This window comes from Kitasatospora sp. NPDC059795 (genome assembly GCF_042732175.1).
Lineage (GTDB): Bacteria > Actinomycetota > Actinomycetes > Streptomycetales > Streptomycetaceae > Kitasatospora.
Map to the genome: position 1 here is coordinate 176,249 of NZ_JBHWID010000008.1, position 55,743 is coordinate 231,991.

The 55,743-nt window shown below is 72.7% G+C and carries 52 protein-coding genes (1 of these 52 running past the window's edge); 25 read left to right on the plus strand and 27 right to left on the minus strand.

The annotated features are described in order from the left end of the window. Nucleotides 1-132 precede the first annotated feature (132 nt). Nucleotides 133-765, minus strand: coding sequence for an FMN-dependent NADH-azoreductase (locus tag ACFV4P_RS18435; protein WP_380472300.1), 633 nt, complete (start codon nt 763-765; stop codon nt 133-135). Nucleotides 766-929: 164 nt separating this feature from the next. Here ACFV4P_RS18435 and ACFV4P_RS18440 point away from each other — a divergent pair, with 164 nt between their 5' ends. Next, nucleotides 930-1,538, plus strand: a complete 609-nt coding sequence (locus ACFV4P_RS18440) for a TetR/AcrR family transcriptional regulator (RefSeq protein ID WP_380472302.1) — start codon at nt 930-932, stop codon at nt 1,536-1,538. Nucleotides 1,539-1,628: 90 nt separating this feature from the next. Here ACFV4P_RS18440 and ACFV4P_RS18445 read toward each other — a convergent pair whose 3' ends face one another. From ACFV4P_RS18445 to ACFV4P_RS18455, 3 genes are all read right to left on the minus strand, one after another. Continuing rightward, on the minus strand, nt 1,629-2,282 hold the full coding sequence (locus ACFV4P_RS18445) for a GNAT family N-acetyltransferase (protein WP_380472304.1): 654 nt from the start codon (nt 2,280-2,282) through the stop codon (nt 1,629-1,631). A gap of 135 nt (nt 2,283-2,417) precedes the next feature. Beyond that, nucleotides 2,418-3,098, minus strand: a complete 681-nt coding sequence (locus tag ACFV4P_RS18450; RefSeq protein WP_380472306.1) for a nitroreductase family protein — start codon at nt 3,096-3,098, stop codon at nt 2,418-2,420. A 148-nt stretch (nt 3,099-3,246) separates the two neighbouring features. Further along, nucleotides 3,247-4,893 carry an ABC-F family ATP-binding cassette domain-containing protein gene (locus tag ACFV4P_RS18455; RefSeq protein ID WP_380472307.1) on the minus strand — a complete coding sequence of 549 codons (1,647 nt, stop codon included), beginning with the start codon at nt 4,891-4,893 and terminating at the stop codon, nt 3,247-3,249. 512 nt (nt 4,894-5,405) lie between these two features. Here ACFV4P_RS18455 and ACFV4P_RS18460 point away from each other — a divergent pair. Then, a complete protein-coding gene (locus ACFV4P_RS18460) occupies nt 5,406-7,016 on the plus strand; it encodes an ABC-F family ATP-binding cassette domain-containing protein (protein ID WP_380472309.1) in 1,611 nt (536 codons plus the stop codon). Nucleotides 7,017-7,032: 16 nt separating this feature from the next. Here ACFV4P_RS18460 and ACFV4P_RS18465 read toward each other — a convergent pair whose 3' ends face one another. Continuing rightward, entirely contained in the window at nt 7,033-7,698 is a 666-nt protein-coding gene (locus ACFV4P_RS18465) for a carbohydrate binding domain-containing protein (RefSeq protein ID WP_380472311.1), read from the minus strand. A 187-nt stretch (nt 7,699-7,885) separates the two neighbouring features. Between ACFV4P_RS18465 and ACFV4P_RS18470 the strand changes: the two genes are divergently transcribed. The 3 genes from ACFV4P_RS18470 to ACFV4P_RS18480 all read left to right on the plus strand — a co-directional run bounded on the left by ACFV4P_RS18470 (nt 7,886) and on the right by ACFV4P_RS18480 (nt 10,382). Then, a complete protein-coding gene (locus ACFV4P_RS18470) occupies nt 7,886-8,962 on the plus strand; it encodes a substrate-binding domain-containing protein (protein WP_380472313.1) in 1,077 nt (358 codons plus the stop codon). A gap of 54 nt (nt 8,963-9,016) precedes the next feature. Further along, the gene (locus ACFV4P_RS18475; RefSeq protein ID WP_380472315.1) at nt 9,017-9,682 is read left to right on the plus strand and encodes a hypothetical protein; all 666 of its coding nucleotides are present in this window, start codon (nt 9,017-9,019) and stop codon (nt 9,680-9,682) included. 61 nt (nt 9,683-9,743) lie between these two features. Then, the gene (locus ACFV4P_RS18480) at nt 9,744-10,382 is read left to right on the plus strand and encodes a gamma carbonic anhydrase family protein (protein WP_380472317.1); all 639 of its coding nucleotides are present in this window, start codon (nt 9,744-9,746) and stop codon (nt 10,380-10,382) included. Between the two features lie 92 nt (nt 10,383-10,474). Here ACFV4P_RS18480 and ACFV4P_RS18485 read toward each other — a convergent pair whose 3' ends face one another. Together ACFV4P_RS18485 and ACFV4P_RS18490 are read right to left on the minus strand one after the other, a co-directional pair. Then, entirely contained in the window at nt 10,475-11,254 is a 780-nt protein-coding gene (locus ACFV4P_RS18485; protein WP_380472319.1) for a sugar phosphate isomerase/epimerase family protein, read from the minus strand. A gap of 84 nt (nt 11,255-11,338) precedes the next feature. Then, nucleotides 11,339-13,246 carry a DUF2264 domain-containing protein gene (locus ACFV4P_RS18490; protein WP_380472321.1) on the minus strand — a complete coding sequence of 636 codons (1,908 nt, stop codon included), beginning with the start codon at nt 13,244-13,246 and terminating at the stop codon, nt 11,339-11,341. A gap of 321 nt (nt 13,247-13,567) precedes the next feature. On the opposite strand from ACFV4P_RS18490, the gene ACFV4P_RS18495 reads away from it, so the two are divergent. From ACFV4P_RS18495 to ACFV4P_RS18510, 4 genes are read left to right on the plus strand one after another with little or no spacing between them, the layout of a single operon-like run. Further along, a complete protein-coding gene (locus ACFV4P_RS18495; RefSeq protein ID WP_380472323.1) occupies nt 13,568-14,923 on the plus strand; it encodes an ABC transporter substrate-binding protein in 1,356 nt (451 codons plus the stop codon). Then, on the plus strand, nt 14,923-15,939 hold the full coding sequence (locus tag ACFV4P_RS18500; RefSeq protein WP_380472325.1) for a carbohydrate ABC transporter permease: 1,017 nt from the start codon (nt 14,923-14,925) through the stop codon (nt 15,937-15,939). The genes ACFV4P_RS18495 and ACFV4P_RS18500 overlap by 1 nt, the downstream gene beginning before the upstream one ends. Then, the gene (locus ACFV4P_RS18505; RefSeq protein WP_380472327.1) at nt 15,936-16,832 is read left to right on the plus strand and encodes a carbohydrate ABC transporter permease; all 897 of its coding nucleotides are present in this window, start codon (nt 15,936-15,938) and stop codon (nt 16,830-16,832) included. The genes ACFV4P_RS18500 and ACFV4P_RS18505 overlap by 4 nt, the downstream gene beginning before the upstream one ends. A gap of 43 nt (nt 16,833-16,875) precedes the next feature. Next, on the plus strand, nt 16,876-17,931 hold the full coding sequence (locus ACFV4P_RS18510) for a hydroxyacid dehydrogenase (protein ID WP_380472329.1): 1,056 nt from the start codon (nt 16,876-16,878) through the stop codon (nt 17,929-17,931). A gap of 75 nt (nt 17,932-18,006) precedes the next feature. On the opposite strand, the gene ACFV4P_RS18515 is transcribed toward ACFV4P_RS18510, so the two are convergent. The 3 genes from ACFV4P_RS18515 to ACFV4P_RS18525 form a co-directional block, all read right to left on the minus strand. Then, nucleotides 18,007-18,438: an NUDIX domain-containing protein gene (locus ACFV4P_RS18515; RefSeq protein WP_380472331.1), complete on the minus strand. Its 432-nt coding sequence runs from the start codon at nt 18,436-18,438 to the stop codon at nt 18,007-18,009. Nucleotides 18,439-18,682: 244 nt separating this feature from the next. After that, on the minus strand, nt 18,683-18,898 hold the full coding sequence (locus ACFV4P_RS18520; RefSeq protein ID WP_380472333.1) for a DUF397 domain-containing protein: 216 nt from the start codon (nt 18,896-18,898) through the stop codon (nt 18,683-18,685). Next, on the minus strand, nt 18,879-19,721 hold the full coding sequence (locus tag ACFV4P_RS18525) for a Scr1 family TA system antitoxin-like transcriptional regulator (RefSeq protein ID WP_380472335.1): 843 nt from the start codon (nt 19,719-19,721) through the stop codon (nt 18,879-18,881). Before ACFV4P_RS18525 ends, ACFV4P_RS18520 begins: the two co-directional genes overlap by 20 nt. A 197-nt stretch (nt 19,722-19,918) precedes the next feature. Between ACFV4P_RS18525 and ACFV4P_RS18530 the strand changes: the two genes are divergently transcribed. The 6 genes from ACFV4P_RS18530 to aroA all read left to right on the plus strand — a co-directional run bounded on the left by ACFV4P_RS18530 (nt 19,919) and on the right by aroA (nt 25,436). Then, a complete protein-coding gene (locus ACFV4P_RS18530; RefSeq protein WP_380472337.1) occupies nt 19,919-20,329 on the plus strand; it encodes a hypothetical protein in 411 nt (136 codons plus the stop codon). A 38-nt stretch (nt 20,330-20,367) separates the two neighbouring features. Continuing rightward, nucleotides 20,368-21,270, plus strand: coding sequence for a phosphotransferase (locus tag ACFV4P_RS18535; RefSeq protein ID WP_380472339.1), 903 nt, complete (start codon nt 20,368-20,370; stop codon nt 21,268-21,270). Nucleotides 21,271-21,304: 34 nt separating this feature from the next. Then, nucleotides 21,305-22,300, plus strand: a complete 996-nt coding sequence (locus tag ACFV4P_RS18540; RefSeq protein WP_380472341.1) for a nucleotidyltransferase domain-containing protein — start codon at nt 21,305-21,307, stop codon at nt 22,298-22,300. A gap of 10 nt (nt 22,301-22,310) precedes the next feature. After that, nucleotides 22,311-22,985, plus strand: coding sequence for a histidine phosphatase family protein (locus ACFV4P_RS18545; protein ID WP_380472343.1), 675 nt, complete (start codon nt 22,311-22,313; stop codon nt 22,983-22,985). 9 nt (nt 22,986-22,994) lie between these two features. Next, nucleotides 22,995-24,107 (plus strand): hypothetical protein, encoded by a 1,113-nt coding sequence (locus tag ACFV4P_RS18550; protein WP_380472345.1) that lies wholly within the window; start codon nt 22,995-22,997, stop codon nt 24,105-24,107. 108 nt (nt 24,108-24,215) lie between these two features. Continuing rightward, nucleotides 24,216-25,436 (plus strand): 3-phosphoshikimate 1-carboxyvinyltransferase, encoded by a 1,221-nt coding sequence (gene aroA, locus ACFV4P_RS18555; RefSeq protein ID WP_380472347.1) that lies wholly within the window; start codon nt 24,216-24,218, stop codon nt 25,434-25,436. Nucleotides 25,437-25,464: 28 nt separating this feature from the next. On the opposite strand, the gene ACFV4P_RS18560 is transcribed toward aroA, so the two are convergent. From ACFV4P_RS18560 to ACFV4P_RS18570, 3 genes are read right to left on the minus strand one after another with little or no spacing between them, the layout of a single operon-like run. Then, nucleotides 25,465-26,313: a carbohydrate ABC transporter permease gene (locus ACFV4P_RS18560; RefSeq protein WP_073813339.1), complete on the minus strand. Its 849-nt coding sequence runs from the start codon at nt 26,311-26,313 to the stop codon at nt 25,465-25,467. Further along, nucleotides 26,310-27,284, minus strand: coding sequence for a carbohydrate ABC transporter permease (locus ACFV4P_RS18565; protein ID WP_380472349.1), 975 nt, complete (start codon nt 27,282-27,284; stop codon nt 26,310-26,312). The genes ACFV4P_RS18560 and ACFV4P_RS18565 overlap by 4 nt, the downstream gene beginning before the upstream one ends. A gap of 45 nt (nt 27,285-27,329) precedes the next feature. Continuing rightward, nucleotides 27,330-28,628, minus strand: a complete 1,299-nt coding sequence (locus tag ACFV4P_RS18570; RefSeq protein ID WP_380472600.1) for an extracellular solute-binding protein — start codon at nt 28,626-28,628, stop codon at nt 27,330-27,332. Nucleotides 28,629-28,832: 204 nt separating this feature from the next. Here ACFV4P_RS18570 and ACFV4P_RS18575 point away from each other — a divergent pair, with 204 nt between their 5' ends. Further along, complete coding sequence (locus ACFV4P_RS18575; RefSeq protein ID WP_380472351.1) at nt 28,833-29,645, plus strand: IclR family transcriptional regulator; 813 nt, start codon at nt 28,833-28,835, stop codon at nt 29,643-29,645. Between the two features lie 4 nt (nt 29,646-29,649). Here the strand turns inward: ACFV4P_RS18575 and ACFV4P_RS18580 are convergent, their stop codons facing one another. The 3 genes from ACFV4P_RS18580 to ACFV4P_RS18590 form a co-directional block, all read right to left on the minus strand. Then, nucleotides 29,650-30,300 (minus strand): Pr6Pr family membrane protein, encoded by a 651-nt coding sequence (locus tag ACFV4P_RS18580; protein ID WP_380472353.1) that lies wholly within the window; start codon nt 30,298-30,300, stop codon nt 29,650-29,652. 123 nt (nt 30,301-30,423) lie between these two features. After that, nucleotides 30,424-30,687, minus strand: coding sequence for a DUF1876 domain-containing protein (locus ACFV4P_RS18585; protein ID WP_380472354.1), 264 nt, complete (start codon nt 30,685-30,687; stop codon nt 30,424-30,426). 133 nt (nt 30,688-30,820) lie between these two features. Further along, a complete protein-coding gene (locus tag ACFV4P_RS18590) occupies nt 30,821-32,311 on the minus strand; it encodes a flavin-containing monooxygenase (RefSeq protein WP_380472356.1) in 1,491 nt (496 codons plus the stop codon). A gap of 135 nt (nt 32,312-32,446) precedes the next feature. Here ACFV4P_RS18590 and ACFV4P_RS18595 point away from each other — a divergent pair, with 135 nt between their 5' ends. Continuing rightward, nucleotides 32,447-33,649 carry a PucR family transcriptional regulator gene (locus tag ACFV4P_RS18595; RefSeq protein WP_380472358.1) on the plus strand — a complete coding sequence of 401 codons (1,203 nt, stop codon included), beginning with the start codon at nt 32,447-32,449 and terminating at the stop codon, nt 33,647-33,649. 45 nt (nt 33,650-33,694) lie between these two features. On the opposite strand, the gene ACFV4P_RS18600 is transcribed toward ACFV4P_RS18595, so the two are convergent. Further along, nucleotides 33,695-34,387: a GNAT family N-acetyltransferase gene (locus ACFV4P_RS18600; protein WP_380472360.1), complete on the minus strand. Its 693-nt coding sequence runs from the start codon at nt 34,385-34,387 to the stop codon at nt 33,695-33,697. A gap of 137 nt (nt 34,388-34,524) precedes the next feature. On the opposite strand from ACFV4P_RS18600, the gene ACFV4P_RS18605 reads away from it, so the two are divergent. Genes ACFV4P_RS18605 through ACFV4P_RS18620 form a run of 4 tightly spaced genes read left to right on the plus strand, consistent with a single transcriptional unit; the run spans nt 34,525 to nt 40,271 of the window. Further along, on the plus strand, nt 34,525-35,667 hold the full coding sequence (locus tag ACFV4P_RS18605; protein WP_380472362.1) for a CaiB/BaiF CoA transferase family protein: 1,143 nt from the start codon (nt 34,525-34,527) through the stop codon (nt 35,665-35,667). Nucleotides 35,668-35,680: 13 nt separating this feature from the next. After that, on the plus strand, nt 35,681-36,823 hold the full coding sequence (locus ACFV4P_RS18610) for an acyl-CoA dehydrogenase family protein (RefSeq protein ID WP_380472364.1): 1,143 nt from the start codon (nt 35,681-35,683) through the stop codon (nt 36,821-36,823). A gap of 27 nt (nt 36,824-36,850) precedes the next feature. After that, nucleotides 36,851-38,065, plus strand: a complete 1,215-nt coding sequence (locus ACFV4P_RS18615) for an acetyl-CoA C-acetyltransferase (RefSeq protein WP_073813317.1) — start codon at nt 36,851-36,853, stop codon at nt 38,063-38,065. A gap of 40 nt (nt 38,066-38,105) precedes the next feature. Then, a complete protein-coding gene (locus tag ACFV4P_RS18620; protein ID WP_380472366.1) occupies nt 38,106-40,271 on the plus strand; it encodes a 3-hydroxyacyl-CoA dehydrogenase NAD-binding domain-containing protein in 2,166 nt (721 codons plus the stop codon). Nucleotides 40,272-40,309: 38 nt separating this feature from the next. On the opposite strand, the gene ACFV4P_RS18625 is transcribed toward ACFV4P_RS18620, so the two are convergent. The 7 genes from ACFV4P_RS18625 to ACFV4P_RS18655 form a co-directional block, all read right to left on the minus strand. Continuing rightward, nucleotides 40,310-41,053, minus strand: a complete 744-nt coding sequence (locus ACFV4P_RS18625) for a MerR family transcriptional regulator (protein ID WP_380472368.1) — start codon at nt 41,051-41,053, stop codon at nt 40,310-40,312. Between the two features lie 104 nt (nt 41,054-41,157). Continuing rightward, on the minus strand, nt 41,158-42,174 hold the full coding sequence (locus ACFV4P_RS18630) for an isopenicillin N synthase family dioxygenase (RefSeq protein ID WP_380472370.1): 1,017 nt from the start codon (nt 42,172-42,174) through the stop codon (nt 41,158-41,160). A gap of 119 nt (nt 42,175-42,293) precedes the next feature. Beyond that, entirely contained in the window at nt 42,294-42,368 is a 75-nt protein-coding gene (locus tag ACFV4P_RS18635; protein WP_354644872.1) for a putative leader peptide, read from the minus strand. Nucleotides 42,369-42,454: 86 nt separating this feature from the next. Beyond that, a complete protein-coding gene (locus ACFV4P_RS18640; RefSeq protein WP_380472372.1) occupies nt 42,455-43,015 on the minus strand; it encodes a DinB family protein in 561 nt (186 codons plus the stop codon). 35 nt (nt 43,016-43,050) lie between these two features. Next, nucleotides 43,051-43,482: a VOC family protein gene (locus tag ACFV4P_RS18645; protein WP_380472374.1), complete on the minus strand. Its 432-nt coding sequence runs from the start codon at nt 43,480-43,482 to the stop codon at nt 43,051-43,053. Between the two features lie 117 nt (nt 43,483-43,599). Next, nucleotides 43,600-44,013, minus strand: coding sequence for a (2Fe-2S) ferredoxin domain-containing protein (locus ACFV4P_RS18650; protein WP_380472376.1), 414 nt, complete (start codon nt 44,011-44,013; stop codon nt 43,600-43,602). Next, nucleotides 44,010-46,019, minus strand: coding sequence for a heavy metal translocating P-type ATPase (locus tag ACFV4P_RS18655; RefSeq protein WP_380472378.1), 2,010 nt, complete (start codon nt 46,017-46,019; stop codon nt 44,010-44,012). The genes ACFV4P_RS18650 and ACFV4P_RS18655 overlap by 4 nt, the downstream gene beginning before the upstream one ends. A 105-nt stretch (nt 46,020-46,124) precedes the next feature. Here ACFV4P_RS18655 and ACFV4P_RS18660 point away from each other — a divergent pair, with 105 nt between their 5' ends. Continuing rightward, a complete protein-coding gene (locus tag ACFV4P_RS18660) occupies nt 46,125-46,520 on the plus strand; it encodes an ArsR/SmtB family transcription factor (protein WP_380472380.1) in 396 nt (131 codons plus the stop codon). 7 nt (nt 46,521-46,527) lie between these two features. Here ACFV4P_RS18660 and ACFV4P_RS18665 read toward each other — a convergent pair whose 3' ends face one another. Continuing rightward, complete coding sequence (locus ACFV4P_RS18665; RefSeq protein ID WP_380472602.1) at nt 46,528-46,992, minus strand: GNAT family N-acetyltransferase; 465 nt, start codon at nt 46,990-46,992, stop codon at nt 46,528-46,530. A 1,990-nt stretch (nt 46,993-48,982) separates the two neighbouring features. Further along, nucleotides 48,983-51,397, minus strand: coding sequence for an ATP-binding cassette domain-containing protein (locus tag ACFV4P_RS18670; protein WP_380472382.1), 2,415 nt, complete (start codon nt 51,395-51,397; stop codon nt 48,983-48,985). Between the two features lie 178 nt (nt 51,398-51,575). On the opposite strand from ACFV4P_RS18670, the gene ACFV4P_RS18675 reads away from it, so the two are divergent. After that, nucleotides 51,576-53,828, plus strand: a complete 2,253-nt coding sequence (locus ACFV4P_RS18675; protein ID WP_380472384.1) for a hypothetical protein — start codon at nt 51,576-51,578, stop codon at nt 53,826-53,828. Then, a complete protein-coding gene (locus ACFV4P_RS18680) occupies nt 53,818-55,149 on the plus strand; it encodes a hypothetical protein (protein WP_380472386.1) in 1,332 nt (443 codons plus the stop codon). Before ACFV4P_RS18675 ends, ACFV4P_RS18680 begins: the two co-directional genes overlap by 11 nt. On the opposite strand, the gene ACFV4P_RS18685 is transcribed toward ACFV4P_RS18680, so the two are convergent. Next, nucleotides 55,109-55,615, minus strand: a complete 507-nt coding sequence (locus ACFV4P_RS18685) for a hypothetical protein (RefSeq protein ID WP_380472388.1) — start codon at nt 55,613-55,615, stop codon at nt 55,109-55,111. The two genes, ACFV4P_RS18680 and ACFV4P_RS18685, sit on opposite strands and share 41 nt — an antisense overlap. Nucleotides 55,616-55,685: 70 nt before the next feature. On the opposite strand from ACFV4P_RS18685, the gene ACFV4P_RS18690 reads away from it, so the two are divergent. Next, nucleotides 55,686-55,743, plus strand: partial view of an SDR family oxidoreductase gene (locus ACFV4P_RS18690; RefSeq protein ID WP_380472390.1) — the start only. The gene runs 671 nt beyond the window's last position; 58 of the gene's 729 nt are visible here — the first part of the coding sequence; it begins with the start codon at nt 55,686-55,688; its stop codon lies off the right edge, out of view.

Consider the following 55,743-nt stretch of genomic DNA (forward strand, 5'->3'; position numbering starts at 1 on the left):
GCGGCGCCCCTGGGGCGGCCCGGGGGGGGCCAGGGGGGTGTGGGGGGGCGTTCTGGGGCGGGGGTGGGCGGGGGTTGCCGTAGGGCGGCGGGCCGGTGGGCGGAACTGCCCACCGGCGCGGCGGTGTTCGGGTCAGGCGCGGACCAGGTTCTTGCCGGCGGCGCGGGCGGCGTCCAGGGCCTGGGTGTGGTACTCGGCCGCCAGGTCGCGCAGGCTCTCCATCGCCGGGTTGCTGGCGGCGAGGGTCAGCTCGCGGCGGACGACGGTCAGGTCGGCGCCCCAGACGTCGCGCAGGATGCGCTCCACGTACGGGGTGGAGTGGTCCCAGCCCTCGCGCGGGGTGCCGGGGGCGAAGCCGCCGCCGAGCGAGGTGACCAGCAGGACCGGCTTGTCCTTGAGCAGCTGGTCGGTCGGGCCGGCGCCGGCGATGACCACGTCGACCCAGGTCTTGAAGTGCTGCGAGACGCCCCAGTTGTACAGCGGCACGGCGATGATCGCGGCGTCGGCGGCGCGCAGCTCCTCGGCGAGCTCGGCACCGAGCGCGGCGCCGGCGCGCTGCTCGTCGCTCCGCTGGTCCTCGGGGGTGAACGCGGCCAGGGTGGCGTGCGTCCAGACGTCGCCGGGCAGCGGGTCGGCGCCCACGTGGCGGCGGGTGACGGTGCCCTGCGGGTGGGCGGCCTCCCACTCGGCGTGGGCGGTGTCGGCCAGTTCGGAGCTGGTCGAGTTGGGGCCAAGGATGCTGGCGTCCAGACGGAACAGGTGCATGGCGGGTCTCCTCGGGTTCCGGCCCGCCGGGGAAGCGGCGGCCGCAGGGCACGGCAGGGCGGCGGGTGCGGCCCGGTGGGCACCGCACCCGACCGAAGCGGACTTTACCCCGCTTCGACGAACCGGACTTTACCCCGTTTCGGTCGGAAGGTAAATTGGCAGCCATGGACGTCCCCTTCGGCAAGCCCCCCGTCGAGCGCGCGGACGCGGCCCGCAACCGTGAGGCCCTGCTCTGCACGGCCCGCGCGATGATCGCCGAAGCCGGCGTCGACCGGGTCACCATGGACGGACTCGCCGAACGCGCCGGACTCGGCAAGGGCACCGTCTTCCGCCGCTTCGGCACCAGGGCCGGCATCTTCCGCGCCCTGCTGGACGCCGAGGAGCACTGCTTCCAGGACCGGGTGATGTCCGGGCCGCCGCCGCTCGGCCCCGACGCCGACCCGATCGACCGGCTGATCGCCTACGGCCGCGAGCGGACGTTCTTCCTGCTGGCGCGGCAGGACATCGCGCGCGCCGCCGTCGAACGCAAGGGGCCCGTCGCCAGCGGCGCGCCGGTCTTCACCCAGCCGCACATCCGGATGCTGCTCAAGCAGGCCGGGCTCGGGCTGGCCGACCCGGACACCCTCGCGTTCCAGCTCACCAGCGCGCTCGAAGGGCCCCCGCTGGTGGTCATGGCGATGGAACGGCCCGCGTCCGGGCGGTGCGAGGGAGACCTCGGCACGCTGCTCGCCGACGGCTGGCAGACCCTGATCGAGCGGCTCGCCCGCCGCTGAGCGGGCCCTTTCGGGTCTCCGGTCAGGGCTTCCGGGCAGCAAAAACGGGGACGGCCGCCGTCCGTCCCCGTCGTTCCTGGCGAGCGGTCGTCAGGAACCGGTCACCCAGATCATCTTGCGGCCGGTCTCGGCCGGGGCGGTCGGCTTCTCGTCGTCGATCCGGTCCAGCGTGTAGCCGAGCTTGCGCGGCACGGCGGCGCTCGCGGCGTTCGACTCGTCGCAGTGGATCTCCGCCCGGGTGATGCCCGGCAGGGCCAGCGCGGCCTCGGTGAGCGCGCGGGCGGCGGCGGTGGCGAGGCCGCGGCCGGTGTGCTCGCGGTGCACCCAGTAGCCGATCTCCAGCGCGCCCGGGCCGATCCGGCCGTGCAGGCCGAACCCGCCGATCACGACGGCCGGATCGGCGTCCAGCCCGAGCAGGTACATGAAGTCCGTGCCCTCGTCCCAGACCTGCTCGCCGCGCACCGAGAGCTGCTGGCTCTCCGGCAGCGTCGGCGCGTTGGCGGCCCACGGCATGTACGGGCGCAGGTGGTCGAGGTTGGCGATCACCGCGTCGTTCAGCGCGGCGGCGTCGACCGGTCGGCGGCGGCGCAGATGCGCGCCGCCGCCGACCGGCAGCAGCTCGGGCGGTCGGCCCGGGGTCAGCGGCCGGGCCACGTCGTCGGGTGTGCCGGCGTCGGGTGTGGCGGAGTCGGGCGTGGCGGAGTCGGGCGTGCCGGTGTCAGGTGCGTCGGAGGAGTGGCTCATGATCGGGAGTATGGGCCATGCGCGACCGCTCCCACCAGCGGATATTCCGTACCCTCACGGCTCGTTCACCGACCGGGCCGGGGCGGGGTCGCACGCGCCGGAGCACCTCCCGCCCCGCACGCCGCCCGGCGGCGGTCAGAGCCGCACCAGCACCTCGTCCAGCGGCTTGCGCTCCAGATCCGGCACCCGGGCGTCGTCCGCCGGGTAGCCCACCGGGATCACGTACGCGGCGCGCTCCTCCTGCGGGCGCTCGCAGATCTCGTTCAGGAAGCGCATCGGGCTCGGCGTGTGCGTCAGCGTGGCCAGGCCCGCCTGGTGCAGCGAGGCCAGCAGCAGGCCGACGGCGATCCCGACGCTCTCCTTCGTGTAGTACGGGCGCGGCGAGTTGGGGCCCTTGTGCACCTCGAACACCACGATCACCGCGGGCGCGTCCTCCAAGAACGGCTTGCGCCAGTCGGTGCCGATCGGGGCCAGCGCCGCCAACCACTCCTCGGACGCCCGGTGCCCGTAGAACTCCTGCTCCTCCGCCTCGGCGGCCTCCCGCAGCCGCCGCTTGCGCTCCGGATCGGTCACCACCACGAACCGCCACGGCTGCACGTGCGCCCCGCTCGGCGCGGTCGCCGCCGTCCGGACCGCCGTCTCCAGCACGCCCTCGGGCAGCGGCCGGGTCGAGTAGTCGCGGACGGTGCGGCGCTGAGCCATCACCTCGTGGAAGGCCCGGCAGCGGTCCGCCGCCTCATCGGCGGGCACGCTCATCGGACGCAGCGGCACCGTCGGAAAGGACGGCGCTTCGGTGGTGGATGCACTGTCAACCATGGGCGACAGCACAGCACATGACGGGCGCGCAGCGGAAGACTCGGCCCTTGCCGGTACTTGCCGGTGCTTGCACCCGTGCTTGTGCCGGTGCTTGTGCCCGTGCGGGTGGGTGCCTGCCGGTGCTTGCCCGCGCGTGCCGGCCGCGTGGTCAGGCCTCGGTGACCCGGCCGTCCGCGACCACCAGCCGGCGGTTCACCTTCACCGTGTCCAGCATTCGCCGGTCGTGGGTGACCAGCAGCAGGGTGCCGGTGTAGGAGGCGAGCGCCGACTCCAACTGCTCGATCGCGGGCAGGTCCAGGTGGTTGGTCGGCTCGTCCAGCACCAGCAGGTTCACCCCGCGGGCCTGCAGCAGCGCCAGCGCCGCCCTGGTCCGCTCGCCCGGCGACAGCGTCGCGGCCGGGCGCAGCACGTGCACCGCCTTCAGGCCGAACTTGGCCAGCAGGGTGCGCACGTCCTCCGGGTTGAGGTCCGGCACGGCCGCGGAGAACGCCTCCAGCAGCGGACGCTCCGCGTCGCCGCCGAACAGGTGGCCGCGGGCCTGCTCGACCTCGCCGATCTGCACGCCCGAACCGAGCGCCGCGCTGCCCGAGTCCAGCTCCAGCCGGCCCAGCAGCGCCGCCAGCAGCGTCGACTTGCCCGCGCCGTTCGCGCCGGTGATCGCGACCCGGTCCGCCCAGTCGATCTGCAGGTCCACCGGGCCGAACGCGAACTCCCCGCGCTTGACGGCGGCCTGACGGAGCGTCGCCACCACCGAGCCGGAGCGCGGCGCGGCGGCGATCTCCATCCGCAGGTCCCACTCCTTGCGGGGCTCCTCCACCACGTCCAGCCGCTCGATCATCCGCTGCGTCTGGCGGGCCTTCGCGGCCTGCTTCTCGGTCGACTCGGAGCGCTGCGCACGGGCCTTCTTGTCGTTGTCGCCGCCCTTGCGGCGGGCGTTGCGCACGCCGTGCTCCAGCCAGTTGCGCTGCATCTGGGCGCGCGCCTCCAGGCCGGACTTGGTGTCCGCGAACTCCTCGTACTGCTCGCGGGCGTGCCGGCGGGAGATCGCCCGCTCCTCCAGGTACGACTCGTAGCCGCCGCCGTACACGTTCACCTGGTTCTGGTGCAGGTCCAGTTCGAGGACGCGGGTGACGGTGCGGGCCAGGAACTCGCGGTCGTGGCTGATCAGCACGGTGCCCGCGCGCAGGCCCTTGACGAACGCCTCCAGGCGCTCCAGGCCGTCCAGGTCCAGGTCGTTGGTGGGCTCGTCCAGCAGGAACACGTCGTAACGGGACAGCAGCAGCGAGGCCAGGCCCGCGCGGGCCGCCTGGCCGCCGGACAGCGCCGTCATCGGCAGGTCCAGCGAGACCTTCAGGCCCAGCTGGCCGGCGACCTCCTCGGCCCGCTCCTCCAGGTCGGCGCCGCCCAGGTCCAGCCAGCGGTCCAGGCTCGCCGCGTACGCGTCGTCCGCGCCCGGCCGGCCTTCCACCAGGCCCTCGGTCGCCTCGTCCAGCGCCGCCTGCGCCGCCGCGACGCCCGTCCGGCGGGCCAGGAAGTCGCGCACCGACTCGCCCTCGCGGCGCTCCGGCTCCTGCGGCAGGTGGCCGACGTTCGCGGTCGGCGGGCTCAGCTTCAGGCTGCCGCCCTCCGGCGCGTCCAGCCCGGCCAGCAGCCGCAGCAGGGTGGACTTGCCCGCGCCGTTCACCCCGACCAGTCCGATCACGTCCCCGGGGGCGACGACCAGGTCCAGCCCGGCAAACAGCGTGCGCTCACCGTGGCCGGCGGCGAGGTCCTTGACGACGAGAGTGGCAGTCATGATGAGTCGATTTTAGACGGCGGCCGAAGTGCTCCCGGCCGGGCCGGCCCACCCCTCGGCGTCGGCGTACGACTCGTCACTGTGGGTGGCGCCGCGGTCCCACTCCTCGCCGGTCGGCCGCCGGTACGCTCCGGCACCCTTCGATCAACTGCCGGAACTCGTCCTCGTGCATGCCCGCCGGCATGGCGGGAGCCGCCGACAGCGCCCGCCGGTCGACTCGGGACTTAATTCCGTTGCACCGCCGGGTGGGCGCTGCGTACGCTCGGAGGCGTCACATTCCCGCATGTCTGGAGAAGGCCGTTGCTTGTCTGAGGTCATGAGACACCGCGCCACGCCACACCCGTGTTGTTCCCGGGTTTCTCGGCGTGCGGGCGCGAGTGCGACCTCGGCAGGGCAGCGATCCATGGCTCCCGTGCGGGTTTCTGCTTTCCCGTGACGGCCCTTCTCGCAGCCGCGTCCTCGGTGTCTCCCCGTGTTGTCCCCTTTTCCACGGCAACCACCGGAGGCCCTCCATGGCGCAACCCACCACCTCGATCCTCTGCACCGACCTCGGCTTCGAATGGCCCGACGGCCGCCCCGTGCTGAGCGGTTTCCACCTCGCGGTCGGCCCCGGCCGGACGGGGCTGGTCGGCCTGAACGGCTCCGGCAAGTCCACCCTGCTGCGGCTGATCGCCGGCGAGCTCGCCCCGGCCTCCGGCACCGTCCGGATCGCCGGCGAACTCGCCTACCTGCCACAGGACCTGACGGTCGCCTCCGGCCGGCGGGTGGACGAGACGCTCGGCATCCGCGCCCAGCGCGAAGCCCTGCACGCCATCGAGTCGGGAGACGTCGACGAACGGCACTTCGCCACCATCGGCGACGACTGGGACGTCGAGGAGCGCGCCCGCGCCACCCTCGACCGCCTCGGCCTGGCGGAGCTGCACCTCGACCGCACCACCGGCGAACTCTCCGGCGGCCAGGCCGTCCTGCTGCACCTCGCCGCCCTGCTGCTGCGCCGACCGGACGTCCTGCTGCTCGACGAGCCGACCAACAACCTGGACGCCCGGGCCCGGGCCCGGCTGTACGACGCGGTGGCCGCCTTCCCGGGCGTGCTGCTGCTGGTCAGCCACGACCGGGAGCTGCTCGACCGGGTCGACCAGATCGCCGACCTGCGGGACGGCGAAGTCACCTGGTACGGCGGCAACTTCAGCGCCTACCAGGAGGCCCTGGCGGCCGAGCAGGAGAACGCCGAACGGATGGTCCGCAACGCCGGGGCCGACGTGAAACGCCAGAAGCGGGATCTGGTCGAGGCCGCCCAGCGGCTCGCCAAGTCCGCGGCCTACGGCAAGGCCCGCTCGGTGCGGCGCAACGACCCCAAGGCCCTCGCCGACAAGCTCCAGGGCAAGGGCGAGGAGACCGCCGGCCGGCTGCGCGGCATGCACACCGAACGCCTCAACGAGGCCAAGGAACGCCTCGCCGCCGCCGAGGAGGCGGTGCGGGACGACGCGGAGATCCGCATCGACCTGCCCCGCACCGCCGTCCCCGCCGGGCGCAGCGTCCTGCAGCTCGAACGCGTCCGCCTCGCCCACGGCGGGGTGGTCGACCTGGAGCTGCGCGGCCCCGAACGGGTCGCCCTGATCGGCCGCAACGGCTCCGGCAAGACCACGCTGCTGCGCACCGTCGCGGGCGAACTCGCCCCCGCCGAGGGCGTGATCACCACGCCGGTGCCGCTGCGGTACCTGCCGCAGCGCCTCGACGTGCTGGACGACGACGCCACCGTCTTCCGGAACGTCAAGGCGTACGCCCCGGCCGCCACGGACAACGACGTCCGGGCCCGGCTGGCCCGGTTCCTGTTCCGCGGCGCGCGGGCCGACCAGCCCGCCGGCACGCTCTCCGGCGGCGAGCGCTTCCGGGCCACGCTGGCCGCCCTGCTGCTGGCCGACCCGCCGCCGCAACTGCTGCTGCTCGACGAGCCGACCAACAACCTGGATCTGGCCAGCGTCCGCCAGCTCACCCAGGCCCTCGCGGGCTACCGGGGCACGCTGATCGTCGCCAGCCACGACTACCCGTTCCTGCGGGAGATCGGCATCACCCGCTGGCTGGAGTGGGACGGGGGTGAGCTCCACGCGGTGGATCCGCGCTGAGCCGCCGCTCGGGGCGTCAGGCCTTGGCGACGGTCACGTCGTCGCACCAGCCGTAGCCGCTGCCGCTGCGCGCATAGCAGTAGATGCGCGCGGTGGTGGCGGTCGGGCCGGTGGTGAAGACGGCCGTGCCCTGGCTCCAGCCGGTCGTGGTGAAGGCCGCGCGGTTGCTGGAGCCGGCGGCGTCGTACTCCTTGGCGCCCAGCGACAGTTCGGTGCCGGAGGCCGACACCTTGCCCCAACCGGTCAGCCGGTAGGTGGTGTTGGGCTGAAGGCCGATCACCTGCTCGGCGGCGGCCTGCGCCGGGCCGACCCGGACGGCGGCGGCGCCGCTGTGCGCGGTGGCGGTGTCCCGGAAGGTGATCTCCAGGTCGTGGATCTCCCACTGCTCCACGTTGAAGAGGCGGACGGCCGCGTTCCGGCTGCTCGCCGGGTCACCGGCCACCACCGGGCGGGCGGTGCCGGTACCGTAGCCCGCCAGGATGATCGGCGCGCCGACCGTACCGGATCCCTGCGGCTGCAGGGTGCCGGTGCAGGTCGCGCCGCGCTTGAGCAGCAACTGGTCACCGGGCCGGAAGAGGTGCGTATTGGCGGAGGCAAGGCTGTTCCACGGACCGGCCTGGCTGCCCGAGCCGTCGGTCGCGGCCGAACAGTCCAGGTACCACGCCGTGCCCGCCGGAAGCATGGAGGGTCGGATGGGGCGCCCGAGTCCGCACCGCAGGTTGACCATGTGATCGAGTCAATAACTTCAGACCTTTCGATCGAATGCCGATCGAATGATAAAAATTGATCGAACAGGAGTGGTGCCGACCGGTGCCGCGACTGCCACCGCGACCCGATCGGGGCCGCGGCCCGCACCAGGAGAGGACGCCATGACCGTCACGGCAGACGAACGCCGGGCACGGATCCTGCAGGTCGTGCGCGACCTCGGCACCGTCCGGGTGGTCGACCTGGCCACCCGCCTCGGCATCCCCGCGGTCACCGTCCGCCGGGACGTCGCCGCCCTCGCCGACGCCGGCGAACTCGCCCGCTCGCACGGCTCCGTCGCCCTCCCCGACAGCGGCACGAACGCCCGCCACGACCGGGTCATCGGCATGCTCGTCCCCACCGTCGGCTCCTACTTCGACGAAGTGATCGCCGGCGCCCGCGCCGCCGCCACCGCCGCCGGCGCCCGCCTGGTCCTCGGCATCGCCGCCTACGAGGCCCGCGACGACCGCGCCCAGGTCGAACGACTCCTCGAATCCGGCGTCGACGGCCTGCTGCTCACCCCCAACTGGCAGCCCGGCGACCCGCCCCACCACCCCGGCGACCAGCACTGGCTGGCCGAACTCCCCGTCCCCGCCGTCCTGGTGGAACGCAAGGCCGACCCCGGCAGCGCCGCCGCCGAACTCGACGCCGTCGGCTCCGACCACCGCCACGGCGTCCTGCTCGCCCTGCGGCACCTCGCCGGCCTCGGCCACGACACCGTGCTGCTCGCCGCCCGCGCCGACACCTGGACGGCCCACCAGGTCCGCACCGGCTACGCCGAAGCCGTCCCGCTGCTCGGCCTGCGCACCCGCCCCGTCATCGACATGCACCGCCCCGGTGCGCCCACCAACATCCCCGACCCCGAGTGGGTCGCCCAGCAGATCGCCGAAGCCACCGCCGACGGCGTCCGCGCCGTCCTGGTCCACAACGACCAGGACGCCATCCAACTCCCGCCCCTGCTGCGCATCCGCGGCCTGCGCGTCCCCGAGGACGTCGCCCTGATCTCCTACGACGACGTCTTCGCCGCCCTCGCCGCGCCCCCGCTCACCGCCGTCGCCCCGCCCAAGAAGTCCGTCGGCGCCGCCGCCCTCGAACTCCTCCTCCGCCGCCTCGACGGCGGCGCCGGCCTCCCTGCGTACCACGTCGAACTCCTCCCCGCCCTCAAGGTCCGCACCTCCTGCGGCGGAGACGGCGGGGCCTGACTCCGACGGCCCCGGGGTCGGGGATGGTGGGTCTGACCTGCTTGGATGTCTCGCATGACTGTTGAACGGGTGGCGTCGGAGCTGCCTTCCCCCGCCGAACTCCGGGACCACTGCCGGATCTTGGCCGTGCTGGACGCGATCCTGCTGCCGGAGTGGGGAGACCGGTACTTCGGCTACGACGCGCGGTGGAACGTCGAGGCGGGCGAGGAGACGGCCTCGATGCGGGACGGCTCGGGCGACGAGTACGCGATCGTGTTCACCGCGGCCGGGGCGTACGTGCGCGGGTTCGCCCACGAGGCGGCGATGAGCCCGTACGGCGGCGAGGACCGCGCGGTGTGGCCCGGGGTGCTCGACGACGTCCCGGCGGTGTTCGCCGCGCAGGTCGCCGAACCGGCGTTCAGCGACGAGGACGGCATCCCGGTGGTGACGGCCTGCCTGTGGCGCGAGACCACCGACGACGCATGGCGGCACGGCGCCATCGAGTTCCCCGCCGGGGACGACCCGGACGGCGCGGACCAGCTGTTCGCCCTGCTGACGGACCGCCGGCCCGAGGCGTACCACGCCCACGCCGAGGAGTACCTGGAGGACGAGATCGACCTGGCCGCCGTCCGGGCGGTCTTCGCCGGCGAACCGCTGACGGACGAACTGGTCGCCGCCCTCAACCCCGAACTCACCCTCGCGGACCTCGCGGAGGACCTGGCGGAGATCGGTCGCCCGTAAGGGCGTGCGATGTCCGATACCCGCCAGCGGGCCGGCTCGCGGGCGTCGAGAATCCAGGCCCATGACCACGCACTCGCAGGGAATCCGGATCGAGCACCGCGGCGCCGTCCCGCAGGTCCACCCCACCGCCTACGTCGCACCGACCGCCACGCTCGTCGGCGACGTCCGGATCGGTCCCCGCGCGCGGGTGATGTACGGCGCGGTGCTGGACGCGGAGGGCTCGTACGTCGAGGTCGGGGAGGCGACGGTGGTGTGCGAGAACGCCGTCCTGCGGGCCTCCGCCGTCGCCACCAATCAGCCGGTCAGACTGGCCGACCATGTGTTCGTCGGTCCGCATGCCACGCTGCTGGGGTGCACCGTCCGGCGTGCCTCGTACCTGGCCACGTCGGTCAGCGTGCTGCAGGAGGCCCGGGTCGGGGCGGGTTCGGTGGTGGCCGTCGCCGCGCTGGTCCACGCCCGGACGGAGCTGCCGGACGAGTGCTTCGTCCCCCCGTACATGCTCGCCATCGGCGACCCGGTGCAACTCCTCGCCCCCGGCGACCCGGCCGTGCCGCAGGCGATCGGCAGGCTCGGGTTCGCGAACACGGCCTTCGGCATCGACGCCTCCTGGACCGACCGGACAGCCCGCCACGAGCGCATCGCCGAGGTCCGGGCGGCCGAGTTCGGCGCGCACCTGGACGACCGCCCCGCGACCGCCTGACGGGCGGCGTTGGCCTCCCACTGCGAGGGCGGGTCGGCGGGGTCAGCACCAGGGGTCGGTCAGCAGCACCGTCCCAGTACCGCTGTGCGAAGTCAGGCGGGGAGCAGGGAAGTCAGGTAGGCGCGGCCGGCGGCGAGTCGGGGGGCGAGGGGGGCGGCGGCGGGGTGCCAGGGGGCCTCGTACTCCCAGGAGATCCAGCTGTCGGCGGGGAGTTGGGCGAGGCAGGCCGGGAGGGGGAGGACGCCGGCGCCGAGGGGGAGCGGGGTGAGGTCGGCGGGGGAGGCGACGTCCTTCACCTGGACGTAGCCGAGACGGGGGGCGAGCAGGCGGTACGAGTCGGCCGGGGGCTCGCCGGCCAGCCAGGTGTGCATGACGTCCCAGAGCGCGCCGACGGACGGGTGCGGGGCGGCGGCGAGGAGTTCGGCGAGGGCGGCCCCGGAGCGGTGGGAGTCGTGCGTCTCGACCAGCATGGTGACGCCCAGGTCGGCCGATGTGTCGGCGAGTCGGAGCAGCCGGCGGGCGGCGGTGCGGGTGCCCTCGGCGGGGTTGTCGCCGCCGCGGGGGAAGACGCGGACGTACGCGGCGCCCAGGTCGGCGGCGAGGTGGAGGTGGGCGAGCAGCTCGGCGAGGACGGGGGCGTCCGGGCCGGGCTCGGCGATGCCGACGTACGAGGCGACGGTGAGGGGGGTGACGGACGCGGCGGTGAACTGCCGTGCGGTGGCGCGGCGTTCGGCGGAGGTCAGGCCGGTGTGGACGGGCTCGCCGGGGGCGGCGCGGAGTTCCAGGCCCTGCCAGCCGTGGTCGGCGGCGAGGGCGAGGACGGCGTCGAGGGGGTGGCCGGGGAGACCGAGGGTCGAGAAGGCGAGGGGCACGGCGGGGTCCTTGTTCGTGCGCCCACCCGCCCGCCCGCGAGGGGGCGGGCGGGCGAGCGGCGCGGGTGGGCGGTGGGCGGGGCGTCAGCCGGCCGAGGGCAGCGCGCAGCTCGTGCTCGTCCCGTCCGGCCAGGTGACGGTGACCGTGTCGTCGGCGAGGGCGAACGCGAGGGCCGTGAGCGGCGGCAGCGCAGCGGGGTCGGCGGTGAGGCGGGCGGCGGCGGCGAAGGTCGCGGTGGGGGCGGTGCGGAGCGTGCCGTGCAGGTGGGGGACGGTGGCGGTGGGGCCGAAGGCGGTGCCGGCGGGGACGGCGGCGGCGGTGGTCCAGCCGTGGAGGGCGAGGAGTTCGGTGCGGAGGCGGTCGTCGCCGGTGACGAGGGCGTGCGCTCCGGTCACCCGGGCGTCGGGCGCGGCGCCGGTGACGGCCCAGCCGCCCTCGCGGACGGCGGTGCCGGGCGTCGCGCCGCAGACGTGGTGGACGCGGACCTCGTCGGGTCCGTGGGCGAGCGTCAGGGAGGTGACGGTGACGCCGGGCAGGGCGTCCCCGTCGTGCCGGGGGCGGTGCGAGGACGCGGCCCAGCCGGCGGCGCCGAGACGGCCCGCGCCGAGCGGGGTGATGGGGCCGCGTTCGGTGGGCGAGCCGTCGAGCACGAGGGCGAAGTGGTTGTCGCCGGCGGCGGCGTCGGGGCCGGTGCGGGTGGAGTGGGCGAGCCGGGAGTAGAGCGGGTTGTCGGGGACGGGCGCGTCCGCGGGCTGGTCGTCGCTGCCGTGGTTGTGCAGGCGGACCAGGCCGTCGGCGGCGGTGGACTGGACGAGCCAGCCGGGGGCGGGCAGCGGGGTGACGGCGTCGGCGGTCTCGGCGGGGGAGGGGGTTTCGGGGGCGGTCCAGACGGGGTGGTCGGGGGGCAGGAGCAGGCCGAGGAAGCCGCCGGAGGCCCAGTAGGGGGAGGCGGGGCCGGAGTAGGGCTGGACGATCGGCGGGTAGGGGCCGTGCCAGCCGAGGGTGAGCAGGCCGTTCTCGTCGAGAGCGTCGCGGTCGAGGAAGTAGCGCAGCGCGCCGGAGGCGATCCGCCGGGTGGTGCCGGGGTCGAGCGGGGTGGTGCCGAGCAGGGCGCCGGCCCAGACGGGGCCGGCGGCGGCGAACCGGTAGCTGAGCGAGCGGCCCTGGTGGACGGGTGCGCCGGTGCGGTCGAACAGCCGCGCGTAGTCGGCGAGGTAGGCGTGCAGGCGGGCCCCGTAGCGGTCGGTGAGGGCCGGATCGGCGGCGAGGTGGGCGTGCAGGGCGGGGTAGAGGTGCAGGGCCCAGCCGTTGTAGTGGTCGATGGCGCGGGGGCGGCCGTCGGTGTACCAGCCGTCGCCGAGGTACCAGCGGTCGATGCGTTCCAGGCCGCGGTCGATCGCGGCGTTCGCGGCGTCGGTGTCGATGCCGACCTCGGCGAGGAAGCCGCCGACGGTGAACGGGAACAGCCACCAGTTGTTGTCGACGGGCTGCCGGTGCAGGGCCTGGGCGAGCCAGGCGCCGGCGCGTTCCTGGACGGTGGGGTCGAGGCGGTCCCAGAGCCAGCGGCGGGTCAGGCGCAGGCCGATGGCGACGGAGGCGGCCTCCACCATGGCCTGGCCGCGGTCGGTGACGGCGAGCCAGGAGGTGAGGTCGCCGTCGCCGAGTCCGCGTTCGTCGGTGGGGGTGCGGGTGCCGGCGGCGAGGCCTTCGGCGTAGCGCTCCAGCAGACCGGTGGGGTCGTCGCCGTTCGCGCCGGCGACCCGGATCGCGGCGAGCAGGAAGGTGCGGGCGTACCCCTCCAGGCCGTCGGAGCGGGGGCCGGACCAACTGGGCCGGGTGCCGGGCAGGTTGATCAGGGCGTTGGCCGGCCCGGCGTACGGGCGGACGGCGGCCAGCAGGCGGTCCGCGGCGGTCTCCCAGTGGGCCCGGGTCCAGCCGGTGTGCGGGCTGAGCGCGCGGTCTTCCGGCGGGAGGGGGAGCGGGTGCGGCATGGCGGCCTCGGTTCCTGTGGGCGTTCCTGTGTGCGCGGGGGCTGCACCGGCCGACCCTAGGAAGACCCGATCACGCCGTCAAGGATCACTGATCGAATGATCTCCTTGATCCGATTGTGACCTCCCGGAAAACGCCGAAAACCCAAGGTGAACGGCGCTCAACAGGGCAGATGCGATTGATCACTACAGATCATTTGATCCCAATCCCTTGACGTCTGATCGGGGGCCGTCCCAAGATAGCGATCAACCCGGCCCGACCTGCTCAAATCGGGTGATCGGGTACCTACCCGGCGTTTCAAGGACCCCCACAGGAGCCGTGCCATGTCCTCTCCCGCTCTCCACCGCCGCAGAGCCCTCCGTCTCGCCGCCGCCGCCACCGCCACCGTCCTGGGCGTGACCCTGCTCGCCGCGTGCGGCAGCGACGGCGACAAGTCGGCCTCGGCCTCCGACGCGGGCAGCGACGGCAAGCCGGTCTCGATCACGTTCTGGGGCTGGGCCAAGGGCACCAAGGACGTGGTGCAGGCGTTCAACGCCTCCCACCCGAACATCCAGGTCACCTTCGAGGAGATCCCGTCCGGCAACGCCGGCGGCTACGCCAAGATCTCCAACGCGGTGAAGGCCGGCAACGCCCCCGACATCTTCAACGTCGAGTACCCGCAGCTGCCTGACTTCGTCAGCCAGGGCGCGGTGCAGGACATCAGCAAGCTGGTCTCCGCCGACCTCAAGGGCAAGTACCTGCCGCAGTCGATGGAGCTGACCACGCTCGGCGGCTCCACCTGGGCGCTGCCGCTGGACGCCTCCCCGCAGGCCCTGTACTACCGCAAGGACCTGTTCGAGAAGGCCGGGGTCGCGGTCCCGAAGACCTGGGACGAGTTCAAGGGCGCCGCGGCGAAGCTGAAGGCCGCCGACGCCAACACCCGCATCGCCACGTTCTTCCCGGACGACCCGAGCACCTTCGAGGCGATGGTCTGGCAGGCCGGCGCCAAGTGGTTCGGCACCAGCGGCGACAGCTGGAAGGTCGACATGGCCGGTGCCGAGACCAAGAAGGTCGCCGACTACTGGCAGGGCCTGATCGCCGACGACCTGATCCGCGTCCAGCCCTCGTTCAGCCAGCAGTGGACCGCCTCGCTGCAGAAGGGCGAGACCGCCGCGTACCTCGGCGCCGCGTGGGGCGGCGGCGTGCTGAAGTCCACCCTCGGCACCGACCCGTCGGAGAACGGCAAGTGGGCGGTCGCCCCGATGCCGAGCTGGGACGGCCAGCCCGCCTCCGGCATGCTCGGCGGCACCACCTTCGCCGTCTCCAAGGACAGCAAGAAGGCCAAGGCCGCGGTCGAGTTCGCCACCTGGGCGACCACCACCCCCGAGGGCATCCAGGCCCGCATCGCCTCCGGCTCCTCCTCCGCGTACCCGGCCGACCCCGAGCTGGTCCCGGTCGCCAAGGCCGCGTTCAAGACCGAGTTCTACGGCGGCCAGGACATCTACGCGGTCTACCAGGACGCCGCGAAGGCCATCAAGCCGAACTGGGCCTGGGGCCCGACCATGGGCGCCACCAACAGCTCGATGAAGGACGCCTTCGGCAAGCTCGGCCAGGGCACCACCGTGCCGTCCGCCGTCGACACCGCCCAGCAGGCCACCCTCGCCGAGCTGAAGAACCGCGGTCTGAAGGTGGCCGGCTGATGTCCGGCACCACTCCCGTCCCGGGCGGCGGCACCTCCGCCGCCGCCCGGGGCGGTTCCGCCGCTGCGGCGGGCGCCCGCAGGCGCCGGGCCCCGTTCGGCGCCCCGATCGTCCTGCTCGCCCCGTTCCTGGCGCTGTTCACCGCCTGCACGCTGATCCCGATCGGCTACGCCGTCTACCTCAGCCTGTTCAGCGAGCGCCGCTCCGGCCTCGGCTTCGGCGGCACCACCACCCAGGTGTTCACCGGCATCGGCAACTACACCCGGGCGCTCGGCGACGCCGCGTTCCGCGACGGCTTCTGGAACACCGCCCAGTACTGCCTGCTGTACATCCCGCTGATGCTCGGCCTGTCGCTGGCCGTCGCCCTGCTGCTGGACTCCGCGCTGGCCCGCGCCAAGCGGTTCTTCCAGCTCGCGCTGTTCCTGCCGCACGCCGTCCCCGGCATCATCGCCGCCCTGGTGTGGACGTACCTCTACACCCCCGGCATCAGCCCCGTGGTCGACGCGCTCAACTCGGCCGGCGCCCAGGTCGACGTGTTCGGGCACCCGCTGCCCGCGATCGTCAACATCGCGGTCTGGGAGTGGACCGGCTACAACATGGTGATCTTCTACGCCGCGCTGCAGGCCATCCCGCGCGAGGTGCTGGAAGCCGCCGTGGTCGACGGCGCCGGGCCGCTGCGCACCGCGTTCAGCGTGAAGATCCCGCTGATCCGTGCGTCCGTGGTGATGGTCGGACTGTTCACCGTGATCGGCTCGCTCCAGCTGTTCACCGAACCGGTGATCCTGCACGACGTCGCCCCCGGCGTGGTCTCCACCTGGACCCCCAACATGTACTCCTACGCCGCCGCGTTCGAACGCAACGACTACGGCCTGGCCGCCGCGTCCTCGGTGCTCCTCGCCCTGGTCGCCGCCGCGCTGTCCTTCGTCGTCACCCGCTTCACCCGCGACCGCGACGAGAAGCGGACCTCGAAGCCGGCCCGGCAGCGGGCCGAGAAGCGGACGGAGACCGCCCGATGAGCACCCTCACCCCCGTGCGCCCCGCCGCCGACACCGCGGAGCCCGGAAAGCCGCGCCGCCCCTGGACGCTGTCCAAGACCGCCGTCAACGGGGCACTGGCGCTGGCCACCCTGTACACCCTGCTGCCGCTCGGCTGGCTGATCACCGCCTCCGCCAAGAACACCGCCGACCTGATCGGCGGCCGCTCGCTGGGCGCCGACAACTTCCACCTCGGCCAGAACCTGCAGGACCTGGCCACCACCGGCGACGGCATCTACTTCCGCTGGTACCTCAACTCCCTGCTGTACGCCGGGATCGGGGCCCTGCTGTGCGCGCTGATCTGCGTCGGCGCCGGCTACGCGTTCCACGTCTACAGCTTCCGCGGCAAGGAGAAGCTGTTCGGCGTCGTGCTGCTCGGCGTGCTGGTGCCGACCACCGCGCTCGCCCTGCCGATGTACCTGCTGGCCTCCCAGCTGCACATCGTCAACACCTACTGGGCGGTGCTGCTGCCCTCCCTGGTCAACCCGTTCGGGGTGTACCTGGCCCGGGTGTTCTGCGCCGGCTACCTGCCCGGCGAGACCCTGGAGGCCGCCCGGATGGACGGCGCGAGCGAACTGCGGATCTTCTGGTCGATCGGCCTGAAGATGGTCATGCCCGGCTTCGTCACCATCTTCCTGTTCCAGTTCACCGCGATCTGGAACAACTTCTTCCTGCCGCTGGTCATGCTCTCCGACAACCGGCTCTTCCCGGTCAGCCTCGGCCTGTACACCTGGAACGCCCAGACCCACGCCTTCCCCGAGTACTACCCGCTGGTGGTCACCGGTTCGCTGCTCGCCGTCCTGCCGCTGGTCATCGCCTTCGTGGTGCTCCAGCGCCACTGGAAGGCCGGAATGACCGCCGGCAGCGTCAAGTAAACCCCCCTCCTCCTTTCCACTGCGCCTTCTGGGGAGCCCCGCCATGCCCAACTCCGCGCCCGCCGAGGCACCGCCCTCCGACGCCACTGTCCGGACCCGCCCGCGCGCCCTGCTCGCCATGCACCGCGACCTCGCCGCCCGGCTGATCTCCCCCGACACCATGGCCCGGCTGGTCGAACTCGCCGACCTCGACCCCGAGTTGGTCATCGACGACTTCACCTCCCCGGAGGGTGCGGCGGCCCTCGCCTCCGCAGAGGTCCTCATCAGCAGCTGGGGCTGCCCCCCGCTCACGGACTCCGTCCTGGCCGCCGCACCCCGCCTGCGCGCCGTCCTGCACGCCGCCGGCTCCGTCAAGCACCACATCACCGACGCCTGCTGGGACCGCGGCCTCGGCATCACCTCCGCCGCCTGGGCCAACGCCCTGCCGGTCGCCGAATTCACCGTCGCCGCCGTCCTGTTCAGCAACAAGCCGGTGCTGCGCCTGGCCGCCGACTACCGCTCCCGGCGGGCCCCCCACGACTGGCAGGCCGCGTACGCCGCCACCGGCAACTACCGCCGCACCGTCGGCATCGTCGGCGCCTCCCGGATCGGGCGGCGGGTGCTGGAACTGCTCGCGCCCTATGACTTCGAACTCCTGCTGCACGACCCGTATGTGACGCCTGCTCAAGCATCCTCGCTGGGAGCCGAGTTGGTCTCCATGGACGAACTGTGCACCCGCTCCGACGTGTTGAGCGTGCACGCCCCCGAACTCCCCGAGACCAGGCACCTGGTGGACGCCCGCCGGATCGCCCTGATGCCCGACGGCGCGACCCTGATCAACACCTCCCGCGGCTCCCTGATCGACCAGGACGCCCTCACCGCCGAACTGATCACCGGCCGCATCGACGCCATCCTCGACGTCACCGTCCCCGAGACCCTCCCCGCCGACTCCCCCCTCTACGACCTCCCCAACGTCCTCCTCACCCCCCACGTCGCCGGCTCCCTCGGCGGCGAACTCCACCGCATGGCCGCCGCCGCCGCCGACGAACTCGCCCGCTACGTCGACGGATTGCCCTTCGCCCACCCGGTCACCCACGAGGAGATCGCCCGCACGGCGTAGCAACTGCCGAGCGGAGAACCGAGCGAGGCCCCGCCACCCCGGGAAGAGGGGCAGCGGGGCCTTCTGCTTCTACGGTCAACGGGCGACGGGGAGTTCTCCACGTTCGACGGCGTCGCGCAGGACGGCCGCGAAGTCCTTGGGCAGGAGGTTGACCGCGTCGAGGGCGTCGGTGGTCAGGGGGATCTCTTCGAGGAGGTACTCGCCCCGGCCTTCCTGGCAGAACTCAGGTCCGGTGCGGTCCTCGAAGCTCCACTTCTCGACGGTGGCGAGGTAGAAGTCCTCGTGGTCGGTGGCGGTTTCGACGGTGTGGAGGAGGCCGACGATCCGGGCTTCGCCGGCGATCTCCTCGCGGACCTCGCGCAGCAGGGCCTCCTCGGGGCTCGCGTCGGTCGGCTCGATCTTGCCGCCGGCGATCACCCAGTACGGGTCGATTCCGGGGCGGACGCGCTTGATCAGCAGCATGGTGTGCTTCGGGGTGAGGAGGACGGCGCGGACGCGGTGCTGCATGGTGGCTTCTTCCTGCTCGGTGGTCGCGACGGTGCGGGGCGGGTCCTGGATCCGTACCTGCCGATCCGGCAGCCCTGGCCCAGGCCTTCGGAAAGCGGGAGTCCTCGATCCACACCCACCCCGAACGACAACGTCGGCCTTCAAGGCCACAACGGGGTCTTGAAGGCCGACGTCATGCGCAGGCCCGAATGAACAACAGCGTCCCCCGGTAAGAGGGGCGGCGGGGCCTGCATCGATTCGCGGTTCAGACGGCGCCGAACTCCCCGTCGGTGACGGCCGACACGAAGGTGGCCCACGCCGCCGGAGCGAACGTCAGGACGGTGCCGTTCGGGTCCTTGGAGTCGCGGACGTGGCCGAAGTTGGCATCGTCCACCTCGACGCATGTGCCGCCGTTGCCTCCGGAGTAACTGCTCTTCCGCCAGCGTCGCGGCGAGGCGGACTCATTGGGGGTCGCTCGCATGTTTGTGTTCCTCCACAGCCGACTTGATCCGGGCCAGGGACGCCTCTGGTGACAGTGCGGCGGCCCGCACCAAATCGTAGGACTGGCGGCATTTCGCCACCAAAGCGGTTTCGTCGATCAGGTGGCCGATGTGTGGCCCTTCCACGTACACCAAAGGCGGCGCATCTTCGAAGGTCATCAGGGTGATCAGTCCTTCGAGTAGGGCATGGGCACCGGCCCCGAACTCCACCACCTGGACGATGACATGACGCTCGATGATCAGCCGAATGATGTGGCGGAGTTGATCCGCAATGACTTGTCTGCTACCGACTACCCTGCGCAGGACCGCCTCGTCGAGGATCATCCACAACACGGGGCCTGTTGGGTCCTCGACGATCTTCTGTCGTTCCAGGCGCGCGGCCACTCGATCGGCCAGCTCGTTCTCCTTCAGGAGTGGTTGAGCGCCGAGGAAGATCGCTTCTGCATATTCTCGCGTCTGGATCAGCCCAGGTATCACCAGGGCCGCATACTCCGAGATGGTTCGCGCGCGGGCCTCGTGCTCAGCCGCCTCCACGAAGTACTCGGCGACTCGTGAGTGCCGCAGCAGTGGATGAAGGCGCTCAAGGTGACCGCCGGTGCCGAGCTCCTTGTCGATCAGGCGCGACAGGTCCAGCTGTGGCCGTCGCGTCGCGTTCTCCAACTGGCCGATGTAGGCCCCGGAGACGAACACACGCTCGCCGAGGGCTTGTTGGGAGATGCCGACGCTCTCTCGCAGCCGGCGCAGCTCGCTCCCGTAGAACGCCGCGGGCGAGCTGGAGGGGTCAAGTTTCTTGGGGCTGACCATCGGTCACCTCTGAGCAGTTCGGTTGTTGTGCCGCCGTTGCTTCCCCGGGCGGTGCCGAGCAGCCACGATTGAAGCACGGAAAGTAATCATCGCGAAGCGACGAGACAGGCGGTGCCGCCGTGACCGATTCTCTGCTGACCCGCCTTCACCGGGCCCGACGCGACGAAGCGCGCGATGCGTGCGAGGAGCTGCGGGCCGTGCTCGCGACCGAAGGCATCGCACTGCCGTCACTCGGAGTTGACGGCCAGTCGGCCTTCACCGGGGAGGTCCTGGTGCAGCTCGGCGGGGTGCCTCCGGCGGTCGTCGCCGGGATTGCGTTCGCACTCGACGTGGGGTTCTCGGTCATCCGGGCCGGCCACGGGGCCGGCAGCGTGGTGCAGGTGCTGCGCACACCCGAGGTCGGCGCCCTGGTGGTGGACGTGCGGGCCGACCGGGTCGGCGAGTACCGCGCGACCGACGAGCAGGGCCGCTTCGTGCTCGCCCCGCCGGCCGGTGGCGACCAGTGGGCCGCGGACCCCGGCGACGTCCACGCGGCGAACCGCAATGACAGGGCCCGCGCGGAAGCGGCCCGCCGGACTGCGCGCAGCAACCGCAGGTGGACGGGATGAGTGGGACAGCCGCTTCGGCACTTCGGAAAGGCGGATGAATGAGCGACTGGGAGTTCGTGAAGGACAGAACCGCCACCCAAGGCGCGGTGTGGAGGTCGGCCGACGGCCTGCTCTACAAGCGGACCGGTGGCGAGGACCTGCGCGCGGAGGCGGAGTTCCAGCAGCTGGCCGCCGGCCTCGGCTACCCGGTGCCGGAGATCGTCGACAGCGGTTCGGAGGACGGTCGCTACTTCGTCGTCGAGCGCGCCATCGGCGACAGCTCGCTGCACGAGGAGGCGCTGGCCGACGCCGGGCGGGACGGTCATGTCAGCTGCCAGGTGATCAGCACGGCGGCTGCCGTCGCGTCGAAGCTCCTCCAGGCCCAGGCGAGGCACCCCCTCCCAGCCACGTCGTGGTTCGAGAAGGCGGCCTTCGCGGCCGAGGTCTTCGAGGAGAACCCGGACTTCGACACCCCGCGCGTCCACGAGGCGGTCAAGCATGCCCTCGACCGGCTGGCCCAACTCCCGATGGTGCACGGGCACCTGGACTACGGCCTGCCCAACGTCCTCCGGGCCGGGGTTATCGACTGGCAGCACCACGGACCGGTCCCGCTCGGCTACGACGTCTACCCTGCGCTCGACATCGTGGCGTTCAAGGGCGGCGGCAAGGGCTACAGCATCGCCCCGGAACAGCGCGCCGCCTACGTTGCCGCCCTCGACGAGACCACCGCGTCCCTGATCGGGCAGCGGGTGAGCGAGCACCTGGGCGACTTCCTGCTCGTCAAGTGCTTCTTCTTCCTCGCCCTCATGCGGCCCACCGACCCCGCGCGGCACGACAAGCACATCAAGTGGCAGTACCGCCGCGCCCTTTTCACGAGGGGACTCGATCAGTATGAGTCGTCCGGCACGATCGACACCGGCGCCTTCCCCACTCTGGAACGGTTCGCCGCTGAGCACCGGTAGCCCGATCCCCACCGTCCGCGACCGTGACTACCTGATGGACCACCACGGAGTCGTGTTCAAGGTCATCGGCGACAGCCACCCGGGCAGCCACTACCTGGGTTACGTCAAGTACCACCCGGACGAGAAGGGCGACCGGCGGCTGTTCGATCGGACGTACCGGCAGAACAGCGTGGTGTCGAAGTCGTTCGGCATCCTGGCCGACCGGCCGGAGTGCTACGTCTACTCCGACACTCTCGGCTGTGTCATCACCGGCATCCCGCGCGAGGACGTGGCCGTCCACTACTCCTGCCGCCAGGCCCTCGCCGCCATCCACGAGGACCCCGGCGCGGTCGCCGACAACCCTGTCGGCAAGGACCTCCTGGCGATCGCCGAGCGGATCACCGCGAACGGTGCCCAGGGCCTGATCGGCGTCACCGGCTCCTTCCTCGTCGGCTGCTTCAACGAGCGCTCGGACATCGACCTCGTCTGCTACGGACCCGACGGCTACCAGGCCGCACAGGAGTTGTTCCAACAGGCCGACCTGATCCGGCCGTACGACGGAGACGACCTCACCCGGCTGTACATCCGTCGGGCCAAGTACATGGAGGGCAGTTCCTTCGACGCCCTCATCAAACAGGAACGCCGCAAGCTACAAGGGCTCACCGCTGGTGCCGGCTCGCACATCAACTGTGAGCCCATCCGCTCCGACCGCGACAAGACCTTCGCCCGGATCTCCTCCAAGGAGATCGGCGAGATCTCGCTTCTCGCCAAGATCACCGACCACGCCGAGGGCCTCACTACCCCGGCCATTTACGGGATCAAGGTCGAGACCATCCTCAACTCGACCATCGACGAAGCCGACTCCTTCGCCCGCAGGATCACCCACATGCGCTCGTACCTCGGCGCCTACACCGGAGCGTTCCGATCCGGCGACACCGTGCACCTGGCCGGCAAGCTGGTCCACACCCAGGACGGCGAACACAGCGGCTTCGGCATCGAACTCACCCCCTGGACCGTCAGCGGCTCCTACGTCGCCAACCTCGCCGGATAGGAACTGCACCGTGGCTCTGCTCGTCGTCCGGCACGCCGAGTCCGTCGAGAACGCCGACAAGTACCGCGGCTTCTACCAGGACCCCCGCCCCTACAGCGGAGCCGCCGCGCACGCCAGCTCCCGCACCATCGTAGGCCTGACCCCGCGGGGCTTCCGGCAGGCCCAGTGGCTGGCTGGGGTCATGCCGGAACTCGTCGGCCCCGCGCCGCACGTCTACACCTCGACCTACCGCAGGGCGATCGACACCGCCGCGATTGCTCTGCCCGCCCTCCCCGATGGCTGGCCCCGGCAGACCGCGCTCCTGGACGAGCAGCACTACGGCGACGCCACCTACATGACCAAGCGCGAGCTCTACGAGAGCTACCCCGCACTCGCCGAGGACCGCCGCCTGCGCAAGCACGTCTGGACCGCGCCGGGCGGCGGCGAGTCGCTCGCCGAGGGCGTGCTCAACCGGGCCGCCGAGTTCGCCGCCCTCGCCCAGGCCGAACTACAAGAATCGCGCACGGTTGTTGCCTTCACCCACCAGACCGCCGCAGTGGCGATCAGATCCCTGCTCGAACTCCGCAGCCTGCCGGAGATCCTCGCCGAGGAGCGGAAGGGCAAGATGCCCAATGCCGCGATCCTCCACTACGAGCTGCACGACGGCCGGTTCACCCGGACGGGAACCACCACCCCGCCGATCTAGGAGGAGCCCGTGCGACACCTGTTCCTCAACGGGCCTGTCCAGAACGGGCTCTTCACCTTCGCGACCCGCCCCGGCAAGGCCGTCGGAATCCGCCTCGCCGCCGCACTCAACGCCATCCTCGGTTCACCGCCCGCACCCCACCTGTGGAACACCGTCACCCTCGCCGGAGACCTCCGCCACCGCCAGGCCGACGGGCCGGCGATCCCCCGTCAGCAGTTCGAGGCCGACCTGATTGCCGCCAAGTACATGTCCGGACGGTCCCCGGTGGGCGGCATCCTGACCGACACCGACGCCGAGGTCGCCAACCTCACACTGGAGATGATCGAGAACAACCTCCGCGCCGGCACCCTCACCATCAGCCGCGAGACCGTCCCCACCTGCCGGGCCTGCGGCCACATGACCGGCACCGGCGGCCACCCCTGCAACGCCTGCGCCAGCACCGACACCCGGGACCGCACCGGCCTCCACCTCGTCGCCGAACTCGCGAAGGACCGCCCCGTCCTCGACCGCTCGGACATCCACGCCAGCCACCGCCAGCAGCCCAAGCACCTCCAGCACACCGTCGCCAACGTCGCCCCGCGCCTGATCCTCTCCCGAACCCGCGACCACGGCATCGACCTCTCGCCTTTCGGGCTCAACGGCCTCGTCCTCGACCCGCGCGTCGGCATCCACGCCACCGTCCTCGCCGCAGCCCGGCAGCACCGGGCGGAGGTGGCCGTCATGACCATCACCCAGAATGCGGCCAACCACATCGCCGCCCACGGCCAGCACTTCCGCGAACACAACGGCATACGGCTTCAGTACGCCCTGCACGGCCACCTCCCGTACGACAACACGGCAAGCCTGCAACCACTGCACGAGGCATACCGCGCCACCTGGGAGATCAAGGACGGCTTCGCAGAGTGGTTCCTCCCGATCTTCTCCTTGAGAGCCAAGACTGGAACTCGGCCGGACCAACTGCCCGCGCTCTTCAAGCACTACATGCGAGCACACCTCGCCAAGCCCGCCGTAGCCGACGATGCCGTCCTCGAAGCCGTTCACTACATGGTCTCCGCCGGTGACACGAAATGGATCACGAACAAGCGGGCGCTGGCCAATGTGCTGGCGAGCTCGGGCAGCTGAGGCGAATCTCCAGGGAGGGTGTCCGAGGTGTAAGACGGGCTGTCTCGGGTGGGTGGGGCAGGGCAGGATCGGGGGTGGTTCTGTTGTCGTTGGTGTGGGAGTGCCTCCATGACGTTCGTCGAGATACCCGGTTCGAAGTCGGTCACTGCGCGGGCGTTGTTCCTGGCGGCGGCCGCGGACGGGACGACCGCGTTGGTGCGGCCGTTGGTGTCGGACGACACGGAGGGGTTTGCGGAGGGGCTGCTCGCGCTGGGGTACGAGGTGGCGCGCGGGGCGGGGGAGTGGCGGGTCGGGGGGCGGCCGGCGGGGCCGGGGGTGGACGGGGCGCGGGTGTTCTGCCGGGACGGGGCGACGACGGCGCGGTTCCTGCCGGCGCTGGTCGCGGCGGGGCGGGGGACGTTCCACTTCGACGCGTCGGCGCAGATGCGGCGGCGGCCGCTGGGGCCGTTGACAACGGCGTTGCGGGAGTTGGGCGTTGAGGTGGAGTGCCACGGGGAGGACGGCCATCACCCGTTGAGTGTGCGGACGGACGGGGTGAAGGGCGGGGAGGTGACGCTGGACGCCGGGCTGTCCTCGCAGTACCTGACGGCGTTGCTGCTGCTCGGGCCGCTGACGGAGAACGGGCTGCGGATCCGGGTGACGGATCTGGTCTCCGCGCCGTACGTCGAGATCACGCTCGCGATGATGCGCAGCTTCGGCGTCGAGGTGGAGCGGGAGGGGAACACCTTCCACGTGCCGCCGGGCGGCTACACGGCGACGCGGTACGCGATCGAGCCGGACGCGTCGACGGCGTCGTACTTCTTCGCGGCGGCCGCGGTGACGGGCCGTGAGGTGACGGTGCGCGGGCTGGGGCGGAACGCGTTGCAGGGCGACCTGCGGTTCGTCGAGGTGCTGGAGAAGCTCGGCGCCGAGGTGGAGGTCGGAGCGGACGCCACCACCGTCAAAGGCGGGGCGCTGACCGGCGGCACCGTCAACATGCGGGACATCTCCGACACCATGCCGACCCTCGCCGCGATCGCGCCGTTCGCCTCGGGCCCGGTGCGGATCGAGGACGTGTACAACACCCGCGTCAAGGAGTGCGACCGCCTGGACGCCTGCGCGGAGAACCTGCGGCGGCTCGGCATCGACGTGCGGACCGGGCGGGACTGGATCGAGATCCGGCCCGGGACGCCGAAGGCGGCGGAGATCGCCACCCACGGCGACCACCGGATCGTCATGTCGTTCGCGGTCACGGGGCTGCGCACGCCCGGGATCACCTTCGACGACCCCGGGTGCGTGCGCAAGACCTTCCCCGGCTTCCACCAGGCGTTCGCCGCCTGGGCCGGGTAGCCGGCGGCGGCCGACGGCGGCCGGAAGGTCAGTCCTTCACCGCGCCGCCGAGGCCGGACACCATGTGCCGCTGGACGAGGACGAAGAAGATCAGCACCGGGACGGTCATCAGGGTGGAGGCCGCCATGATGCCGCCCCAGTCGTTCTCGTCCGGCTTGAAGAACACCATCAGGGCCGCCGGCAGGGTCTGGTGGTCGGTGTCCAGGATCAGCGTCTTGGCGAACACGAAGTCGTTCCAGGCGGTGATGAAGGAGAACACGCTGGTCGCCGCGAGGCCGGGCGCGACCAGCGGGAAGAGGATGCGCCACAGGATGGTGAAGCGGCTCGCGCCGTCGATCCGGGCGGCCTCCTCCAGCGACTCGGGGACGGCGGCGACGAAGCCGCGCAGCATCCAGACCGCGAACGGCAGCGAGAACGCCAGGTTGACCAGCATCAGCGCGCCCAGCGAGGAGAGGCCGAAACCGGGCGCGACCGTGCCGATGTCGCGCACCAGGAAGAACAGCGGGATGGTGAGCGCCTCGACCGGGACCATCTGCGCGACCAGGAACATGATCAGAATGGTGGTCCTGAACCGGAACTTGAACCGGGACAGCGCGACGGCCGCGAGGAACGCGATCGCGGCCGAGACCACCACCACGACCACGGCGACCGCCATGCTGTTCAGGAAGTACCGTCCGAAGCCCGAAACCCCCAGTGCGTTGCGGAAGTTGTCGAGCGTCGGAGCGAACGTCCAGGGCCGCGGATGCGCGGAGGTGATCTCGCCCTTCGGCTTGAGCGCGGAGAGCACCATCCAGTACAGCGGGAAGACCGTCAGCAGGGCGAGCACGATCGCCAGCACGTTCGCGCCCTGCCTCAGGACGCGGTTGTCACGCTTCACAGTTCCTCCCCGGAGCGGCGCAGGCTGCGGATGTACACGGCGGTGACGGCCAGCAGGATCAGCGTCATCAGGACGCCGATCGCCGCGCCGAGGCTGTAGTTCTCCGCGACGAACGCCTTCTGGTAGGCGTACACGTTGAGGACGAGGTTCTGGCCGGCGATGCCGCCGCCCCCGGTCATCACGTAGATCTGGGTGAAGACCTTGAAGTCCCAGATGATCGACTGGATGACCACGATCACCAGCAGCGGCCGCAGCATCGGCAGCATGATCCTGCGGAAGATCGTGGCGGTGCCGGCGCCGTCCAGGCGGGCGGCCTCCAGGACGGAGTCCGGGATGGCCTGGATGCCCGCGTAGAGGGTGATCATCACGAACGGGAAGCTGTGCCAGACCACGACCACGGCGACCATCGCGAACGCCGACCACTTGTCGTACATCCAGTTGTGGCCCTGGGTGCCCAGGATCTCGTTGACCAGGCCGGAGTTGGTGTCCAGCAGGAACATCCACACCGTGGAGCCGGTCATCGCGGGCGCGGCCCACGCGCCGAGCGCGCCGAACATCAGCAGCAGCCGCGGCCACTTGCCGACCCGGGTCAGCAGCACCGCGCACACCGTGCCCACCGCCAGGGTGGCGACGACGCAGAACGCGGCGAACGCCAGGGTCTGGCCGAGCACCGACCAGAACTGCGCATCGCCCAGCACGTCCGTGTAGTTGGACAGTCCGACGAACTCGGTCGGCACCCCGCCGGACGCCTGCGGCTGGCCGAACTTGAGCACCGACAGCAGGCCCAACTGGTACAGCGGATAGCCGAACAGCGGGATCAGCACCAGCGCGGCCGGCAGCAGCAGCCACAGCGGGACGGGGATCCGGGCGAGCGGCCCGGATCGGCGGCGGCCCTTCGCGGGGGCGCCGCCCGTCGGGCGGACCGGGGAGTCCCCGTGGTCCGCCCGGGCGGTGACGGTCGTGGCAGGCATCGACAACTTCCGTTTCGTTCCTACAGATTGACGCCGGGTCGACGGCTACTTGCCGCTGAAGGAGGAGTTCATCGAGGCCGCCGCCTCCTTGGTCGCGGCAGCCACGTCGGCCTTGCCGGTGATGACCTTCTGGAGCATCGTCGGCACCACGTTCTGGGCGTCGATCTTCGCCCAGGCGGCGTCCTTCGGGACGAACTTGGTGCCCGCCTCGATGGTGTCGGTGAACGGCTTCAGCCACGGCTGCTTCTGCACCACCTCGGCGCGCGCCGAGGTGAGCGTCGGCAGGTTGCCCATCGCGTCGAACAGCGCCAACTGGTTCTTCTTCGAGGCGAGTTCCTTGATGAAGTCGACCGCCAGGCTGCGGTGCTGGGTGGACTTCATGACGCCCAGGTCGTTGCCGCCGGAGAACGCCGGCGCGACCTGGCCGGCCGCCGTGCCCGGCAGCGGAACGATCGCGTACTTGCCCTTCGCGGCGCCCGCCTCCACCGCGCTGCGCGAGGAGTTCGGCAGGATCGCCATGCCGGCCTTGCCCGCCGCGAACGACTCCACCGTCTTGCCGCCGGTCAGGTCGGCGCACTGCTGCGCCGGGCAGATCCCGTCCGTGAACAGGTCGGTGTACGCCTTCACGCCGGCCTGCGACTTCTCCGAGTCGATCGCCGAGGTGTACGCCGAACCGTTCGCCGTCGCCAGGTCACCGCCGTTCGCCCAGACGAACGGCAGCGCACCGAAGGTGTACTTGCCGCCCACCGCGATGCCCAGCATGTCGCCGTGCGCCGAACGGACCTTCTCCGCCGCCGACTTCAGCTCCGCGTAGGTGGTCGGCGCGGACAGGCCCAGCTCGGTGAAGACGTCGGTGCGGTAGTACAGCGCGCGCACGCCCAGCCACCACGGCAGGCCGTACGTCTTGCCGTCCACCACCGCGGTGTCCTTCAGGTCCTGCGGCAGGTCCTTGCCCTCCTCCCAGCTCGCCAGGTCGGAGGTGATGTCGGCGAGGCCGCCCGAGGCGGTGTAGCCGAACAGGTCGGTGTTGCCGAACTCCACCACGTCCGGCGCGGAGGACGGGTCGTTGAACGCGCCCTTCATCTTCTCCGCGCGCGGACCGGCATCCGTCGGAATGTACGACACCTGCACCTCGACGTCCGCGTGCTTCGCCTTGAAGTCGGCGACGGCCTGCGCCACCACCTGCTCCTTCGGCGCCCGGTTCGCCTCGTCGTACAGCCAGACCTTCACGGTGCCGGTCTGCTTGTCCTCCGACGAGGCGGTCTTGGCGGTGCCCGGCGCGCAGGCCGTGGCCACGGTGCCCGCCAGCACGGCAAGGGCGGCACCACGGGCCAGCTTCTTCATGCTCAACGTCATCTCCTCGCCGAAAAGCGGGATGTACCTGCACGATCCGGAGAAAACTCGGACATGCGGTGGGGGATCGGTGTGAGCGGGACATTAGAAAGCCGCCGGGCACGCCGACAAGAGCAGAGCGCGAAAGTTCTGCACTGCAAAACGATGTGCTGCGGATCTGGCACCGGACCCCGGCGCGCCGTAGCGTCACACCCCATGACCAGCAGCACCGCCGCCGACAGCCGGCCCGCCGACCGGCCGGAACGCAACCAGTCCGCGTCGCTGCGCCGCGCCCTGGCGGTGCTCGAACACGTCCGCGACCACGCCGCGGCCGGCCGCGACCTCAGCCTGACCGCGCTCGCCGACGGCCTCGGCATGTCGAAGTCCACCGTGCTGCGGCTCGCCGCGCCGCTGGTCGACGCCCAACTGCTGGCCCGCGACCGCGACACCGGGCACTTCCGGCTCGGCCCCGGCGCCCTCCAGCTCGGCCAGGCCTACCTGGCCACCCTCGACCTGCGCACCGCCGCCTCCGAGGAGGCCCACCAGCTGATGCGCGAGGTCGGCGGCACCGTCCACCTGTGCGTCCCCGACGCGCCGTACGTGGTCTACGTCGACAAGGTCGAGAACGAGACCGCCGTCCGGATGGCCTCACGGATCGGCAGCCGCGCCCCCATGTACTGCACCGCGGTCGGCAAGGCCATGCTCGCCTGGATGCCGGAGGACGCCATCGCCACCGTGATCGCCCACGGCCTCCCCGCGATCACCCCCCGCACCCTGACCTCGGCCGCCGCCCTGCGCACCGAACTCACCCGCATCCGCACCCGCGGCTACGCCGTCGACGACCGCGAGAACGAACCCGAGGTCCGCTGCATCGCCGCCCCGGTCTTCGACCACAACAACACCGTCATCGGCGCCATCTCCACCTCCGCCCTCACCTCCCGCATCACCGCCGCCCGCGCCCGCGAACTCGGCCCGGTCGTCGCCGCCACCGCCGCGAGAGTGTCGAAAACCATGGGCTCCACCCGCTGACGCGTCAGGCCTCTGCGGGGGCCGCGGGGGTGCGGCGGAGTTTGGTGCCGAGGCGGTCGAGGGCGACGACGAGGGCGGCGAGGACGACGAATTCGAGGGTGAGTTGGATCATCTGGAGGCCGACCCAGCCGTAGCCCTTCTCGGTGGGGTCGAGGAAGAAGTAGGGGTAGCGGAGGGGGAAGTCCGGGAAGGCGATGGCGCGGGCCTCGGTGAGGAAGGCGTAGCCGAGGGGGTAGGAGAGCCAGAGCGGGAGGTCGCGCCAGCGGGAGGCGTTGCGGGGGGAGAGCACCAGCCAGTCCGCGAGGACCATCAGCGGGGTGGTGTAGTGCAGGAAGAAGCTCGACCAGTGCTGGAGGCGGTCGGGGCCGGAGACCAGGCCGGGCAGCGGGTTCTCGCCGTGGTTGAGCAGCACGTGCGCGACGATGCCGGTGATGGTGATGTACAGGACGACCGCGCCGCGCAGCCGGGGCGCGGGGGCGTCGACGGTGCCGCGCTTGACCATCCAGTAGGCCGCGCCGAGGAAGTACCCGACCACGAGCACGTTGCTCTGCAGCGTGAAGTACACCAGCGAGCTGTTGCTGAGGTAGATCCCCAGGAACGCGGACAGGGCTATGGCGCAGCGCCACCACAGGGCGGGCCGGGTCCAGACGGTCATGCGGTCACCGGTGTTCGTCTCGCTGGTGCCCCCCGTGGGCACGACTGATCGCCGCACTCTACCTGCCGGTTCGGCGGTCCGAAAAGATCACCGACCGTGGACTGGCCCGGCCCGCGCGGGAGTTCAGAGCGCCAGGTGCGCGGGGACGTGCGTGTGGCCCTCGATGCCGGCGGCGGCGCGGCCGACCAGTTGGTGCGCGAGGTCGTGGCAGGCGCGTGCCGCCGCCAGTTCCTCGCCGATGACGCTGTCGCCGTCGTCGGTCGGGTTGCGGCGGGCCTCGCCGGTGCCTTGGGCCCCGGGGGCGCTGAAGCCGCTGAGCGAGGCGGTGCAGCTGGTGCGGGACTCGTCCTCGTCGAAGCTCAGGTCGACGACCCAGTGGTTCTGCATGACGTGTCACCTTCCCGTGCGCACCGGCGTCGGGCGGCCGGTGCGCCTTCCTCCCAGCCTCCGCCCGCTCCCGCCGCGGGGCAAGGGGCGGCGGCGCGGGCGGGACGGGATGCGCGGGACGGGACGGGCGGGGTCAGGAGAAGTGCAGCTCGGGGTCGGCGACGCGGCCCGCGCCGAGCGTCCGCTCGTCGTCGCGGTAGCTGCTGGACGTCCGCCACGGCCCCCGGTCGCCCTGCCGGGGCAGCCCGTCCACGGCGCGCCGGATGTAGCCGGCCGCGAAGTCCAGGAACGGCCGGGTGGCCATCGCCGGGTCGGCGATCTCGGGCCGGCAGACCTGGTGCCCCTGCCGCTCCATGTGGGCCAGCAGGCGGCAGAAGTGCTCGCACAGCAGGCCGATCTTCAGCGTCCAGGACGAGTTGGTGTAGCCGATCGCGTACGCGAAGTTGGGCACGCCGGAGAGCATCATGCCCTTGAACGCGACGGTCTCGGCGAGCCGCACGGGCTCGCCGTCCACGCTCATCGGGATGCCGCCGAACGCCTGCACGTTCAGCCCGGTCGCGGTGACCACGAGGTCGGCCTCCAGCTCCCGCCCGGACTCCAGCAGCACGCCGTTCTCGGTGAAGGTGCGGATCCGGTCGGTCACCACGTCGGCCCGGCCGGCCTTGATCGCCTTGAACAGGTCGCCGTCGGGGACGGCGCACAGCCGCTGGTCCCACGGGTCGTACGGCGGGGAGAAGTGCTCGTCCACCGGGTAGCCCTTGGGCAGTCGGCGGGCGTTGACCCAGCGGATGATCCGCCGCGCGGCCTTCGGGCGGCGCTGGCAGAACGACCAGATCGCGTACTGCTGGGCGATGTTCTTGCGCCGGGCCAGCGCGTAGCCGCGCTCCTCGCCGAGCACCCGCCGCAGCAGGTTGGCGACGTGGTCGCGGCGCGGCACCGGCATGATGTACGTCGGCGTCCGCTGGAGCATCGTCACCCGCCGGGCCCGCTTCGCCAGCGCGGGCACCAGCGTGACGGCGGTCGCGCCGCTGCCGATCACCAGCACGCGCCTGCCCGCCCAGTCGAGGTCCTCCGGCCAGTGCTGCGGATGGACGACCGTGCCGGTGTAGCGCTCCAGGCCCGGGAACTCCGGGGTGAAGCCCTGGTCGTAGCGGTAGTAGCCCGTCGCGCAGAACAGCCAGCCGCAGGTCAGTGTCAGCTGCTCGCCGGTGTCTGCGCGCTCCACCCGGACCGTCCAGCGGGCATCCGCCGTCGACCAGGACGCCTCCCGGATCCGGTGGTGGTAGCGGATCCGGTCCTGCAAACCGTTCTCCCGGACGGTTTCGCGCAGGTAGGAGAGGATCTGCGGGGCGTCGGCGATCGATTCCTTCTCCCGCCACGGCTTGAACGCGTACCCGAAGGTGTGCAGGTCCGAGTCGGACCGGATGCCCGGGTAGCGGAACAGGTCCCAGGTGCCGCCGAGCTCGCCCCGGGCCTCCAGGATCGCGAACGACCTGCCCGGCGACTCCGTGGTCAGGTACCGGCCCGCGCCGATCCCGGAGATCCCGGCGCCGACGATCAGCACGTCCAGGTGCTCGACGGGCGCGGCGGTCCGCTCGTGCTGCGCGGCGGTGGCGGTGGACACGGGCGGCTCCCGGAAGTGGCAGGACTGGTGGGCGGAACCCAGTCATCGTCCCCACCGGGCACGCCGGTTGCCCAGGTTCAACCTGCACCGTACTGCCCCTTCCCCGGTGCACAGTGCACCACTACCGTGACGGACATGCCGCCGCTGCCCCCGCCCCGGATCCTCCGGCTGATCCGCCAGGGCGCCGAGACCGCACTCAACCCGCCCGCCGAGTGGCTGGCCGAACTCGACGCCGCGACCCTCGCCGGCGAGACCCGGCGGCTGATCGCCGACGACCCCGTCCTCTCGGCCGGACTGCGCCGCGTCAACCGGGCCAACCTGCTGCGCTGGGCCGCCGCCAACGTCACCGCCCCCGGCGCGCCCGTCCCCGCCGCACCCGACGGCGAGGAACAGCGCCTCATCGCCCGCGACATCGTCCGCCGCGGCCTGGACGAACCCGCCCTCGACTCCTACCGGGCCGGCGAGAGCGTCGCCGTCCGCCTCTGGACCCGGATCGCCTGCTCGCTCACCACCGACCCGGACGAGATCCGCGAGCTCCTGGACGTCTCCCTGCGCTCCATCTCCGCCTTCGTCGACGCCTGCGTCGGCGAGATGTCCGCCCTGCTGCGCGCCGAACGCGCCGCACTCACCGGCTCCCACCACGCGGACCGGCTGCACGCCGTCACACTCCTGCTCGACGGCGCCCCGATCACCCGCGCCCGGGCGGAGGCCCGGCTCGGCTACCCGCTCACCGGGACGCACACCGCCGCGGTCCTGTGGGTGGACGACCTCGACCAGGACTTCGCCCAACTCGACCGCGCCGCCGACCTGTTGGCGTCCTCCGCGGGCCGCCCACCGGTCCTCGACGTCACCGCGAGCGCGGCCTCGCGCTGGGTCTGGACCGCCGCCCGCCCCTCGACCTCCGCCCTGCGCGCGGGCCTCGACCGGCTCCCCGCCGTCCGCATCGCCCTCGGCCCCACCGCCACCGGCGTCAACGGCTTCCGCCGCAGCCACCTCGACGCGCTCACCACCCAGCGCATGCTCGCCCGCCTCGCCTCCGTCCAACGCCTCGCCTCGCACGAGGACGTCGAACTCGTCGCCCTCCTCACCCAGGACCTCGACGTCGCCGACCGCTTCGTCCGCCGCGTCCTCGGCCCGCTCGACGGCCCGCCGGCCGAAGCGGTCCGCGCCTACCTCGCCGAACAGTGCAACGCGACGCGAGCGGCGGCGCGCCTCTTCACCCACCGCAACACGCTCCTTCGCCGCCTCGCCCACGCGGAGACGCTGCTCCCGCGCCCCCTCGCCGAGAACCCGCTCGAAGTGGCGGCGGCACTCGAAATCCGCCACTGGCAGCGGTAGGAGCACAACCAGGACGTGACGTGCGCTTGTCGCGCAGTTCACGTCTCACGGCGTCCGGAACCCCCGGAAGGTGACTTCGGTGCGGATCTCGAAGCCGAGGCGCCGGTACAGCCCGAGCGCGGGGTTGTCGGCGGCGACGTGGAGGAAGGGGTGCTCGCCGCGGGCGGTGATGTGGTGGACGAGGGTGGTGATGAGCGTCGCGGCGTGGCCGCGGCCGCGGGCTTCGGGGGCGGTGCAGACGGCGCTGATCTCGGTCCAGCCCGGCGGCTTGAGCCTCTCGCCGGCCATGGCCACGAGGGCGCCGTTCTCGCGGACGCCGAGGTAGGTGCCGAGTTCGATGGTGCGGGCGTGGAAGGGGCCGGGGCGGGTGCGTTCGACGAGGGCGAGCATCTCGGGGACGTCCGCGGGGCCGAGTTCGACGAGGTCCGCCGCGCGACGGGGACGCGGGGGGCGCGGGCCGGTGTGGATCAACTGGTAGCCGCCCATGGTGAATTCGGACACCCAGTGGGAGGGCGGCAGGGCGGGGCAGTGGAAGAGGAGGGCGAAGGCGTCGGCGCCGAGGAGTTCCGCCAGGTCGTCCCAGACGCCGGCGTCGCGGTTGGCCGTGAGGGTGGAGATGCTCGCGATGTCGGGGTGGTAGCTGGCGGCCCGGCCGTGGCGGCGGGCGAGGTGGGCGTGCGGGCCGCACAGGGCGGCGGCGACGGGGTCGTCGAGGACGGCGGTGTCGCGGTCGGGCATGGCGGGTTTCCCTCCGGTCGGTCGGACGCCCTTCCATGGTCGTACAGACTGCGCGGCGGACTCTTGTTACCGGCGAGTCGCATCCCTATCATCGCCACTGTGACAGCTTTACTGTCAAACCTGGGAGGCAGCCGCCGATGACCCCCGCAACACCCCCCGTCAAGGCCGCCGGGCCGCTCGCGGGCGTCCGGGTCCTGGAGCTGGCGGGCATCGGACCCGGCCCGTTCGCCGCGATGCTGCTCGCCGACCTGGGGGCGGACGTGGTGCGGGTGGACCGCCCGGGCGGGCAGGCGCTCGGGCCGGCCCCGGAGCAGGACCTCACCAACCGCAACAAGCGCTCGGTGGTCGTGGACCTGAAGTCCCCGGATGGCGCCGGCCTGGTGCTCGAACTCGCCGCCCGCGCCGACCTGTTGATCGAGGGCTACCGTCCGGGCGTCGCCGAGCGGCTGGGCGTCGGCCCGGACCAGTGCCTGGCCCGCAACCCGGCGCTGGTGTACGGCCGGATGACCGGCTGGGGCCAGTCCGGCCCGCTGGCCGACCGCGCGGGCCACGACATCACCTACCTCGCCACCTCCGGCGTCCTCGGCCTGGTCGGCGACGCCGGCGGCCCCCCGGCGATCCCCGCCAACCTGCTGGGCGACTACGCGGGCGGCTCGCTGTACCTGGTGGTCGGCCTGCTGGCCGCCCTGCACCACGCCCGGTCCACCGGCGCCGGCCAGGTCGTCGACGCCGCGATCGTGGACGGCGCCGCGCACCTGTCCACCATGCTGTGGGGCCTGCTCGACGCGGGCCTCTGGCAGGACCGGCGCGGCGTCAACCTGCTGGACGGCGGCGCGCCCTGGTACGGAACCTTCGCCACCGCCGACGGGCAGTGGATGGCCGTCGGCCCGCTGGAGCCGCAGTTCTACGCCGAGTTCACCCGCCTGCTGGAACTCGGCGACGACGCCCCCGCCCAGTACGACCTGCCCCGCTGGCCCGAGCTGCGCGAGCGGATCGCACAGCGTTTCGCCACCCGCACCCAGGCCGAGTGGACCGACCGGTTCGAGGCCCACGACGCCTGTGTTGCACCGGTTCTGACGATGCGTCAGGCCGCCGCGCACCCGCACCTGGCGGCCCGCGGCAGCTACACCGAGCAGCACGGCACCGTGCAGCCCGGCGTCGCCCCGCGGTTCTCCGCCACCCCGGCCGCGCTGCGCACCTCGCCCGCCCGTCCGGGCGAGCACACCGCCGAGGTCGCCCGCGACTGGGCCGTCCCCGCACTCGACCCGACATCCTCCTGAAGGCGAGAACCCCGTGCAGCGCGAGCTCTACACCGAGGAACACGAGGACTTCCGGGAGAGCGTCCGGGCCTTCCTCGCCAAGGAGGTCATCCCGCACCACGCCCGCTGGGAGCAGCAGGGCATCGTCGACCGTGACGCCTGGACGGCCGCCGGACGGGCCGGGCTGCTGGGCCTCGCGGTGGACGAGCAGTACGGCGGCGGGGGCAGCCAGGACTTCCGGTTCGCCTCGGTGCTGGCCGAGGAGTTCACCCGGGTCGGCGCGAGCGGCCTGGCGATCGGCCTGCACAACGACATCATCGGCCCGTACCTGACCGGGCTGGGCACCGAGGAGCAGAAGCGGCGCTGGCTGCCGGGCTTCTGCTCGGGCGAGCTGATCAGTGCGATCGCGATGACCGAGCCCGACACCGGCTCCGACCTGCAGGCGATCCGCACCACGGCGGTCGACGCGGGCGACCACTACGTGCTGAACGGCGCGAAGACGTTCATCTCCAACGGCATCCTGGCGGACCTCGTGGTGGTGGTGGCGAAGACCACCCCCGAGGGCGGCGCGCACGGCCTGAGCCTGCTGGTGGTGGAGCGCGGCATGCCGGGCTTCGAGCGCGGCCGCAACCTCGACAAGATCGGCCAGAAGGCGCAGGACACCGCCGAGCTGTTCTTCCAGGACGTGCGGGTGCCGAAGGCCAACCTGCTCGGCGAGGAGAACCAGGGCTTCCTGTACCTGATGCGCAACCTCGCGCAGGAGCGGCTGGCGATCGCGGTCGCGGCGATCGCCGGCGCCGAGTTCCTGGTGGAGGAGACCATCGGGTACGTGAAGCAGCGCACCGCGTTCGGCCGCCCGCTGGCCAAGCTCCAGCACGTCCGGTTCGAGATCGCCGAGCTGGCCACCGAGTGCGCCGTCACCCGGGCCTTCGTGGACCGGTGCGTGCTGGAGCACAACCGGTACAACCTGACGCCGGCGGACGCCTCGATGGCCAAATGGTGGGCCACCGAGCTGCAGAAGCGGACCGCCGACCGCTGCCTGCAACTGCACGGCGGCTCCGGCTACATGAGCGACAGCGCGGTCGCCCGGGCGTTCACCGACGGGCGCGTCCAGACCATCTACGGCGGCACCACCGAGATCATGAAAGAGATCGTCGGCCGCTCCCTGCTCGGCTGACCGACACGTCTGAAAGGCACTGACACCGTGACGACCGAAGCGTACGTCTACGACGCGATCCGCACCCCGCGCGGCCGCGGCAAGCAGACCGGCTCCCTGCACGGCACCAAGCCGATCGACCTGGTGGTCGGCCTGATCCACGAACTGCGGCGGCGGTTCCCGACCCTGGACCCGGCCGCGATCGACGACATCGTGCTCGGCGTGGTCAGCCCGATCGGCGACCAGGGCTCCGACATCGCCCGGGTCGCGGCGATCGCCGCCGGGCTGCCCGACACCGTCGCCGGCGTGCAGGAGAACCGCTTCTGCGCGTCCGGCCTGGAAGCCGTCAACCTGGCTGCGGCGAAGGTCCGTTCGGGCTGGGAGGACCTGATCCTGGCCGGCGGCGTGGAGTCGATGTCCCGGGTCCGGATGGGCTCCGACGGCGGCGCCTGGTTCGCCGACCCGATGACCGCCTACGAGACGAGCTTCATCCCGCAGGGCATCGGCGCCGACCTGATCGCCACCATCGAGGGCCTGTCCCGCACCGACGTGGACGCGTTCGCCGTCGAGTCGCAGGCCCGTGCCGCGAAGGCGCAGGCCGACGGCCTGTTCGACCGCTCGGTCGTGCCGGTGCGCGACCGCAACGGCCTGGTGGTGCTCGGCCGCGACGAGTTCATCCGCCCCGGCACCACCGTGGACACGCTGGCCTCGCTGAAGCCCTCGTTCGCGGACATCGGCGACCTCGGCGGCTTCGACGCCGTCGCGCTGCAGAAGTACCACTGGGTGGAGTCCATCGACCACGTCCACCACGCCGGCAACTCCTCCGGCATCGTGGACGGCGCGGCGCTGGTCGCGATCGGCTCGAAGGAGGTCGGCGAGCGCTACGGCCTCACCCCGCGCGCCCGGATCGTCTCCGCCGCGGTCTCCGGCTCCGAGCCGACCATCATGCTCACCGGCCCCGCCCCCGCCACCCGCAAGGCCCTCGCCAAGGCCGGCCTGACCGCCGCCGACATCGACCTGGTCGAGATCAACGAGGCGTTCGCCGCCGTCGCGCTCCGCTTCATGCGCGAACTCGGCTTCCGGCACGACCAGGTGAACGTCAACGGCGGCGCGATCGCGCTCGGCCACCCGCTCGGCGCGACCGGCGCGATGCTGATCGGCACCCTGATCGACGAGCTGGAGCGCCGCGACCTGCGCTACGGCCTGGCCACCCTGTGCGTGGGCGGCGGCATGGGCATCGCCACCGTCATCGAGCGCATCTGACCACCCGTCCACTCACGTATCCGAACAAGGACTCGACACAATGACCGACGTGAGCCCCATCCGCTGGGAGCAGGACCAGGACGGCGTGGTCACCCTCGTCCTCGACGACCCCGCGCAGTCCGCCAACACCATGAACGCCGCGTTCACCGACGCCCTCGACGCCACCGTCGAACGGCTCGCCGCCACCGCGGAGTTGACCGGCGTCATCGTCACCTCCGCGAAGAAGACCTTCTTCGCCGGCGGCGACCTCAAGCTGCTGTCCTCGGTCGGGCCGGACGACGCCGAGCAGGTGTTCGCCAACTCGATGCGGATCAAGCGCGCGCTGCGCAGGCTGGAGACCCTCGGCAAGCCGGTGGTCGCCGCGATCAACGGCGCCGCGCTCGGCGGCGGCCTGGAGATCGCCCTCGCCTGCCACCACCGGATCGCGCTGGACGCCCCCGGCAGCAAGATCGGCCTGCCCGAGGTCACCCTCGGCCTGCTGCCCGGCGGCGGCGGCGTGGTCCGCACCGTGCGGATGCTCGGCATCGCCGACGCCCTGCTGAAGGTCCTGCTGCAGGGCCGCCAGTACCGTCCCGCGCAGGCCCTGCAGAACGGCCTGGTGCACGAACTCGCCTCCACCGCCGAGGAGATGCTCGCGCAGGCCCGCGCGTTCATCGCCGCCAACCCGGTCAGCGCGCAGCCCTGGGACGCCAAGGGCTACAAGATCCCCGGCGGCACCCCCGCCACCCCCGCGCTCGCCGCCAACCTGCCCGCCTTCCCCGCCAACCTGCGCAAGCAGCTGAACGGCGCGCCCTACCCGGCGCCGCGCAACATCCTGGCGGCGGCCGTGGAGAGCTCGCAGGTCGACGTGGACACCGCGTTCGTCATCGAGGCCCGGTACTTCACCGAGCTGGCCTGCGGCGCGACCTCCAAGAACATGATCCAGGCCTTCTTCTTCGACATGCAGGCCGTCAACTCCGGTGCCTCCCGCCCGGATGCGGTGCCCGCCCGGAAGGCGTCGAAGGTCGCCGTGCTGGGCGCCGGCATGATGGGCGCGGGCATCGCGTACTCGTGCGCGCAGGCCGGCCTGGAGGTGCTGCTGAAGGACGTCACGCTGGAGGCCGCCGAACGCGGAAAGGCCTACTCGGCGGGCCTGTTGGACAAGCAGGTGAGCCGCGGGCGGCTGTCCGCCGAGGAGCGCGACGAGTTCCTCGCCCGGATCACCCCCACCGCGGACCCGGCCGCGCTGGCCGGCTGCGACACCGTCATCGAGGCGGTCTTCGAGAACCCCGAGCTCAAGCACAAGGTGTTCCAGGAGATCCAGCACGTGGTCGCCCCCGACGCGCTGCTCTGCTCCAACACCTCCACCCTGCCCATCGGCCTGCTCGCCGAGGGCGTCGAGCGGCCCGCCGACTTCGTCGGCCTGCACTTCTTCTCGCCGGTCGACAAGATGCCGCTGGTCGAGATCATCCGCGGCCCGGAGACCGGCGACCAGGCGCTCGCGCACGCCTTCGACCTGGTCCGGCAGATCCGCAAGACCCCCATCGTGGTCAACGACTCCCGCGGCTTCTTCACCTCCCGCGTCATCGGCCAGTTCCTCAACGAGGGCGTCGCGATGATCGGCGAGGGCCTCGACCCGTCCTCCGTCGAACAGGCCGCCGCGCAGGCCGGCTACCCCGCGAAGGTGCTGTCGCTGCTGGACGAACTCACCCTCACCCTGCCGCGCAAGATCCGCAACGAGTCGCGCCGCGCCGTCGAGGAGGCCGGCGGCACCTGGACCGAGCACCCCGGCGAGATCGTCATGGACCGGATGCTCGACGAGTTCCAGCGCCCCGGCCGCAGCGGCGGTGCCGGCTTCTACGAGTACGCCGACGGGAAGCGCACCCGGCTCTGGCCCGGCCTGCGCGAACACTTCGTCCGGCCCGGCGCGGAGATCCCGTTCGAGGACATGAAGGAGCGGATGCTCTTCTCCGAGACCCTCGACTCGATCCGCTGCCTGGACGAGAACGTGCTGACCTCGGTCGCCGACGCCAACATCGGCTCCATCCTCGGCATCGGCTTCCCCGCCTGGACCGGCGGCGTCCTGCAGTACGTCAACGGCTACCCGGGCGGGCCGGCCGGCTTCGTCGCCCGCGCCCGGGAACTCGCCGCCGCGTACGGCGAGCGCTTCACCCCGCCGGCGTCGCTGGTCGCCCTCGCCGAGAACGGCGGCCGCTACCGCGACTGACCCTGCTCCTACTGACCCTGCTCCTACTGGCCCTGCTCCTACTGGCCCTGCTCCAACTGGCCCGCCCGCTCCGCCGGGCGGGCCAGCTCCTCCGCCAGCGAACGCTGGAACGCCGTCACCAGCGCCTGCACCACCATCGGCTGGATCCGGTCGGTCAACTCCCGCATCCGCTCCAACTCCTCCGGCCCCGGGTCGCTCTCCCGGTACGGACGCCACACGGTGTCCCGGAACAGCCGGTGCAGATCGTGCGCCGTCGCCTGGCTGTGCAGCCGCACCACCGCCCGCGCCGCCACCAGCGTCTCCAACGGGATCGGCACGTCCAACACCCGCACGCCCAGGGGCAGCAGCCCCGGCTCCACCTTGAACACGTCCGGATCCTCGGTGCGGTGCAGCGCCCCCATCGCCGCCAGGCCGTCCAGGTCCGCGTCCGACAGCGCCCGCCCGGTCCGCCGCTCCAACTGCGCCCGGGTGGCCTCCTCCGCCGACTCCGGCGTCCACGAGGCGACCAGCGCCCGGTGGATCGCCAAGTCCAACTCGCCGATGTCCGACGGCAGTTGCGTCAGATACCGATCGATCGCGGCCAGCGTCAGCCCCTGCCGCTGCAACTCCTCGATCAACTCCAGCCGCTCCAGGTGCTCGGCCCCGTACAGCCCCACCCGCCGCGGCCCCAGCTCCGGCGGCGGCAGCAGCCCCTTCGCCCCGTAGAACCGCAACGTCCTGACCGTCACCCCGGCCCGCGCAGCCAGCTCGTCCACCGTGAACCGCAGCTCCGCGCCACCCATCGCACCCCAGCCCTCACACCAGCACCACTGTGACACCAGCAGTGTGACACCGGTCTCGCCCGGCGGTCCATGGCCCCCGCCGGGCGTGCGGGCCGGTGCCCCGATCAGCCCTGGGGGAGCAGTTCGGCGTGGTAGCGGCGGGTCACTTCAGGATGAGCGCGCCCGTATCCCTTCAATTCGTTTTCGCCGAAGTCTGCGTACAGAGGATTCGAAGGGTCCTGGGTGATGCCGGGTGCGTGGTGGGCGTGCGGGAAGTCGAGCGGGGTGATGTGGGCGTCGAGGCGGGGGTTGTAGAAGAACGGGACGGAGTGGCGTTCGCGGGCGCCCGAGGGGGAAAGGACGCGGTGGCTGGTGGCCTTGAGGTAGCCGTCGGTGGCGACTTCGAGGAGTTCGCCGAGGTTGACGACGAAGGCGCCGTCCAGCGGGGGGACGTCGAGGAAGGTGCCGTCGGGGCGTTCGACCTGGAGGCCGCCGACGGTGTCCTGCAGGAGCAGGGTGATGAAGCCGTAGTCCTTGTGGGTGCCGACGCCCTGTTCGGCGCCGTCGGGGGCGGTGCCCGGGTAGCGGACCAGCTTCAGGTGCAGGTGGGGGTGCGGGGCGAAGGCGTCGTCGTAGAAGTCCGGACGGGCGCCGATCGAGGCGAGGAGTTCGTGCAGCAGCCGGCGGGCGACCTCGTCGAGGCGGTCGATCCAGTGCAGGGACGCGGTGCGCAGCTCCGGGAGCGCGGCGGGCCACTGGTTGGGTCCCTCCAGCCACCAGTACGCGGGCTCGCCGGGCGCGGGCGCGTGCGGCGGCAGTTCGGGGCCGATGTCGAGCTGGTCGCGCCAGTCCCGGCTGCCGCCGGTGCGTTCGTCACCGGTGCGCGTGTAGCCGCGGAAGTGCGGGGAGTTGAGGTTGCTGACGGACAGTCGGTCGGCCTCGGGGAGCGCGAAGAAGGCGCGCATCGCGGAGGTGAGGTCGGCGGTCTCGGCGGCGGTCACGCCGTGGCCGACGAGCTGGAAGAAACCGACTCCGGTGGCGGCGTCCCGCAGCTCGCGGTGGAGCCGGGCGCGCTCGGCGGGGGTGCCGTCGGCGAGCGAGAGGTCGATGACGGGGAGGGCGGTCGGGTGCTGCATCGTCATGGGTGCGCGTCCACGGGGAAAGGCCCGGCCGTCACGGCGGGTCGCGCCGGACGTGCCGGGGTGGCGGGTGCCCGGGCGGTCGGGTGGACCGCGAGGGGCTGGTGAGGGTGGAAGGGCGATCAGCCGGAGCGTCGACAGGACATGCTCGTGACGCGGAGCAGGTCCACGTGGCGACGGCTGACAAGAAGAAGCACCCTGCCAGGCTACAACCCCCGCCCGACCGGACCCCGAAAAATGACAGGATCCGGTCAACCGGTCGTTCTGTTCCTCGGCGCCCGCCTCAGTAGCCGGTCGTGCCGTCGATGCGTTCGCGGAGCAGGTCGGCGTGGCCGTTGTGGCGGGCGTACTCGGCGAGCATGCCCAGGAGGATGCGGCGCAGGGAGACCGGCTGGCCGGTGGACTTCTGGATGCCGGTGGCGTCGAGGGAGGGGGCCTCGGCGGCGATCCGGCGGGAGGTCTCGACCTGGGCGCGCCAGACGGCGAGGTCCTCGGCGAAGTCGCCGTCCAGGCGTTCGAAGTCCTGGTCCGGGTCGTCGTCGGAGTAGAACTGGAGCGGCCGGCTCTCGTCGCCGGCGAACTGGATCTCCAGCCACCACTGCTCGACCCCCGCCAGGTGCCGCACCAGCCCGTGCAGGCTCAGCCCCGAGGGCGGCACCGCGAGCTCGGACAGCCGCTCCGCCGGGACGCCCGCGCACTTCAGTGCGAAGGTCTCGCGGTGGAAGTCCAGGAAGGCGGTGAGGAGTTCACGCTCGTCGCCGACCAGCGGCGGGGTGGTGCGGCTCTCCGCATCCGTCCAGGCGGGGGAGAGGTGCTGCGGAGGGGGCGTCGGCTCGGTCGTCATGGCCGACAGCCTGTCAGTCCCCTCCGACAGTGCGATCAGTGCTTGCGGGGCTCGCCCCGGTAGGTGCCGAACGACCAGCGGTTGCCCTCCGGGTCGCGCACCGTGAAGTCCCGCGAACCGTAGTCGGTGTCGTGCAGCTCCGTCGTCACCTGCGCCCCGGCCCCGACCGCCCGCCGGAACAGCCCGTCCGGGTCGTCCGTCACCACGTACGCGCCGAACGTGCCCGGCTTGAGCGGCCACGGGTCGCCCCCGGCCTCCGCCGAGGGCTCCTTCGCCGAGCCGAGCATGATCCCGCCGCCGGGCGGCCACGCCAACTCCGCGTGCAGCACCCGGTCCCCGTCCGTGTACATGGACGTCGCCTCGAACCCGAACGCCTCGACCAGGAACGCGATCAACGCCCGGGCGTCCCGCGCCCGCAACGTCGGCCACACCTGCGGCGGCGGGGTAACGCCAGCGGCCCCGGTCATCTCCGACCTCCTCCACGATCCGGCTGCGACGGCGGCCCCCACCCTAGGACGCCGCCGCAGGTCAGAGGCCCCCGCCGCGCCGAATGTATGACGGATCGTCAGGTCGGCGGTGGCGGGTCAGCCGTCGAGCTGGTCGCGGATGCGGCGGGAGGGGTTGAAGGCGTAGAGGTCGAGGATCGCGGGCATGTCGGCGAGGCCGGGGCCGCCGGCCTCGATCCAGGCGGTGATGTCGGCGGAGGCGTCCAGGTCGTTGACCAGGCCGAGCCACACCGGCCGCCCACCGGCCTTGCGGCCCTGCGCGGAGGGCTGGACGACGATGACGTTGCCGTGCTCGCACGCGTCCAGGCAGCCCACGGGCCGCACGGTCGCCGTCGTGGCGAGCGCGGCGCGCAGGCCGGTGAGCTGGGCGGCGTGGTCGATGCGGGGGATCTTCGGGGTGCCGCAGCAGCAGCCGCGGCAGACCGTGACGGTGCAGCGGGCCGCCGCCCCGGCGGCGGGGGCGGCTGCCTTCTCGCGGGAGCGGCGGCTCACCGCAGGCCCTCGGCGGCGGCGCGCTTCCAGGCCGCGTCGCGCAGCAGGCGCAGGCCGTTGAGGCCGACGACGACGGTGGAGCCCTCGTGGCCGAGCACGCCCAGCGGCAGGGGCAGGGTGGCGACCAGGTCCCAGACCACCAGGACGGTGATGAACACCGACGCGATCACGAGGTTCTGCACGACCAGGGAGCGGGCGCGGCGGGAGAGCGCGACGACGGCGGGGACGGTGGCGAGTTCGTCGCGCACGATCACGGCGTCGGCGGTCTCCAGGGCGAGGTCGGAGCCGACCCGGCCCATGGCGATGCCGGTGTGGGCGGCGGCCAGGGCGGGGGCGTCGTTGACGCCGTCGCCGACCACCAGAACCTTGCGTCCGGCGGCCTCCAGTTCCTTGACGGCGGCGACCTTGTCCTGCGGGAGCAGCCCGGCGCGGACGTCGGCGATGCCGGCCTCCTCGGCCAGGCGCTTCGCGGCGCGCGGGTTGTCGCCGGTCAGCAGGACCGGGGCGGTGCCGGTGAGCGAGGCCAGCGCGCCGACGGTGGCGGCGGCGTCGGGGCGCAGGCGGTCGGCGATGCCCAGGACGCCCACCGGGACGCCGTCGGCCTCGACGACGACGGCGGTGCGGCCGGCGTCCTCCAGTTCGGCGGCCACGGCGGCGGCCACGGCGGCGGCGCGGGCGGCGGCCGGGTCTGCGGTCGGGTCTGCGGATCCGAGGAAGCGGGCGGGGGCGCCGACGGCCACCGCGTGGCCGTCGACGGTGGCGCGGACGCCGACGCCGGGGGTGGAGGCGAAGTCCTCCGGGACGGCGAGGGGGAGGCGGCGGATGCGGGCGGCGTCCACGACGGCGCGGGCGAGCGGGTGTTCGCTGGGGTGCTCGGCGGAGGCGGCCAGCACCAGCAACCGCTCCTCCGTCACCCCGGCGCCGGCCAGCGGGCGGACGTCGGTGACGCGCGGGGTGCCCTCGGTGAGGGTGCCGGTCTTGTCGAGGGCGACGGCGTCGACCTGCCCGAGGCGCTCCATGACGACGGCGGACTTCACCAGCACGCCGTGCCGACCGGAGTTGGCGATCGCGGACAGCAGCGGCGGCATGGTGGCCAGGACCACCGCGCACGGCGAGGCGACGATCATGAAGGTCATCGCGCGCAGCAGCGAGTCGGTGAACGCGGCCCCGATCAGCAGCGGGACCGCGAACACCAGCAGGGTGGCGGCCACCATGCCCAGCGAGTACCGCTGTTCGACCTTCTCGATGAACAGCTGGGTGGGGGCCTTGGTCCCGGAGGCCTCCTCGACCATCTTCACGATCCGGGCGATCACCGAGTCCGAGGCGTCCCGCTCGACCTTCACCCGCAGCGCGCCGGTGCCGTTCAGCGTGCCGGCGAACACCTCGTCGCCCACGTGCTTGGCCACCGGCAGCGGCTCGCCGGTGATGGTCGCCTGGTCGACGTCGCTCGCGCCGTCCAGGACCCGCCCGTCCGCGCCGATCCGCTCGCCCGGGCGCACCAGCACGGTGTCGCCGACGGCCAGCTCCTCCAGCGGGACGCTCTCCTCGCCGCCGTCGTCCAGCAGCCGTGTCGCCGTGGCCGGGGCGAGGTCGAGCAGGCCGCGCACCGAGTCGGCGGTGCGCGCGGTGGCGATCGCCTCCAGCGCGCCGGAGGTGGCGAAGATGACGATCAGCAGCGCGCCGTCCATCACCTGCCCGACCGCCGCCGCGCCCAGCGCCGCCACGATCATCAGCAGGTCGACGTCGAGCGTCTTCTCGCGCAGCGCCTGCAACCCCGCCCACCCGGGCTCCCACCCGCCGGTGGCGTAGGCGAGCGCGAACAGCGGGCCCCAGGCCCAGGCGGGGGCGCCGGTCAGCTCCAGCGGCAGCGCCGACAGGAACAGCACCAGCGACGCCGCGGCCCACCGGACCTCCGGCAACGCGAAGACCCGGGTGCGCCGCCGGGGCTCGGCCCCGGCAGGCGCGGGCACCCGGACAGGGCGCTCGATCAGGGTGGAAGAAGGCATGGCGGACGGGACCCCTTCACGCAGGCCGTGGGGCGGTACGACGACGCTTCCGACAATACAGGAACACATGAACAGTCCTTCATGCGTGATCTGTAGTATTGCCCCATGGGTCATGGAGCCGCCCCCGCCGAGAACGCCGTCCCGCGTGTACGCCTGGACGCCGACAACGCCGCCCGCGTGGCCACCACCCTCCAGGCCCTCGCCACGCCGTCGCGCCTGCTGATCCTCGCCCGCCTGCGCGAAGGCCCCTGCGCGGCCACCGAACTCGCCCACGCCGTCGGCATGGAGCAGTCCGCCTGCTCCCACCAGCTGCGGCTGCTGCGCAACCTCGGACTGGTCGTCGGCACCCGCAAGGGCCGCTCGGTGGTCTACGCGCTGTACGACAACCACGTCGCCGAGCTCCTCGACCAGGCCGTGTACCACACCGAGCACCTGCGGCTCGGGCTCAGCGACGCCGACGGAGAGCCGGGGCCGGAGGGCGGCTCGCACCAGGAGGATTGACGGGGCGTCAGAGCGGTCGCCGGTACACCTGGCGCGAGCCGCCCTCCGGCCCCGGCTCGGCGGCCTCGGCGGGGAGGAACCCGAGCCGCTCGTAGAACACCCGCGCGCCACTGACCACCGCCCCCGGGTGGTCCGCGCCGAACGTCACCACCTCGACGGTCTCCACCCCGTCCGCGCAGCGCGCCAACGCCTCCGCCACCAGCGCCCGCCCGACCCCCAGCCCCCGGACCTCCTCGTCCACCACCAGCCAGTGCAGGTGGCACACGGGCGGCCGCCGCCCGACCAGCAGCCCGCCCACCACCCGCTCCCCGGCCACGGCCACCAGGGCCGTCCCGCGCGCCAGTTGACGCGCCACCGCCTCGTGGAACCCGGTATCGTCCACCATCGCCCCGAACCACTGCTCCACCTGCCCCGCCAACCGCACCAACGCGCCGGCGTCCCCGCCCCGACCGGTGCGCACCTGTACGTCCATCGGTTCTCCTTCGGCCGAGGCGTCGACATCCGGGCAGGCGAGGGCCTGATCGATCAGGGCGCGGAGCTCTTCGTCGTCGAGGACGGCGGCGTAGTTCTGCTGGTGGGAGAGGCGGTGGTCCGTGCGGCGGACGGTCAGGAGGGCGGTGCGGGCGGCCGGGCTGGTCGTGTTCATCCGGATCATGGCGCGCAGGGCCTTGGCGAACAGACCGTAGTGGTCGCCGCCGTCGGCGACGGCCTGTACCTGTTCCGTCAGCAGATCGAGGCTCGGACCGGGCCGGCCGGTGATCGGCCAGAGAGCGGCGGCGGCGGTGACGCGATGCCAGGGGTCGTCGGCGGCCAGGAGACGGCGCAGGTGGTCGGCGTATGCGGCGGCGGCGGGGCCGAACTCGGCCAGGCGGTCGATCGGGCCGTACAGCGGGGGATCGGCGCTCAGCACGGCCTCGCCGATCAGGCGCAGCGCGGTCGGCCGGTCGTCGGCGATCAGGTCGGGGTGCCAGTCGAGGTGAGACGCGGTCAGGTCGTCGCGGGACCGGACCAGCGGCGCGGCGGCCGGGCCGATCGCCGCGAGCAGCACGCGTGCCCGGTACGCCGTGTACGGGTGGTCGAGCAGCGGGGGCAGCTCCGGCAGGACAGGGGCGGCGGCGGGACCCCAGGTGGCCAGGGCGTCGAGGAGGGCGCAGATGGCGGGCCCCGGTTCGGCGGGGCGGCGCAGCACTTCGCGGGCCTCGGGCAGCAGGGTGCCCGCGTGGGCCCGCAGCGGTGCCAGCACGCGGCCGACACCGGGGCGGTCGTAGCCGCGGCGCTCCTCCTCCTGCACCAGCAACTGCCGGGCCAGGCCGGGCAGTCCGCGCGGGTCGCCGACCCGGAGCAGCGCCCAGCGGGCCAGTTCGCCGACCGTCTCGTCCAGGGGCCAGGCGGTCGCGGGGTCGTCCAGCAGTGCGGCCAGTCGGTCGGCGCAGGGCGCGGCGGCGGTGCCGAGGACGCCGAGGACGTCGGCGGCGCGCAGGCGGACGGCGGGGGAGGGGTGGTCGAGCAGCGGGCCGATGGCCGGCAGCAGCGCGGGGTCGGCGGGCGGCCGCCGGGTGAGCAGTGACCAGGCGATGTCCAGCGCCTCCTGGCAGAGGTCGAGGTCGCCACTGCGCTCGGCGGCGGCCAACAGCCGCAGTGGGTAAGCGCTTTCGAGGTCGGGGCGGTGCGCGAACCGCGAGAACACCCACCAGAGCAGGTGCTCGCGCTCGCACGGCTCTTCGACGTCCGGGACGTACCAGACGCCGGCGAAGCGCGGACGCAGCGAAGGCTCGGTCAGGACGGCGATCAGACGGTCGAAGTGGCGGACCGGCAGATCGACGTCCGAGGCGGCGCCGGCCAGGACGGCCGCGACGTACAGCGCCGGATCGTCGTCGGCCAGCGCCTCCGCGAGGACGGCGGGTGCCCCCTCGGTCTCCGGCCGGTCCTGGAGCGCGCGCAGCAGCGCGACCCGCACCACCCGGTCCGGTTCCTGCCGCCAGCGCTGCGGCAGCACCCCGCAAGCGGGTGTCAGTGGAGCCGCCACCCGTCGCACCACCGGGTCCGGATCGGTGAGCAGGGCCCGTACCTCCGCCCGGTGCCGCGCCAGGAGGCCCGGCAACTCCAGCAAGTAGACCAGCAGTTCGACCAGAGCAGGCCGCGCGCCCATCGCCGGGTCGGACGCCAGGGCCAGCAGGAACGGCACGGCGACCGGCGCGGCGGTCGCGGGCGGCTGCGACGGCCCGGGGAGCAGGCAGTACAGCGGATCGCAGTCCTCGTTCGTCGCGGCCGGCCCCGCCAGTGCCAGGCGGCGCAGTGCCTGCGGCACGGCCTCCACCGGGTCGTGCGGGCTCCCAGTGGTCAATTCTCCCCACACCACGGCGTCCAGTGCGTCCGGCGACAGCCCCATCCTCGTCCTTCCGTTCGGGTCGGCCGTCATTGTGTCGGTGTGCCGGGGGCCGTGTCGTGGGGATATCGCACTGCTACGCGCCGACGTATTCGGCGAGGTGGCGGCCGGTGAGGGTGGTGGGGTCGGTGATCAGGGCGGTGGGGGTGCCCTCGAAGACGAGGCGGCCGCCGTCGTGGCCGGCGCCGGGGCCGAGGTCGATGATCCAGTCGGCGTGGGCCATGACGGCCTGGTGGTGTTCGACCACGATGACGGACTTGCCGGAGTCGACCAACCGGTCGAGCAGGCCGAGGAGTTGCTCGACGTCGGCGAGGTGCAGGCCGGCGGTGGGTTCGTCGAGGACGTAGATGCCGCCCTTCTCGGCCATCTGCGCGGCCAGCTTCAGGCGTTGGCGTTCGCCGCCGGAGAGGGTGGTGAGCGGTTGGCCGAGGGTGAGGTAGCCGAGGCCGACGTCGGAAAGGCGGGTCAGGACGGTGTGCGCGGCGGGGGTGCGGGCCTCGCCGGTGGAGAAGAAGGACTCGGCCTCGTCGACCGACATGGCGAGCACCTCGGCGATGTTCCGGCCGCCGAGGCGGTACTCCAGCACCGCGGTCTGGAAGCGCCTGCCCTCGCACTCCTCGCAGACCGTCGCCACCCCGGCCATCATCGCCAGGTCGGTGTACACCACCCCGGCGCCGTTGCAGGTCGGGCACGCGCCTTCGGAGTTGGCGCTGAACAGGGCCGGCTTCACCCCGTTCGCCTTGGCGAAGGCCTTGCGGATCGGCTCCAGCAGCCCCGAGTACGTCGCCGGGTTCGACCGCCGCGAACCCCGGATCGGGCTCTGGTCGATCGCCACCACGCCCTCCGGCGCGCCGCCCTTCAGCGCCGCGCCGCTGACCAACGAGCCGTGCACCAGCGAACTCTTCCCCGAGCCCGCGACGCCGGTGACCACCGTCAGCACGCCCAGCGGCACGTCCACGTCCACCTCGCGCAGGTTGTGCGCACTCGCCCCGCGGATCTCCAACACCCCGGTGGGCGTGCGGACTTCGGGCTTCAGTGCGGCCCGGTCGTCGAAGTGCCGGCCGGTGATGGTGTCGCTGGCGCGCAGCGCGTCCACGCTGCCCTCGAAGCAGACCGTGCCGCCCGCCGACCCCGCGCCCGGGCCGAGGTCGACCACGTGGTCGGCGATCGCGATGGTCTCCGGCTTGTGCTCCACCACCAGCACCGTGTTGCCCTTGTCGCGCAGCCGCAGCAGCAGGTCGTTCATCCGCCGGATGTCGTGCGGGTGCAGGCCGGTGGTCGGCTCGTCGAAGACGTACGTGACGTCGGTCAGCGAGGACCCCAGCTGCCGGATCATCTTCACCCGCTGCGCCTCGCCGCCCGAGAGGGTGCCGGCCGGGCGGTCCAGCGAGAGGTAGCCGAGGCCGATCTCGGTGAACGAGTCCAGCACCTGCCGCAGCGAGGCCAGCAGCGGACCGACCGACGGCTCGTCCAACTCCCGTACCCAGTCGGCGAGATCACTGATCTGAAGGGCGCAGGCGTCGGCGATCGAGCGGCCCTTGATCTTCGAGGAGCGGGCGGCGGCGCTCAGCCGGGTGCCCTCGCACTCCGGGCAGGCAGTGAAGGTGACGGCCCGGTCCACGAAGGCCCGGATGTGCGGCTGGAGGGCGGCCCGGTCCTTGGAGAGCATCGACTTCTGGAGCCGCAGCACCAGGCCCTCGTAGGTCATGTTGATGCCCGCGATCTTCATCCTGGTCGGCTCCAGGTACAGGAAGGCGTGCCGCTCCTTCTCGGTGTACTCGCGGATCGCCTTGTCCGGGTCGATCAGGCCCGACTCGGTGTACAGCCGGTAGTTCCAGCCGCCCGGCTTGTACCCGGGGACGGTCAGCGCGCCCTCGTTCAGCGACTTGGCGTCGTCGTACAGCTGCCCGAGGTCGATGTCGGAGACGCTGCCCCGCCCCTCGCAGCGCGGACACATCCCGCCGGCCCGGGAGTACGTCCGCTTCTCGGTCTTCGAACCCTCGCCGCGCTCCACCGTGATCGCCCCTGCGCCGTGCACCGTCGGCACGTTGAAGGAGAACGCGGGCGGCGGGCCGATGAACGGGTCGCCGAGCCGGCTGAACAGGATCCGCAGCATCGCGTTGGCGTCCGTCGCGGTGCCGACGGTGGAACGCGGGTCGGCGCCCATCCGCTGCTGGTCCACGATGATCGCCGTGGTCAGGCCGTCCAGCACGTCCACCTCGGGGCGGGACAGCGTCGGCATGAACCCCTGGACGAAGGCGCTGTACGTCTCGTTGATCAGCCGCTGCGACTCCGCCGCGACCGTGCCGAACACCAGCGAACTCTTCCCCGAACCGGACACCCCGGTGAACACCGTCAGCCTGCGCTTGGGCAGTTCGACGCTGACGTCCTTCAGGTTGTTCACCCGCGCCCCGTGCACCCGGATCAGGTCGTGACTGTCCGCCAGGTGCTTCCCGCTCGTCCGCCCACTCGCCCGCTCGGCGCCGCTCATCGCTCCTCGTCCCTCCGTCCGGCGGCGCCCGTGGCGACACCGCCGCCCCGATCCAACCACCCCGCCCGACCCGAAACCGACAGGGCGCTACGGCTCGTCCTTCCCAAGCGCAGGTAAAGTGACGGGCCGGAACCACGGGAGGGCACCGATGCGGGCACGGGCGCGGACGCGAATACGGATGCCGTGGGCGGCCCGGACGGTCGGCGCCGCACTCGCCGCCCTGCTGCTGCTCCTGCTCGGCACCGTCACCGGCACCGGAGCCACCCTCGCCGCCGCCGACCCGGCCCCCGCACCGAGTGCCGCACCGGGCGCTGTTGTCGACAGCCGGACGCGGATCGACCGGCTGGCCGACGAACTGCGCAAGAACCCGGTGTACGTCTCCGCCGCCCGGCCGCGCGAACTGCCGCGCTCGCTCACCCCGCGGATCGCCGAACTCGCCCGGCGCACCGGCGTCCCCACCTACGTGCTGGCGATGCCCGAGGCCAAGGGGCCCGAACTGCTCGCCCTGGTCCACGACCGGCTCGGCGAGAACGGCCTGTACGTACTGATCAACGAGTACGGCTACGTCAGCGCCTCCGCGTTCGGCTTCGACCTCCCCACGGCGGACGCCGCCCGGGTCGCGCTGTACGACACCCCGTACGGGGCCGGGCCGCTCGCCGGGTTCGAGAAGTTCGTCGACGCCGTGGCCCTCGGCAACGAGACGGCCGCCGCCAAGGCCGACGAACTGGCCGCCCGCTACCGCGACATGGACCGGCCCACCCAGTACATCGGGGCCACCGACCGGCAGAACCAGAACCTGGTCCTCGGCATCGCCGTGGTGCTGCTCCCCGGCCTGGTGCTCGCCCTCGGCTTCCGCCTCTCCCGCCGCTACGACACGTCGTACACCACCCCGGAGCCGAAGAGCCCCGAGCCCGGGAAGACCAGCCTCGCCAAGCCCACAGCCGCGAAGCCCACAGCCGCGAAGGGCACCGCCACCAAGCCCGCCGCCGCGAAGGGCGCCGCCGCCGTCCGGGCCCGCCGCCACCGCGGCGTGCTGACGGGCACCCTGTTGGCGGCCGCCGCCATCGTGGTCGGCGTGGTGCTCGCCGCGCCCGCCGTCTACCCGCAGACCCAGGACAGCCCGAACCTGACCGTCACCCAGGCCGACCTGGACGCCCGGGTGGACGAGGTCGTCGCCGGGCTCGCCGCCGGGCCGATCCACCAGGACCCCTCCACGCCCGACGCGCTGCCCGCCGCCGACCTGCCCGCCCTCCGGCAGCGGATCGCCGAACTCGCCCCCAAGGGCCCCGTCCACGTGGTGGTCACCGCGTCCACCAGCGCCGACGAGACCGCCCACGACGACCGGCTGCTGCTCTCGCTGATCCGCGCCCGCACCGGGCAGAACGGCGTCTACATCCTGGTCGACCCGACGCTCGGCGGCATCGAACTGCGCAGCTTCGGCACCGACCGCGACACCGAAAGCCGCTTCGCCCGACTGGACCCGAACATCCGCTACCCGTACGGGTCGTCCACGGACCTGAGGACGGTGCCGCGCCTCCACCAGGTGCTGGACGCCGTCGCCGCCGCCGAGCCGCGCCCCGGCGACGACCCCGTCCCCACCGAGATCACCCTGCCGCCGCTGCGCGACAACCGGCTGCCACCGCTGTTCAGCGGCGACTTCGGGGGCGGCCTGGTACTCGGCGCCCTGCTGCTCGGCGCGGTGCTGCTGCTCGCCCGGGCCGCCGTCGCCGTCGTCCGTGCCCTGCTCCGCCGCCGGGCCCGGGCCGCCGACCCGACCGCCGCCGCGTCCTCGGCACCCCCGCTCAGGCCCCGGCGCAGCAGCCCCCGGCCGACCCTGCGACAGCTGCGCGGCTGGGCCGAGGAGGACGTCCGCGCCCTCGCCGCCCAGCTCGCCGCCGCCGCACCGGACGCACCCGGCCGGGCCCGCGCCTGGGACTGCCTGGACGCCGCGCAACTGCTCGCCGACGACACCGCCGGCACCACCGACGCCATGGGCGGTGCGGACGGTGCGGACGGGGTCGGCCGGACGGCCGCCGTCGTGGTGCTCGCCCAGGGCGGGCTGGCCGCACTGCGCGGCAACCTCCCGCCGACCGTCTGCCGGCTCAACCCGCTGCACGGCACGGCCACCGGCGGCCGGGTGCCGACCTGGTTCGCCCGCCTCGGCATCGGCCCGAACTCCGCGCAGCTCTGCCCCGGCTGCCGGGACGCCATCCGCGACGCCGGCGCCCACCGCCGCGACGCCGACCCCGCCGTCCGCCGGCGCGTCGTCGACGACCGGACGCTGCGCCTGCCCGCGCCGAACGGCCGCACCGGGCACACCGGGCACACCGGGCACACCGTCTGGGACCAGGCCGGGCCGATCCTGCCCGCCGCCCGCGAAGGCCTCGATCAGCTCGTCCTCAGGGCCAGGGAGTCCGCCAGTGTCCAGTGACCGCCAGACCGTCCGACGCCAGCCCGTCCGGCGACCGTACGCCGCCGCCCTGTCGGCCGCCCTGCTGCTCGGCATGGTGCTGCTGCTCGGCACCGGCGGCCCGGCCCGCGCCGACAGCACCCCGGCCGGCGGGTCGGTCACCACTGTCGTGGACGCGTTGCGCACCGGCCCGATCTACGTCGATCCGGCGTTCGCCGCCGCCGTCACCGCCGCCCAGCAGAAGGAGATCGCCGACCGGATCGCCGCGACCGGCCTGCCGATCAAGGTGGTGCTGGTGCCGCTGACCAAGGGCGACGCGTTCGACGGCGACCCCAAGTCGCTGGCCGCCGTGGTCAACGAACGCCTCGGCCTGCCGCAGCTGATCCTGCTCACCAACGACAACTACGGCACCTGGCTGACCGGCACCGAGTGGCCGACCGACACCCACCAGGTCCGCGACTCCGCCAACGCCGTCGCCATGGTCAAGGAACTGAAGGACGCCGGCCTGGCCGCCCGGGTCGGCCGGGCCGTCGAGCTGATCGGCACCGGAAAGGGCACCGAGGTCTACAAGGCCGAGAGCGACCGACTGGACCGCGAGCACTCGGCCCGCCCGCACACTCCCGATCCCGACTCGCCGTCCTCCGGCGGTAGTTCCCACACCTCGACGGTCGTTGCGGTGGTGACGGTGGTGGTGGTCGTCCTCGCCGGCGGCCTCCTCCTGGTGCGCCGCCGCCGCTCGTCCCGCCGGGACGCCGCGTTCGCCCTCCCGGCCGTGGTGTTCGCCGCCGACCGGGCCGCCGACGAGGCCGGGCTGCGTCGCCGGGCCGCCGCCGAGGTGCTCGCCCTCGGCGAGGCCGTGAACGGCGCCGACGGCACCACCACCCCCGGCCTGGCCCGCGCCCTGGACGCCTACGACGCGGCCGGCCGGGTGCTGGACGGCGCTGCCGACCTCGCCGACCTGGCGGGCGTGCTCGCGCTCGCCGCCGAAGGCCGCGCCGCGCTCGCCACCGGACCGGCGTTGCCGCTCTGCTTCTTCGACCCCCGCCACGGCGCCGCCGACGCCCGCACCAGTTGGCGGCCGCTCGGCCGCCGCGACCGCGTCGACATCGCCGCCTGCCCGGACTGCCTCCGGGCGCTGCGCGCCCGCCGCGCCCCCGAGGCCCTCGCCGTCCGCGAACAGGGCCGCACCGTCCCGTACTTCGAAGTCCCCGCCGAGCGCAGCCTGTGGGCCGCCACCGGCTACGGCTCGCTGCTGTCCGGCCCCGACGACACCCTCGCCGCCCGGGTGGGCACCGGCCAGTTCAGCCGCGCCCGCCACCGATCGGCCGATCCCACGGACTGACCGCCGCACGCGACCCGGCGGCCACCGCCCCGGTCGCCGCCCCGGTCGCCGCCCCGGCCACCACCTCGGCCGGCACCCCGCCCGCCGCCAGCCGCTCGCGCAGCCAGGCGACCTCGGGCAGCGTCCCCGCGAGGCCCTCGCCGGCCAACTGCCCGGCCAGCGCGCAGGCTCGGGGCAGCGTCACGTCCCACGCCCCGCGTACGGTCCTCAGCACCGCGACCCGTCCTGCCGCCGGATCGGCAAGCCGCAGCCGGGCCGTTCCGTGCCGGGCGATCAGCCGGTCGCGCACCCAGTGGGGCGTCTCGTCGACGCCGAACCCCAGGCACGCCGACGCCCCGCAGGCCGGGCAGTGGAACTCCGAGTCCCAGTGGAGCCGTCCGTCCCGCAGCTTCTGCCCGACGTCCTGCCTCGCCTCGGCACCGCAGTCGTTGCACACCACCGTGAACGTCACGCCCCACGCGGCCACTTCGCCCACCCCTTCCGGTCGATGGTCATATTCTCCTCACGGCAAAGGACAGTGAACGAAGGGCAGGTTCATGGATCTCACCGGACGCACCATGGTCATCACCGGCGCGGGCCGCGGCACCGGCCGCG

Bases quoted from the DNA above. Each gene is read 5' to 3' on its own strand.
- ACFV4P_RS18435 (WP_380472300.1), bottom strand. From the start codon at position 765: ATGCACCTGTTCCGTCTGGACGCCAGCATCCTTGGCCCCAACTCGACC.
- ACFV4P_RS18440 (WP_380472302.1), top strand. From the start codon at position 930: ATGGACGTCCCCTTCGGCAAGCCCCCCGTCGAGCGCGCGGACGCGGCC.
- ACFV4P_RS18445 (WP_380472304.1), bottom strand. From the start codon at position 2,282: ATGAGCCACTCCTCCGACGCACCTGACACCGGCACGCCCGACTCCGCC.
- ACFV4P_RS18450 (WP_380472306.1), bottom strand. From the start codon at position 3,098: ATGGTTGACAGTGCATCCACCACCGAAGCGCCGTCCTTTCCGACGGTG.
- ACFV4P_RS18455 (WP_380472307.1), bottom strand. From the start codon at position 4,893: ATGACTGCCACTCTCGTCGTCAAGGACCTCGCCGCCGGCCACGGTGAG.
- ACFV4P_RS18460 (WP_380472309.1), top strand. From the start codon at position 5,406: ATGGCGCAACCCACCACCTCGATCCTCTGCACCGACCTCGGCTTCGAA.
- ACFV4P_RS18465 (WP_380472311.1), bottom strand. From the start codon at position 7,698: ATGCTTCCGGCGGGCACGGCGTGGTACCTGGACTGTTCGGCCGCGACC.
- ACFV4P_RS18470 (WP_380472313.1), top strand. From the start codon at position 7,886: ATGACCGTCACGGCAGACGAACGCCGGGCACGGATCCTGCAGGTCGTG.
- ACFV4P_RS18475 (WP_380472315.1), top strand. From the start codon at position 9,017: ATGACTGTTGAACGGGTGGCGTCGGAGCTGCCTTCCCCCGCCGAACTC.
- ACFV4P_RS18480 (WP_380472317.1), top strand. From the start codon at position 9,744: ATGACCACGCACTCGCAGGGAATCCGGATCGAGCACCGCGGCGCCGTC.
- ACFV4P_RS18490 (WP_380472321.1), bottom strand. From the start codon at position 13,246: ATGCCGCACCCGCTCCCCCTCCCGCCGGAAGACCGCGCGCTCAGCCCG.
- ACFV4P_RS18495 (WP_380472323.1), top strand. From the start codon at position 13,568: ATGTCCTCTCCCGCTCTCCACCGCCGCAGAGCCCTCCGTCTCGCCGCC.
- ACFV4P_RS18500 (WP_380472325.1), top strand. From the start codon at position 14,923: ATGTCCGGCACCACTCCCGTCCCGGGCGGCGGCACCTCCGCCGCCGCC.
- ACFV4P_RS18505 (WP_380472327.1), top strand. From the start codon at position 15,936: ATGAGCACCCTCACCCCCGTGCGCCCCGCCGCCGACACCGCGGAGCCC.
- ACFV4P_RS18510 (WP_380472329.1), top strand. From the start codon at position 16,876: ATGCCCAACTCCGCGCCCGCCGAGGCACCGCCCTCCGACGCCACTGTC.
- ACFV4P_RS18515 (WP_380472331.1), bottom strand. From the start codon at position 18,438: ATGCAGCACCGCGTCCGCGCCGTCCTCCTCACCCCGAAGCACACCATG.
- ACFV4P_RS18520 (WP_380472333.1), bottom strand. From the start codon at position 18,898: ATGCGAGCGACCCCCAATGAGTCCGCCTCGCCGCGACGCTGGCGGAAG.
- ACFV4P_RS18525 (WP_380472335.1), bottom strand. From the start codon at position 19,721: ATGGTCAGCCCCAAGAAACTTGACCCCTCCAGCTCGCCCGCGGCGTTC.
- ACFV4P_RS18535 (WP_380472339.1), top strand. From the start codon at position 20,368: ATGAGCGACTGGGAGTTCGTGAAGGACAGAACCGCCACCCAAGGCGCG.
- ACFV4P_RS18540 (WP_380472341.1), top strand. From the start codon at position 21,305: ATGGACCACCACGGAGTCGTGTTCAAGGTCATCGGCGACAGCCACCCG.
- aroA (WP_380472347.1), top strand. From the start codon at position 24,216: ATGACGTTCGTCGAGATACCCGGTTCGAAGTCGGTCACTGCGCGGGCG.
- ACFV4P_RS18565 (WP_380472349.1), bottom strand. From the start codon at position 27,284: ATGCCTGCCACGACCGTCACCGCCCGGGCGGACCACGGGGACTCCCCG.
- ACFV4P_RS18570 (WP_380472600.1), bottom strand. From the start codon at position 28,628: ATGAAGAAGCTGGCCCGTGGTGCCGCCCTTGCCGTGCTGGCGGGCACC.
- ACFV4P_RS18575 (WP_380472351.1), top strand. From the start codon at position 28,833: ATGACCAGCAGCACCGCCGCCGACAGCCGGCCCGCCGACCGGCCGGAA.
- ACFV4P_RS18580 (WP_380472353.1), bottom strand. From the start codon at position 30,300: ATGACCGTCTGGACCCGGCCCGCCCTGTGGTGGCGCTGCGCCATAGCC.
- ACFV4P_RS18585 (WP_380472354.1), bottom strand. From the start codon at position 30,687: ATGCAGAACCACTGGGTCGTCGACCTGAGCTTCGACGAGGACGAGTCC.
- ACFV4P_RS18595 (WP_380472358.1), top strand. From the start codon at position 32,447: ATGCCGCCGCTGCCCCCGCCCCGGATCCTCCGGCTGATCCGCCAGGGC.
- ACFV4P_RS18600 (WP_380472360.1), bottom strand. From the start codon at position 34,387: ATGCCCGACCGCGACACCGCCGTCCTCGACGACCCCGTCGCCGCCGCC.
- ACFV4P_RS18605 (WP_380472362.1), top strand. From the start codon at position 34,525: ATGACCCCCGCAACACCCCCCGTCAAGGCCGCCGGGCCGCTCGCGGGC.
- ACFV4P_RS18620 (WP_380472366.1), top strand. From the start codon at position 38,106: ATGACCGACGTGAGCCCCATCCGCTGGGAGCAGGACCAGGACGGCGTG.
- ACFV4P_RS18625 (WP_380472368.1), bottom strand. From the start codon at position 41,053: ATGGGTGGCGCGGAGCTGCGGTTCACGGTGGACGAGCTGGCTGCGCGG.
- ACFV4P_RS18630 (WP_380472370.1), bottom strand. From the start codon at position 42,174: ATGACGATGCAGCACCCGACCGCCCTCCCCGTCATCGACCTCTCGCTC.
- ACFV4P_RS18640 (WP_380472372.1), bottom strand. From the start codon at position 43,015: ATGACGACCGAGCCGACGCCCCCTCCGCAGCACCTCTCCCCCGCCTGG.
- ACFV4P_RS18645 (WP_380472374.1), bottom strand. From the start codon at position 43,482: ATGACCGGGGCCGCTGGCGTTACCCCGCCGCCGCAGGTGTGGCCGACG.
- ACFV4P_RS18655 (WP_380472378.1), bottom strand. From the start codon at position 46,019: ATGCCTTCTTCCACCCTGATCGAGCGCCCTGTCCGGGTGCCCGCGCCT.
- ACFV4P_RS18660 (WP_380472380.1), top strand. From the start codon at position 46,125: ATGGGTCATGGAGCCGCCCCCGCCGAGAACGCCGTCCCGCGTGTACGC.
- ACFV4P_RS18665 (WP_380472602.1), bottom strand. From the start codon at position 46,992: ATGGACGTACAGGTGCGCACCGGTCGGGGCGGGGACGCCGGCGCGTTG.
- ACFV4P_RS18670 (WP_380472382.1), bottom strand. From the start codon at position 51,397: ATGAGCGGCGCCGAGCGGGCGAGTGGGCGGACGAGCGGGAAGCACCTG.
- ACFV4P_RS18675 (WP_380472384.1), top strand. From the start codon at position 51,576: ATGCCGTGGGCGGCCCGGACGGTCGGCGCCGCACTCGCCGCCCTGCTG.